A 40,731-nucleotide genomic window follows, 5' to 3' on the forward strand; every position below is an offset into this window, starting at 1 on the left:
GCGGCGTCGCGCGACGCCCTTTGCAAAAGGGTGAAAAACTCGGGCCGCGGATCCATGAACAGCTTGAAAAAATTGGGCAAGACCCGAAGCTCGTCCGCGCGTTCTTCAGACATCCATCTGTCCGCTATATTTCTGACCTATGAGTAATTGATGTGGTCTTTCTGCGTGCCTATGATCGATCCACGCCGGGCGTGCTCCCCGGTGCGGCGTCGGGAACGAGCGGCCCATGCCGCTGCCATGAAACACCAGGAAAGGAGGACACACATGCGCGCTGATTCACGTCGTGGCACGCGGCATCGGCAGGTGGCCGCCGCCGTCGTCGGCAATACGCTCGAGTGGTACGACTTCATCGTCTACGGGTTCTTTTCCGGGATCATCGCCCGCCTGTTCTTTCCCGCCGAAAGCCAGTACGCGTCGCTGCTGATGTCGCTCGCGACGTTCGGCGTCGGGTTCTTCATGCGCCCGGTCGGGGGCGTGCTGCTCGGGCTTTATGCGGACCGCAAGGGGCGCAAGGCGGCAATGCAGCTGATCATCTTCCTGATGACGCTGTCGATCGCGCTGATCGCATTCGCGCCGACCTACGCGACGATCGGCCCGGCCGCACCGGTCCTGATCGTCGCCGCGCGGATGCTGCAAGGGTTCGCGACCGGCGGCGAATACGCGAGCTCCACCGCGTTCCTCGTCGAAAGCGCGCCTGCACACCGGCGCGGCCTGTATGGCTCGTGGCAGCTGATCGGTCAATGTCTCTCGGTGTTCGCCGGCGCGGCGATGGGGGCGTGGGCGACCCGCAACCTGTCGCCCGGCGCGCTCGACAGCTGGGGCTGGCGCGTGCCGTTCGCGATCGGGCTGCTGATCGGGCCGGTCGGGCTGTGGATCCGCCGCCACATGGAGGAGACCGACGCGTTTCTCGACGCGAGCAAGGCAGCAGGGCAGCCGGCAATCAGCGTGTCCGGCGTGCTGCGCGACAACCTGCGCGGCGTGCTGGTGTCGATCGGCCAGACCGTGACGGGCACGGCCGTGTTCTACGTGATGCTCGTGAACCTGCCGACGTTCGCGCACAAGACGTTCGGGCTGCCGCTCGACCAGGTCTTCAACGTGCAGATGCTGGCGGTGGCGCTGCTGACGGTGACGATTCCGGTTGCCGCGTCGCTATCCGATCGCATCGGCCGGCGGCCGGTCCTGCTCGCCGGCATGCTGGCGCTGCTGACGGTCACCTATCCGCTGTTCTCGTGGCTCGCCGCGGCGCCGAGCATGGGGCGCCTGCTCGTCATGCAGCTCGTCATCTGCGTGAACATCGGCATCATCTACGGCCCGGCGCCCACTGCGCTCGCGGAGCAGTTCGCGACGCGTACGCGTTCGACCAGCATTGCGCTTGCCTACAACCTCGCGGTGATGCTGTTCGGCGGCTTCGCGCCATTCATCGTCACGTGGCTGATGCGCGCGAGCGGCTCGCCGGTCGCGCCTGCGTGGTACGTGCTGTTCGCGACGCTGTTCGGGCTGGCCGCGAGCGTGTTCATGCGTGAAGGCGCGCCCGCCGTGCTCGAGCGCCGGCGTTATCGCGGCGATACGATCGTGAGCGCCGAATAGCGCGGCTGGCGGCAGGCCTCGGGGAGCAGCTCCGGTCGATCAGTCCGCCCAGCCCGGTGCCGCAAAGACCACTTCGCCGCGGAAGCGCGTCTCGATCACGCGTGCCTGCGCGAATTCCTCGACCGGATGCCGGAACGGGTTGCGATCGAGGATCGCGAAACTCGCATCCTTGCCGGCCTCGAGCGAACCCGCGCAATCGTCGAAGCGCAGTGCGTATGCAGCGTTCACCGTGTACGCATCGAGCATCGTGAGCAGGTCGAGCCGTTCGTGCGGATTCCACGGCGGGCAGTCGGGCTGTTCGATCAGCGCGTGCGTGACGGCGGTCTGGATGATCGGCAGCGGATCCATCGTGCTCACCGACCAGTCGGAGCCGCCCGCCAGCATCGCGCCGGCATTGCGCAGGCTGCGGAACGGGTAGTTGCGCGCGGTGCGCTCCGGCCCGAGCAGGTCGCAGTAGAGCTGCTGCTGTTCGGGGCGGGCGGCGGTCCACAGCGCCTGTATGCTCGCAATCGCGCCCAACTGGTTGAAACGGCCCATGTCGGCCGGATCGACGAGCTGCAGGTGCGCGAGCTGCGCGCGCCGGTCGCGCACGCCGTTGCGACGCTGTATGTATTCGAGCGCATCGAGCGTCATGCGCACCGCGCGATCGGCGAGCGTGTGGAAGTGCAGGTCGAAGCCGGCCGAGTCGGCGAGCAGGCAGATCTCGTTGAGCGCGTCCTGGCTCCACAGCGTGAGGCCGCAGTCGTCGGTGCCCGCATAGGGTTCGAGCAGCGCGGCCGTCTTCGATTCGGGCACGCCGTCGACGAAGATCTTTACCGTATGCAGGCGCAGGTTGTCGCATTCGTACTCGCGGCGCCACGCGGCGAAGCGTTCGACCTGCTCGCGCGGATCGCGGCGCGGGTTCGCATACAGGCCCGCGCTCATGTACACCTTCAGCGTGCCCGCGCGTTGCGCGGCGGCATAGGCGTCGAGCTCGTCTTCCTGGACGCGCGCATCGAACCACCCGGTGATGCCGAAGCCATGCGCCATCGCATGTGCCTTTGCGAGCGATTTCGGATAGCCGGCCGGGCTCAGTTGCGGAATGTGCGAGCAGATCCGGTAGAAGGCCGCCTCGTGGACGACGCCGGTGGGCGCGCCGGCCGCATCGCGCTCGTGCACGCCGCCTGACGGATCGGGCGTGTCCGCCGTGATGCCGACGGCTTCGAGCCCCTTCGTGTTGAGACAGCCGCTGTGTACGTCGAAGCCGACCACGAGGAGCGGGCGGTCGGGCACGATCCGGTCGAGCAGCGCGCGCGTCGGGTAGGCACCGAACGCAGCCAGATTGGCGCCGCCGAGATAAACCCACGGCTCGTCAGGCATCGCGTCCGCGCATGCGCGGATGCGCTGCAGGATCGTGTCGGGATCGTTGATGCCGGACAGGTCGAAGTCGCCGAGGATCTGATGGCCTTCGAGCGGATGCACGTGGCCGTCGATGAAGCCCGGCAGCATCAGCCGGCCGGCGAGATCCACGACGCGCGTGGCCGGGCCGGCCAGCGGGCGGATGTCGTCGTCGCGGCCGACCGCCAGAATCTTGCCGTCGCGGGTTGCGAGCGCTTGCGCGAAGCGGCGCTGCGCGTCGCCCGTATACAGGATGCCGTTCAGATAGACGGTATCGGCGTGTTGCATGGTGTCTCCGAGGTAATCGACGTGTTCCGGTCGTCGGGTCGCTCAGATACTAGGGGCGGGGCGTGGGGCTGTCTGTCCTCGTTTCGAGGACAAGGTGCGACAAAGCAGATTGAAGCGCTGCAGCAGCACGTCGTCATCCGGGAGCGGCGCCACGCTGGCGAGGCGCGCGTGCTGCACCAGCAGCGGCAACAGGAAATCGCCGAGCTGGCGCAGCAGGCTCAGTTCGGCGTGCGTGATCGCCGGCCGCCCTGGCGGGCGGCTCAGCGCCAATACCCGTCGACGTACACCCAGGCTTGCCCCTGGCGCCGCCACGAACCGGGAATCCAGCGGTGGCCGGGGCGACGCGCGATCCACCGGCCGGGGATCCATACATATTGTCCGCGCTGCCATCGCCAGTAGCCGTCGGTCCAGATATAGCCGCCCGGCCGCGGCGGTGGCGGGCGCCGTTCGTGCCGCATCGCCGGCGGCGCCATTCGCGGGCGGTCGTCATACGGCGGGCCGCCGGGATTGCGGTACGGGCCGGACGGCCGGTAAACGGGCGGCGGGGGCGGCGCGGGCTGCGCCGAGGCGGCGCGCAGCCAGGCTCCCGTGCCGGCGAAAGCGGCGGTCAGTCCGATGGCGCGCAACAACGAGCGTCGATTCATGGTTTGCCTGTCCTGTTGTGCTGTCGTGTCCGTCGTACCTTAGCGCGCCCGGCGCCAGGCCGGGTTACGCGCCCCGTTAAGGCTGTTACCGCATGTCACGGCCGCGACGGCGCCGGTCGATCGGGCTTGCCGCACGCGACGGCCTCGAGTCATCCGCTTGGCGGCGCATTCCTCGGACGTTTTACGCCGACGCATCCGCTGCGGAAGCCAAAACCCTGATATTTGGGACAAAATCAGGTAAAAATTGCCGATTCCGTGGGGTTTGCGCGATTCCGTTTGTTGTTTCTATGCAACCGTCAAGACGATGACATGTTGGAATGGTGGGATGAATGCGACCAAAAAGCAGCCGTCAAGAAGCCAAAAAGAAACGTCAAAACAAATACTTATAAGACGGCCCCATTTCTATTATTTCTAGTTCTGGAAAAGCTTATTTCTTTATTTGCGAATCGCGCCCCTAGGGTACACCCCTAAACTCACGGTTCCCAAACGGGCAACTATCCGGGCGCAGCCAGCAGGACCGATGGCGTTTCCGGGCGGTTGCAGACCGTTTATGAACAAGGTCGCGAGACCTGCCTCTTTTTAGAAGGGAGCTCCACGAATGAACAAGACTCTGATCGTTGCAGCAGCTGCAGCATCGTTCGCAACCGTCGCTCACGCGCAAAGCAGCGTCACGCTGTACGGCGTGCTGGACGCAGGCATCACCTACACGAGCAACGTCCAGCCGGCACTGGGCCAAGCTGGCAAGTCGCGTTGGGCGATGGGTTCGGGCATTGACCAGAGCCGTTTCGGCCTGCGTGGCTCGGAAGACCTGGGTGGCGGCCTGAAGGCAATCTTCACGTTGGAAAGCGGCTTCAACATCGGTAACGGCAAGTTCGCGAACGGCAGCAACGGCATGTTCAACCGTCAAGCTTTCGTCGGCCTGTCGAGCCAGTACGGCACGGTCACGCTGGGTAAGCAGTATGACGCAACGCAAGACTACCTGGCGCCGCTGACGGCAACGGGTTCGTGGGGTGGCACGTACTTCGCGCACCCGCTGAACCTCGACCGTCTGAGCACGACCGGTGATGTCGCATCGAACAACACGATCAAGTTCACGAGCGCGAACTACGCTGGCCTGCAATTCGGCGGCACGTACTCGTTCTCGAACAACACGAACTTCGGCAACAACCGTGCGTACAGCGCGGGTGCTGCATACCAGTTCCAAGGTCTGAAGCTGGCTGCTGCATACTCGCAAGCGAACCTGGGTGACGGTACGAACGCAAACGGCGCGACGTCGTCGGCGATCGGTGGCATCGCTAGCCAAGGCCGCGTCCGCACGTACGGTGCTGCTGCTGGTTATGCATTCGGTCCGGCACAAGTCGGCGCTGCATGGACGCAAGCGCGTCTCGACAACAATGCAGTCGGTGTGGGCACGCTGCGCACTGACAACTACGAAGTCAACGCAAAGTACAACCTGACGCCGGCTCTCGGCTTGGGCGCTGCTTACACGTACACGAACGCGAAGATCAACAACGGCAGCACGCACTGGAACCAGTTCGGCCTGCAAGCTGACTACTCGCTGTCGAAGCGCACGGACGTCTACGCACAAGCTGTGTACCAGCGTGCAGCGAAGAACGGCATTGGCGCATCGATCTACAACGGCGACAGCTTCAACAACAATCTGCCGAGCTCGTCGATCAACCAAACCGCAGCAACGGTTGGTCTGCGTCACCGCTTCTAAGCGTGACTGCTGGGTAACCAGCTCTGAAAAAGGCGCCTTCGGGCGCCTTTTTTTCGTTTACGCGGCGTGAAGGCCGCGAATGGTCTGGCGAATTCGATCCGAGGGCTGTCCGGACGAAAAAAAGCGAGGCATCCGATCCGGAAGCCTCGCTGGCTCGATGTGTGGGCGCGTTGCGCAGCCGCCGGGAGCCTGCCGCACGGGCGGCCGTGTCAGCGCGTGTATTCGCCGTTGGCCTCGGGCTGGAACACGATCGCGGCGACCTTCATCAGCTTCTCGATGCCGCTCGGCTGCATCACCTTCACCAACTGGCCGCGCTGCGTGCCCAGCAAAGCCATGCCAACCGGCGAAAAGACGTTCAGGCGCCCTTGTTCGAGATTGGCTTCGTCGGGATAAACAATCGTCCAGGTGGTCTGCTCGTTGGTCGCTTCGTCGAGCAGCGTGATCTGCGAATTCATCGTCACGACGTTCGCCTTGATCGCGTCGGACTGGACGATGTCGGCCCGCTCCAGCAGCGCGTCGAGCATCGTCTGGAAGCGCGGGCTGTGCTCGGCGTGCTTCTCGAGCCGGGCGACATCGAGTTCGGTCAATTGGTGCAGACGTTGTTTCATGGCAATTCTCCTAATGATCGGCAGGGTCAGGCGTGGCAAACCTACGTGGATCGCCCGGAGCCTGTCTGACGTGGCTCCGGGAGGAGACTGGGCCGTCAGATCAAGCGCCGGGCAGGGGTGAGCGGAGCCTGGGCCGCGCGTCGAGCGAGGGGGTGAGCCGGGTGCCCGGCGAGCGCGCGCATGCCGTCCGGGCCGGACGGCGAAACAACGGGAAGCAAGGGCGCGCGCATGGTGTAAAGGAATTCGTCAGTTGGATAAAACCTTTCAATTCTACAACGGAACGCTCAATACCGCTGAATTGCGTGTCAGCCATTCGACAGCGATTGTTGTCGGATTGGTTTAAGTTGCCGCGTTACAGCCGCGTAGCTGGCCGTGATAGTTGTCAAAACCGCAACGCAGTATGTTCAATCTAAGGGTTTCCCCTTGGTAACGCGGAGACTAGACTTCATTCAATCGCTTCAGACAGACCTGCCGGAAGCGACGTGAACACAGAACATACATCGGAGGTAAATCATGAAGTCGATCATTTACGCAGCGATTGCCGCTACTGTCCTCGCCACCCCGATCGCGTCGTTCGCGCAGTCGGATCAGGGGCTGACCCGCGACCAGGTGAAGGCTGAGCTCGTGCAGCTCGAGCAGAATGGCTACAAGCCGCTGGCCAGCGACGCGGAATATCCGGCGAACATCCAGGCCGCCGAGCAGCGCATCCAGCCGAGCCAGCAAGTGCTGACGCGCGCGGATACGAGCGGCTACGGCGCCGCAGCCACTGGCGCGGCACAGTCTGGCCGCCGCACGACGGAAGCGCCGAATCCCGTGAATTCGATCTACTTCGGCAACTAATATCCCGGGTCTGCCCGATAACGCATCCATACCGACGGGCGGCGCGCCACAGGCGCGTCGCTCGCCAACAGGCGCAGAACCTCCGTCGCCGCATTCCGGCGGCTTTCCGCCCAGACGCTCGCGCGTTTGGGCCTTTTTTGCTGGGGCGCGGTCAGACTGACGTGACGGCGGGGGTTCCGTGGATATAGTGTTCGAGCTGGCTGATCGTGAATTGCTGGTCCGCAATCACGCTCTTGACGAGGTCGCCGATCGAAACGAGGCCGATCAGTTTGCCGTCGTCGAGTACGGGGAGGTGGCGCATCCGGTGTTCGGTCATCAGCGCCATGCACTCTTCGCTCGATTGCGACGGCTCGACGTAGCGCACCTTGGCGGTCATGATTTCCTCGACGCGCGTGGCTTTCGACGAGCGGTCCTGCAGCACGACCTTGCGCGCATAATCGCGCTCGGTGACGATGCCGGCGATGTCGTCGCCCTCGACGACCAGCAGTGCGCCGATGCCCTTTTCGGCCATCAGCTTGATGGCGTCGTAGACGAGATCGGTCTTCCTGACGGTGTAGATCGTGCGGCCAGAATCCGGCTTGGCCTTGAGAATCTGCGCGACAGTCGTGCTCATTCGCTTTCTCCGTGTGCTGGGCAATCCAGGGAAGGCAGGGCGTGATGCGCGTCACCCGATGGATCGAGTATAAACGGGCGTCGGCAGCAGGCGCGTGACTAATTCCAGATTAGCGGTAAACTCCGGTCACGTGCCATCCAGAAAATTCCTACATTCCTGATCGTTTGATTGATTCCATGATGTCTTCGCGTCCCCAATCGCCCACGCCGGGCAACGGCCAGGCCGACGAGTGCGTGACGCTCGTGGCCACCGCCTCGCTGCCCACGCGCTACGGCACGTTTACGTCATATGCTTTCCGTGTGTCGGGCAGCGATGCCGAACATCTCGCGCTCGTGATGGGCGACGTTGCCGGCGAGCAGTCCGTGCTGACGCGGCTGCATTCCGAATGCCTGACCGGCGACGTGTTCGGCTCGTATCGCTGCGACTGCGGCGAGCAGCTGGATCTCGCATTGCGCTACATCGCCGCGGAAGACCGCGGTGTGCTGCTGTACCTGCGCGGTCACGAAGGGCGCGGCATCGGCCTGAGCAACAAGATTCGCGCGTACGCGCTGCAGGAGCAGGGGCGGGATACCGTCGAAGCGAACCTCGACCTCGGCCTGCCCGACGATGCCCGTGAATACGATTCTGCTGCCGCGATCCTGCGCATCCTCGGCGTGACGTCGGTGCGCCTGATGAGCAACAACCCGAAGAAATTCGACACGCTCATGAAGCATGGCATCCCCGTTTGCGAACGCGTGGCGCTGGCAGTGCCGGTGCGCGAGGAAAACGAACGCTATATCCGCACCAAGCAGACGAAGTTCGGGCATTACTTCGAAGAGAACGAATGACGACTTTCGGTGCGCCGGTGTCCGTCGGTTGATAGGCGGACGCGGCGCTTCGATCGTTTCCCGACCACATCGGAGCCGGCGCGTCCGGCTCTCGTTTTTTTGTGCATGTCTTCGTCGCTGACGCGCTCCGGCTCGGTAGCTGTGGGCGCTGTGCTTTGGTTGTTGACCCAATGCTTCGACGCGTTTGGCTGGTCGGAAGGCTGCTGCGTCGACATGTCGACGATTCGCCACTGTCCGTGTCACAGGTAGCATGCCTGACCGACAGAAGCCGTCTGTCGACACATCAGCGCTCCACACCTCGGGATAGCAGCCCCCGGGACGCGGCGACATCCACACACCGCCCCGATTCACCACAACGTCCCATCGCTCAAGCGATTGCCGGGTCCGCCGCTGCCACCGTATCCGGGTTGCGTCCATCGGATAGCGACCGCGCGCCCGCAAGGCGGCGATACCGTGCCAGCGCCCACAACGGGAAGTAGGCCGTGTAGCCGTGATACTTGAGGTAGAAGATGCGCGGAAATCCGGGCGCATTGTGCGAGCGGTGCCACCAGAATCCGTCGTCCTGCTGGACCGACAGCAGATAGGCGATGCCGCGCCGCACGGATTCGGATTCCCAGTCGCCGAACGCCATTTGCGCGAGGAGCGCCCACGCGGTGCAGTTCGACGTGCTCTCGCCGTAGTTGGTCGCGGCGAGATGCGGGTCGACGTAGCTGTCGTTCGTCTCGCCCCAGCCGCCATCCGGATGCTGTTGCGCACGAAGCCAGTCGAGCGCCCGCGCAATGTAGGGTTGCGACTTGTCCTCGCCGGACAGCGCGAGGCCGGCAAGCACGCTCCACGTGCCGTATAGATAGTTCGTGCCCCAACGGCCCCACCAGCTGCCGTCGGGCTGCTGCGTGCGCTTCACGTACTCGATGCATTGCGCGAGTGCGGCCCGGTCATCCGCGCGCTTCGTGACACCGAAGCACAGCAGTACGCGGCCCGATACGTCCTCGGTCGGCGGATCGAGCAATGCGCCATGATCGGCGAACGGAATCGCGTTCAAGTAGAGGCGGTCGCAGTCGGCATCGAACGCGGCAAAGCCGCCATTGCGCGATTGCAGCCCGCGCATCCAGTCGAGTGCGCGCGCCACGCGTTGCGCGTACGGATGGGTGCCGTCTGCGTGCCGATGCGTACGGCCGCGGCGATCGAGCATCGCGGTTACGACCGCGCTGTCGTCGATGTCCGGATAGTACGGATTCGCATACTGGAATGCCCATCCGCCCGGTTGCGTGTCCGGGTGCGCGTTCTCGGTCCAGTCGCCGCGCAGGTCGTTCACCTGGCGCGTTGCCAGCCAGTCGTATGCGCGCGCAATGCGTTCGTCGAGCTCGCGCGTGGCGTGCGCGTTCGCACTCGAATCGGGGGCTGCCACGCCGCGCGCCTGTTCGAGCGCCATCGTGCTCCACGCCGTATCCCACACCGGCGACAGGCACGGCTGGCAATACACGCTGCCATCTGCGCGCGTCACCAGCAGCTTCTCCAGCGCATCCTCACAGTCGCGCCGCAGTGGATGATCGTCAGGATAGCTGAGCACGGCCATCATCTGATAGCTGTAGACGATCGGCGGAAAGATGCCGCCGAGTCCGTCTTCGCCGTTCATGCGCTCCGCGCACCACGCTTCCGCATGGCGGATCGCGCGCTGCCGCAGCCGCTTCGGCAGCAGCGGCTCGATATGGCGGACCGTGCGGTCAAGCGCGAGAAAGAGCTTGCGCATGCCCCGCGCGGGCGGGAAGTAGTGGCGCTCCTCGTCAGGCGGCGTGACGAACAGTTCGCCGATCGATATGTTGCGCGGATTGCTGGCGCGCGCCTTCAGCGAGCATAGTACGAGCAGCGGCACCATCGTCGTGCGGGCCCAGTAGGCGACCTTGTACATCGAGATCGGCACCCACTTGGGGAACAGCACGAACTCGACGGGCATGAACGGCGCTGCACGCCATGGCACCTGGCCGAACGTCGCGAGCAGGATGCGCGTGAACACGTTCGACCGGGCTGCGCCGCCGAGCTTCAGGATCGCGTCCCGCGCACGCACCATGTGTGGCGCATGCTCAGGATCACCGGCGGCCTTGAGCGCGAAATAGGCCTTCACGCTGCATGACACGTCCGGATCGCCGTCGACGTACAGGTCCCATGCGCCATGCGTGTCGAGCCGCTGGATCGAGCGCAGGTAGCGGGCCATCTTCTCCTGGCGTGCATCGTCGATCTTGTCCATGAAATGCATCATCAGGATGTATTCCGCGGTGATCGTCGCGTCGGATTCGAGTTCGAAACACCAGCTTCCGTCGGGTTGCTGAAGGTGTGCGAGCGCGTCGCGTCCGCGGGCGATGGCGGCATCGAGCGCGGACCAGGGGGGAAAGATGGGATTGTTCATGCGGCGGATAATACCATCCGGATGGAATGTTTTACGCGCGCTCGCTGATGCTAAGATCCGCGCTATGAAAAAACGCCTCGACCAAGCGCCGCGCGACGTTGCCGCGAACACCGCACCGACCGCACCGACCGCACCGACCGCACCGACCGCACCGACCAACCCGGCCGACACGCACTCAGCCGAACAACCGTCGGCGCGGGCGACAACCGCCGCCGGCGTGCGGCGCAAGAAAGCGCCGGAGCAGGTGCGGGCCCAACTGCTCGCGGCGGCCTCGGACATCGCCACGCATCACGGCGTGCAGGCGCTGACGCTCGACGCGGTGGCCGAGCGCGCCGGCGTGACGAAGGGGGCGCTGCAGTATCACTTCGCGAACAAGCAAGGCTTGCTGGATGCGCTCTTCGAGCAGACGGCGGAGCGTTTCAACCGGCAGATGGACGCGCGTATCGCTGCGGATCCTCAGCCAGCCGGGGCGGCAGCGCGCGCTTACGTGCAAACGATGCTAGACAAGGCAAACCCGGCGGCCAGTACCGACGTGCTGCGTGTCCTGGTGGCGTCGATGGTCAGCGAGCCGGAGACGCGCGAACGCTGGTCGGTGCCGATCAGCGAATTGAGCCGCCCCGACCCGGTGCCGCTCGAGCAGGCGGCGACGCTGATGATTTGCCGGCTCGCGGCCGACGGGTTGTGGATTTCGGAACTGCTCGGCAGTCAGGCGCTGCCGCAAGACCTGCGCACGGAAATCATCCGGCAACTGGATCGCATGACCGTCGGCGTGGATCCCGTGGACACGCACGGATCGGATGCCGCGGCCCGCGGCCGGAATCGGTGTTGAGCGGGAAGACGCGTATCACCGGCATTCGCATGGGGGCCGATCATAGCGGCGTCCGCTTGATCCCTTGCTCCATTTGGCACCTCTTCGATACGTCGAAAAAGTGTCAACCTATTTCAGGATGGGTCACAGGCAATAAAAAAGCCCGCTGCTTGAGCGGGCCGAATCCATGTGTGGAGACATGGAGGAGACAAACGTAAATTTAAGGGAAAACCCTAGAGAATGCAATACCCTGTTGCGTTCCTGCCACGCGCCCGATGTTCGCCGAACCGCCCTTGCGCGATCGGCAACGCATACTTGTCACGCATTTCCGTCTCGATCCACGCACATGCTTCACGCGCACAGTCGTTGAGCTCGTACCGCGTCGCATGGCCGTCGATGTCGTAGACGAATCGCACACCGACTTCGTCGTCCGCAAGTTGCCGCTCGAGCTGGTTGAGCTGCAGTTGCGGCGTGTGCCGCTGCGAGAGCGCGCGCAACTCGTCGAAGTGATACTCGAGCCAGTCCGCGAAGAACAGCGCGTCGCTGCGGCACGGCAGCCGGAATGCCGCGCTGCGCGATGGGCGCACCGTGCCGTCGGCGCTGCCCGCCGGCAGCGTGGCGGACGCCTGCGCGGCACGCTCGGAGCCGGCCGCCGTTTCGACGACCGGCGCGAGCGGGTGCCGGATGTGCCGGTACGGCTCGCGGTCGCGCAGCGCGTGCCACAGCAGCTCGTCGCTCGCGGCACAGGAGGGCTGCATCGTCAGGTCGTGGCGGCCGTCGCCGGCTGTGGCAATCTCGCGTATCACGAGGCGCAGCGAGCAGAGCGGCTCGTCACCGGCCAGCAGCGTCGCTGCGCGGGGCAGGCCGCTGACGAGCGGTGCCGGCCCGGATGCCCGGAACACGAGCCCGCGGCGGTCGAGCCAGACGAGCGGCAGCGGTTCCGGAAACGACGGATAGGCGACGGCGATGCGGCTGCTGCTGCCTGCGGTCGTCAATCCGGGCAACATCGCGTAAAACACCGGTGAGTGGTCCACGTTGATACTCCTTCATTTACGATTCCGCCCGAGAAACTGCACGCTCAGGCGGTGATGGCTTGCCGGGCACCGGATTCCGGATCGATCCCGAGTGCTGCAAACGTTTGCGGATCAATATCGATCCAGCACGCGACCACCAGTCGACCGTCAGCCACCTTCGGCGGACCTGCGCGGTGCGCATGCACGCCGATGCGGCGGAACAGGCGCTCCATGCTCGCGAACGTCACGCCGATCAGCTGCCGGGCGCCGAGTTGCGCCGCGCATTCGACCACTGCCGCCAGCATCGGCCTTACTGCCCATATGTCGCTGTCCGCAGCGTCGCCGGTGGCCGCGAATCGCGACAGTTCCCACACCGCGGCCGATTGCGGCAGCGGCATGTCCTCGGCGATCAGTTCCGCGAACAGCGTCATCAACAGGTACGGGCGCGTTGTCGACAGCAGACGCGCGCATCCGCACATCTCGCCGCGGCCGTTGCGTGCGAACACGTAGACGGTGTCGTCCCGGTCGAACTGATCATGCTCGCAACACTCGTTCGCCGACGGGAGCGCCCAGCCGAGCTGTTCGACGAACACGCGGCGCCGGTAGCGCCCGAGATCCGCTGCAAGGTCGTGTGGCAACCGCCCCTCCTCGTGAACGAAGGTTTGCATGGTGTCCTCGGGTCTGTGCTTGGTATTCGTGCATTACAGCGTGCGTCCCGAGGCGGTCGTAACTGGTAACTCTTACAGGGTGGCTGGGCAAAATGGCCGATTCGCGCATGGAATCGGTTTCTTGATCTGCGGGATTGAAAACCGGACGGTTTTTGCTTATAAAGAGCGCCAACGCGGCGCAAACATCAGACGATTGCGCGGCCGGTTGTCACTGGAGCGTCGGCCCGGCATGATAGGCATCGTTGTGCGCGAGCACGGCGGCTGCCACGGCGGCGGGCCAGTCGATGGATGCGAGGTGGGCTGCGAGGATGGCGGCGGTGCGGGTCATGCCGATGTCGGCACCGGCGGCGTCGACGGCCATCACGTTGCTGCGGACGTCGCCACCGGCGATCACGAATGCGCCGTACGCGCGTTCGCGGTACCAGTCCCAGCCGACCGTCACGTAAGCGACGCCGGCGAGCGCGGGGCGATGCCACTCGGTGTAGCCCGCGATGCGTGCATCGATCGCACTGCTGCGCAGTTCCGCCAGCAGTGACGCGTCGAGGCCGCTCGTGACATGGTCGAGCGCAAGCTCGGCCAGTGCGCTTTCGGACAGACGCACGTAGCCGTCCGGAGACGGGCCGCGGAAGGGATGCAGCAAAGGTGAAGTCATGCGCGGAATGTATCAGGCCGAACCGGCGCTGAAACCTGACAAGTATGACAGCGTGACGTTGTCGGAGAACGAATGGAACTGCGCTGGCAGGACGCCTACCATCAATTCAGCGCCGCGGAAGACGAGCAGCAGCTCTTCCAGCGGATCGCTGCCTATTCGAAGCGCCTCGGCTTCGAATACTGCTGTTACGGGATCCGCGTGCCGCTGCCGGTGTCGAAGCCGGCGGTCGCGATCTTCGACACCTATCCGGACGGCTGGATGGAGCATTACCAGGCGCAGAACTACATCGAGATCGATTCGACGGTTCGCGACGGTGCGCTCAGTACCAACATGATCGTCTGGCCGGACGTCGACAAGATTGCGCCGTGTCCGCTGTGGGAGGATGCGCGCGACCACGGGCTGGCGGTCGGCGTCGCGCAGTCGAGCTGGGCTGCGCGCGGCGCGTTCGGCCTGTTGAGCATCGCGCGTCACGCCGATCGCCTCACGCCCGCCGAAATCAACATGCTCACGCTGCAGACCAACTGGCTCGCGAACCTGTCGCATTCGCTGATGAGCCGCTTCATGGTGCCGAAGCTGGCGCCGGAGGCGAGCGTCATGCTGACCGCGCGCGAACGCGAGGTGCTGTGCTGGACCGCCGAAGGCAAGACGGCGTGCGAGATCGGCCAGATTCTCGGCATCTCCGAGCGGACCGTGAACTTCCACGTGAACAACATCCTCGAGAAACTCGGCGCGACCAACAAGGTGCAGGCAGTCGTCAAGGCGATTTCGGCCGGGCTCATCGATACGCCGTGAGCGGTGCTGCGGCGCCGCTCACTCCATCAGCGGCTCCGCTTCCTTTGCCGTCCAGCTCACGCTGGAGATGCTTTTTTCCATGCTGATGCGGCTCGCGATCTGCTCGAGCTTCGGCTGATCCTTCGGATGCAGCTTCAGCGTCGCGGTGACCTTCAGCCGGTTCGGCTGGTCGGGCACGTCCTCGCTCGTCAGGCTCTGGAACGACAGCGGTTTCGCATACATCGAATTCGACAGCAGCGTGCGGATGTGCACTTCGTCCGCTGCGAGGCAGATCACCGTGATCTGGTATTCGCGCACGAGATCCGCATTCGACACGGGCGTCGCGTTGATCGCCTGGCTCACGCCGCGCAGCAGCGTGTTGGTGAGCAGTACGACGGCGGTCCCCGCGATTGCCGGCACGAAATGCCCCGAGCCGGACAGCACGCCGACCGCGGCCGCGCACCACAGCGTCGCCGCGGTGTTGATGCCCTGGATCGAACCCTTGTCGCGCATGATCACGCCGCCGCCGAGAAAGCCGACGCCGGACACGACGTACGCGGCGATCTGCGTGACACCGGCCACGCCGTTGCCGGTCAGCACGCCGAGCGTGACGAACAGGCACGCGCCGCTCGCGACCAGCGTGATCGTGCGCAGGCCGGCCGTGCGCTGCCGCATCTGGCGCTCGAGACCGATTGCGACGCCGCAGGCGAACGCGGTGAAAAGACGAATGGCGAAATCGAAAGTCATGAGTTGTCCTGCCGTGCAAGGGGCGCATGCGGACGGACGTCGGGTCGGCGTCGGGCCGGGGGCGACGCGATGGCCGTCATCGCGCGGTACTGTACCGCGCGAATGCGTGATGTAGTGTGAAACGGGGCGGCGTGCCGGGCTCGCTGGAACGCGAGCCGGGGCAGGAGAACTGCGGCAGGCAGGCGTTCAGGCGGCGAGCTGCGCACGCAATGTGCTGCAACTGTCCACGTTGATTCCTGAAAGATGAATGGGCGGCATTCTAGGCGGCGGCGCGCGCTCGCGTCAACTCGCGCGTATCGTTCGACGCGACGTGGCCGCATGCCGCCGGCCCGCGTTACTGCGCCGCGCCGACCGTGCCCGTCGCGAGCGCGAGCGTGGCGGCCGCCGACAACGCGCCGCAATAGCTGTCGACGTCCGCGTTCTGCGCGACGAGCAGCTGGCTCTGTGCGAGCGTCGCGTCGGTCACCGAGCCGACGCCGTTCCGGTACGCGGTCAGCGCGGCGTCGTAGCTCGTCTGCGCGGCGGCGACGAGCGCCGTCGCGGCCTCGTGCGACGCGAGACTCGTCTGCAGCGCATTCTGCGCGACGACGATCTGCCGGACCGCTTCCTCCTTCGTGCGCGTGAGCCGTGCCGTCGCGCTTTCCGCGTCGTTGCGCGCCTGCATCAGTACCGCCGAGCGCAAGCCGGCGTCGTACAGCGGAATCGTGATGCCGACGAACACGCCGCCACCGTAGCGGTTGCCGTTCAGGTTGACGGTGGGCGCCTGCTGGCCGATCGCGGGCAGTGCGGAGATCGAGGTGCCGCCGCTGAGGTAGGACGCCGTTGCGGACATGAACACCTTCGGCATGAACTCCGCCTCTGCCGCCTTCACCTTCGCGCGATCGGCCTTTTCGAGCGCGTACGCGCCCTGCAGGTCGGGGCGTCGCGCGATCGCGTCCGCCACGATTGCGTCGACCGACGCGCCGAGTGCGGGCGGTAGCGGCCGCGCCGGCAACGGCGCGATCGTCGGCTTCGACAATGGCGAGATGCCGAGCGCCGAGACGAGCCCGAGATAGCCATCGCTCTCCGCGCCGCGCGCTTCCACGAGCGCAAGGTTGGCCTGTGCGCGGTTCTGGGTCGCCTGCGCAACTTCGACAACGGTGCCGACGCCCTGCCTGAGCCGCGCGCGCGCTGCCGCGGCGATCGCATCCGCATTCGCGAGGCTTTGCTGTGCGCTTCGCGCGCGCGAACGCGCGGCTTCGTAGCGGTAATACGCGATGGTGACGTCGTGGATCACCTGCTGATGGACGGCCGTGAACGTGACGTTCGACACGATCGACACCTGTTCGGCCGCTTCGACGCGCGCCGCGCGGCCGCCGAAATCGAACAGCAGCCACTGCAGCGCAAGCGCCGACACGGTGCCGTGCGCGCTCGTGTTTGCCGACGCATCGCCGAGCAGGGTCGACGTCGAGCCGTGGCCGGCCTGGTAGCCGCCCATCGCGGTCGCGGACAATTGCGGCAGGTACGCAGCCTTCGCGATGCCGACCGCGAGCGCCGCATTGCGTGCATCGTTCCACGCGATGCGGGTCAGCGGGTTCGTCGATTCGGCGAGATCGATCAGTTCGGGCAGCGTGTACGCATGCGCGGCATCGAACGCGGCGGGCGGCGGCACAGCCGCGAGCGCCGTGTTGGCGGGCAGCGTGTAATCGTGGCTCGGCGGATTCCCTTGAGGTTTCGGCGCGCCCGGCACGATCTCGCCGGAGGCTGTCGTCTGCGGCTGCCACGGGCGATCGGACGCCTCCGGCGCGAGGTCGAGCGACGACGTCGCGCAGCCGGCCAGCACGACGGCCGCCGTGACGGCGGCAACGACGAGCGGGGTGGTCGGCGGTTCAGGAACGCGCATGGGAATGAGACTCCTTCGGTGTGGCTTCACGGGCGGCGTCGGCGAGGCGAGCGAGCCGCGCGTCGATCAGGTTCAGCAGTGCGTCATGTTCGGGCGTGGTGCCGTTCGCGGCGGCAGCGGATCGCGCTGCGGGCGAAGCGGACGGTGGCGCGCTCGCGCGCGTGCCCGCGTCGGCGTCCTGCGCGACGCGCGCGAGCCGCGCGTCGATCGCAGCGTCGCCCGGCGCGCGTTCGGCGAGCAGGAGCAGCGGCCCTTCGAGCGCGCCGAGTTCCGCGAGCGTGCGGCGGCGTGCGGCGATCCACACGGGCGCAGGCCGCACCCACGACGGTTCGTAGTGGATCAGGCCAAGGTTCTGCACGATCGCGCCGTGGCGCGCGAATGCGGCCGCCGCCTGCGCGCGCCGTTCGGCCGGATGGGCGACCTGCACGAGCCGGCGCCACTGGTCGAGCAGCGCGGCGAGCGCCGTGTCCACCTGCCTTGCGATGCTGACAGGCCAGATGCGCGTGAACACGAGGTAGATCACGACGTTGCCGAGCAGGATGCCGATCGTACGATCGCGTGCAATCGTCAGGTCGAAGCCGGGCCCCGCGCCCTGGATCACGCACAGGAACAGCGCGAACGCGATCTGGAAGCCCGCATACCCGACGCGCGGCGATCCGAATGCGACCCACGCCGACAGCCACGCGCCGGCGAACACGACGGCCATCAGCTGGCCGATCGACGACAGCGCGGGCATCACGAACACGATCGCCGCGGTGCCGACGAGCGCGCCGACGATGCAGCCGCCGATCCGCAGCGTGAGCTTCTCGATCGTCTCGGCGGTCGTGCCGAGCGACACGATGTAGCAGGTGATGAAGCACGTATGGATGCCGGACCAGTCGAGCTGCATGTACAGCAGGTAGCAGAACATCGCGGCGACCGTGGTTTTGAGCGCATAGCGGACGTGGTCGGGATTCGTGCGCGCGTCCGGCAGGAAGAAACCGCCGCGCGGTTTGGCATGTGCGTCGGGCGGGGTGCCGCGCGACCCTTCGGATGCTGCGTCGGGCGTCGCTTCGGGCGTTGCGTTGGGCGTTGCTTCGGGCACTGCGTTCGGCGACGCATCGTGAGCGGACGCCGGCGGACGCTGTGCGGTGGCTTCCGCGAACTGCGTGATCGCCGTGTGCAGATCCGCCGCGACGACACGCGCGAGCGGCGGCAGCGCATCGGCCGGCGGCAGCGCGAGCGCGATGTCGACCGGATAGCCGCGTTGCTCGAGCATGCGGGCCATCTCGTCGAGCGTCGTCGCGATCGGTGCGGTGAATGCGTCGGGCAGCCGTGCGTCGGTCTCGCGGCTCGCCAGCGCGACCGAGACGAGGATCGCGGTGCTCGACGCGATCGCCTGCCGCAGCGCGGCGACATCGGCGGCGCTCGACGTGCCTTCGAGCTTCGACAGCTTGAGCCACGTCAGCAACTGCTCGTCGCCTTCGCGCAGCGCGGCATCGAACGCGGCGCGCGCGTCGTCGTCGCCGTCACTGTCGCCGTCGCCGCGCAGCTGTCGGGCGGCGAGCCGCAGCCGCTTGGCGAGCGTGGCACCGGCGAGGCAGCGGGGCGACGGCGCGATCAGCAGGTTGACGACAATCGCGATGCCGACCGGAATCGCGATCACCAGCCACACATAGAGCAGCGCACGCGTCGCGGCTTCGCCGACCGGCGCGAGGCCGAGTTCGTCGAGCCCGTAGCCGACGATCATCGCGAGGATCGCGCCGATCGGGCGTAGCTTGCTCGCGGACGTCAGGTAGAGCAGCCCGACTGACAGCACGGCCATGCACGCGACGCGCAGTACCGGATAGTCGATGCTGAACAGCGCGACGCCGAGCACGAGCCCGATCACGACGGTGATGACCAGCAGCAGCGCGGTGGCGAGCACGACGCTCGTCACGCGGTCCGGCCGGATCAGGAAGAACACGACGTACGCGGAAAGCGCGCCTTCGGGCGTGCCGTACGCGCTCGTCACGAGCGCGGTCAGCGCGCAGATCAGCGCGACCCGCGTGGCGATTGCCGCGCGGCCCGGGAACGGCGCGAGCAGGCGCAGGATCTCGCGCGGGCCGGGTGCCCGGATGTCGTCAGCGGCAGGCTGTGCCATGCCGGATCTCGACGATCGCGCTCGCGCCGACGCGCACGAGCTTGCCGTCGGGCTCGTCGAGCTTCACGCGCACCGGGAAGCGCTGCGCGACGTGCACCCAGTTCACCGAACGCTGGACGAGCGGCAGCGTACGCGGAAGATTGATGCGCTCCGTATCCGCGATGCCCGCGCCAATGCCGATCACCTTGCCGGCTATCGGCCGGCTGCGGTCGATCATCGAATAGACGGTCGCGCAGTCGCCGACGTCGATATGCGTCAGCGACGTCTCGCGGAAATTGCCGACCGCAAACCATTCGTTCGCCGCGATCAGCGTGAAGATCGACTGGCTCGGCGCGACCGTTTCGCCCGCGAGCACCGACAGGCCCGTCACGAGGCCGTCGTGCGGTGCACGCACGACGGTGTCGTCGAGCGCATGCTGCGCACGGGCGAGCGCGGCTTCGCGCGCATGCAGTGTCGCGATCGCGTCGGCATCCTCGCCGATCGTCTGCGCGGAGGATCGCTGCTGCTCCTGTGCCTGCTTGAGCGACACGGCCGCGTCGCGCTGCGCGACCTGTGCCTGGTCGAACTGCTGCGCGCTGACGTAGCCCTGCGCGGCGAGCGGCGCGAGCCGCTTCACGCTGCGCGTCGCGAGATCGTAGTTGTGTGCCGCGCGGTTCACCTGCTCGGCGGCGACCGATGCGTTCGAGCGTTCGCCGATCAGCGTCTTGCGCCGCGTGTCGAGCGCGGCGCGCGCGAGTTCGACGTCGGCCTGCGCCTGCGCGACCGTCAGCCGGTACGGCACGGGATCGATCTCGAACAGCAGGTCGCCTTTCGCGACGCGCTGGTTCTCCTGCACCGCGAGCTTCACGATGCGTCCGCCGACGGGCGACGCGACGTGCACGACATCCGCGTCGATCGACGCGTCGTCGGTCGACGGATAGCCGGTCGTGCGGTAATACGCGTAGCCGACGGCTGCGATGCCGAGCGCGACGATCGCGAGCGCGATCAGGCGGCCTTTCAGTGGGGGGCGGGATTGGCCGGCGAGTTTCATGCGAATGGCCCCGTTCCGGCCAGCCAGACGAGCACGGCGACCACGAGCCCGATCGCGGTGCAAACCGCGAGCTGGAACGGCACCGTATCGACCCAGCCGGTCGCGACGAAAATGCGGTGCGCGACGATCGCGCCGACCACGCCGATCACCGCGCTGAAGAGCCACAGCGGGAAGTACGCGCCGAACAGCGCGTACGTGGGCGCGCCGCGCGACGCGCAGCCGGCGAGCGGGACGGCCGGCGCAAGCGTCGCGCAAAGGCGCGCGGGGGCGCGCAGCGGGTTATTTTTCATCACGCGACGGACTCGACGGACAGGTTGGGTCGGAAGGCGGCGCCGGGCCGCGCGGCCGGAATGGCCGACCAATTGCCGACTAATGGCTGACCAATCGCTGACCAATGGCCGGCCCCACGTTACGTCGCCGATAATAAATCAGTGCGGTGTCCTCGCCAACCGGGCGGCGCGCTGCTCCCCGGTCCGCCGTCGTCGCAGACGGGTTATGTGTACCATCGAGCATACGGTGCGGGACACGCAGCACGGCACGCAATGCGCGTGTTCGACGCGTGCTCCGCGGGATCGTGTCGCAACATGGGTGAGCGTTCCATGCGAAGTTTCCTTGTCCGGTTCATTGCGATCGGCTTGCTGTTCCATCTGTACGTCGGGCTGCGGATCGTGCCCGATGCGTTCGCATCGCCCGTCGCGCGCGGCATCGCGGTGCTCGTGCTGGCGAGCTTCTGCGTGCTGATTCCGGTCGGAATGTTCTCGCGGCGTTTCGACGACGGGTGGGCCGCGACCGTGTTCGGCTGGGTCGGCGCGATCGTGATGGGCTTCTTCTCGTCGCTGCTCGCGCTGACGTTGCTGCGCGAGTTCGTGCTGCTCGGCGTTGGCGTGTGGCGGCAGTTCGGACACGCCGGCGCATGGAGCGGCGCGGCTGCGGACAGCGCGCAAGCCGTGCTGGTCGGCGCGGTGCTGGTCACGGTCGTCGGCTTCGCGAACGCGCGGCGCACCGCAGCGGTCAAGCGCGTGTCGATTCCGGTCGCGGGCCTGCCGGCCGCGCTCGACGGCCTGAAGATCGTGCAGCTCTCCGATATCCACGTGGGGCCGACCATCAAGCGCGGTTACGTCGAACGCATCGTCGGCACGGTGAACGCGCTCGATGCCGATATCGTCGCGGTGACCGGGGATGTCGTCGATGGTTCGGTCGAACGGCTGCGCGAGCATACGGCGCCGCTCGGGCGCATGAAATCACGGCACGGCAGCTTCCTCGTGACGGGCAACCACGAGTATTACGCCGGCGCGCATGCGTGGATTGCCGAGTTCCGCCGGATCGGCCTGAAGGTGCTGCTCAACGAGCACGTGGTGGTCGAGCACGACGGCGCGCGTGCGGTGGTGGCCGGCATCACCGACTTCACGGCGGGCGCATTCGACCCGGCGCACCGGAGCGACCCGGTGCGGGCGCTCGCGGGCGCGCCCGGCGACGTCGGCACGAGGATCCTGCTCGCCCATCAGCCGAGGAGCGCGGAGCAGGCGAGCAAGGCCGGGTTTTCCGTGCAGATCTCGGGCCATACGCACGGCGGGCAGTTCCTGCCGTGGCCGCCGTTCGTGCGGCTGCAGCAGCCTGTCGTCGCCGGGCTGCGGAAGTTCGGCGATCTGTGGGTCTATACGAGCCGCGGAACCGGGTACTGGGGGCCGCCGAACCGTTTCGGCGTGCCGTCGGAGATCACGCTGATCCGCCTGACGCAGGGCCGGTAGGCAGCGTGTCGGGCCACCGGACGGCAAGCGTTGTCCGACACGCGCGCCCGTCAAGCGATGCGGGCGATGTCGTCGAAGTCGAAGCGCGGGCTGCGCGGGAACAGCCCCGCGGGATCGCCGTAGCCGAGATTCACGAGGAAATTGCTCTTTACCGTCGTGCCGGCGAAGAACGCCGCGTCGACCGCTGCGCTGTCGAAGCCGGACATCGGTCCGGCGTCGAGGCCGAGCGCGCGGGCGGCCATGATCAGGTACGCGCCCTGCAGCGACGAGTTGCGGAACGCGGTCGCCTGGATCAGCGCGTCGTTGCCTGCGAACCAGCTGCGTGCGTCCGCGTGCGGGAACAGCCGCGGCAGGTGCTCGTAAAACGCCATGTCCATGCCGACGATCACCGTGACGGGCGCGGCCATCGTCTTCGCGAGGTTGCCTTCGGACAGCGCCGGCTTCAGGCGGGCCTTCGCCTCCGGCGACTTGACGAACACGAAGCGGGCGGGGCTCGAGTTCGCGGACGTCGGGCCGAACTTCGCGAGGTCGACCAGCCGATGGAGCAGCGCGTCGTCGACGGGCTTGTCCTGCCACGCGTTGTGCGTGCGCGCGCTCAGGAATAGCTGGTCGAGAGCGGAATCGGAAAGCGTCATGTTGGGATCCGGAAAGAAATGCGGCCGGGTCGCGCCGGCCGGCTTATGCGAAAAGGGAGGTGGCGCCGCGACGGCGCGCGGTGCGACTCGCCGCGATGATAGCGTGTTGCGGTGCGGTGCGGTGCGGTGCGGTGCGGTGCGGTGCGGTGCCCGCGTTCCGCGAATGAGCGAGCATGGCAGCCGCGTGCGCGCTTCGCTACCATGCAGGCATGCATCGCATCGCCGATGCGCGTTCCTCGTTTTCCGCCCGACATGTCGACGTTCGACCTCTTCGATGACACCCCCGCGCCCGACGTGGACTGGTTTCCGGACTGGCTGCCGCCGGAGGCAGCCGATCGCATGCTGGCCGCGCTGACCGGCGAGGTCGCGTGGCGTCAGGACGCGATCCGCACGCCGCGCGGACGCATCCCGCTGCCGCGCCTCACCGCGTGGCAGGGCGACCCCGACGCGGTGTACGTGTATTCGGGCATCCGCAACGAGCCCGCGCCGTGGACGCCGGCCGTGCTCGAGCTGAAGCATGCTGTCGAAACGACGTGCGGCGTGCGCTTCAACAGCGTGCTGCTCAACCGCTACCGCAACGGCCAGGACAGCATGGGCTGGCATGCGGACAACGAGCCGGTGCTCGGCGATACGCCGGTGATCGCGTCGGTGAGCCTCGGCGCGATGCGCGTGTTCGACCTGCGGCACCGTGCGACCGGCGTCACGCACGCATACCGGCTGACGCACGGCAGCCTGCTCGTGATGCGCGGGCGGACCCAGGCCGAATGGCAGCATCGCGTGCCGAGAGCGCCGGCCGTGCAGGGCGAGCGGATCAACCTGACATTCCGCCACGTCTACGCGTGACGCGAGCCTGATCGTGACGCGCGCGCCGGCGCGGCGCCCGATCCGGCACCGCAAATCGCCACGGTTGACTGAGGCGATGTATCGGCATCGCCATTCCGATAGCCGAGTGAAATCACTGATGGTGCGTTGCAACAATTCTCGGATAGACTCACGGATGGGCCGGTGTCTATCGACGGATGCCGGGATGATGGCGTCGCATGCTCGCGGAATCGGCATTCACCGAAAGGCGGGCGGCGGGAGAAATTTGCGTGACCCGACTTCATGAATCGCTCGAACCCTTGCTGCACGTCTTCGAACAAGACGGCGCATGGCAATGGGCGCTGACCGTGAAGCGCACGGCGGGCGTCGGCGTGAAAGTGGTCGCGTTCAGCCAGGATGGTTTTCATCGGCAAGCGGACGCCCGGGAAGCCGGCGAGCGCGCGCTCGCGTCGTTCGGCGGCGCGGTGACCGTCTGAGAATGCCGGCGGCAGCGCGCAGGCATGGCGCATCGCTGTCTATCGCTGATATCCTCTCAATTGTGTGTGGCTATTTGCCCGGTCGTGGCGGCGTGCCGATCGTCCCGGCCGTGTTCGCTCGACCGTACGCGCGGGTGCGAACCGGCGCGCGGGGTGAGGTAGCATGAGTGAATGTCTACGACGAGCAATGGCCTGTCCTTGGTGATCGATTTCTTTCCGTCCATGTCCACATGGCCAAAACAACGATGAGCGGCGCGACCAAACCGCCCGCCGCGCCGGCGCGTCAAGCCGGCCGTGCGGCCGGCGCAGGCGATGCGCCGGAACCTGCCGCTGCCGGCGACGACGAAGCCGCCGGCGGTGCGTCGTCCTATCTCGTGCCGGGCCTCGAGCGCGGCTTGCGAATTCTTGCGGAGTTTTCCGCGCGCGAGCCGGTGCTCGGCGCGCCCGAACTGTCGAAACGCATCGGCATTCCGCGCACGACCACCTTCCGCCTGCTGCAGACGCTCGAAGCGCTCGGTTTCCTCGAGCGCGTGAACGGCGACCGCCATTTCCGGCTTGGTGTCGGCGTGCTGCGGCTCGGCTTCGAATACCTGAACTCGCTCGAGCTGACGGATCTCGGCACACCCGTGCTCGAACGGCTGCGCGACGCGACCGGCCTGTCGACGCATCTGCTGATCCGCGACCAGCGCGACGTCGTGTTCGTCGCGAAGGCACAGAGCAATGCGTCGATGTTCGGCTCGGTCAAGGTGCATGTCGGCACGCGGCTGCCTGCGCACGCGACCGTGCACGGCCACGTGCTGATGGGCGACCTCACGCGCGACGCGCTGCGCCACCTGTATCCGGAAAAGCGTCTCGAGCAGTTCACCGAGCGCACGCCGGGCACGGTCGACGAACTGTACGAGCGCCTGCGCCACTATGCGCGGCTCGGCTATGCGGTCAGCGAGGCTGCGTTCGAAGCGGGCATCTCGGCCGTGACCGCGCCGGTGCGCGATCATTCGGGATCGATCGTCGCGGCCATCACCGCGACGGTGCCGCGCTCGGAGATCGGCGAGGTCCGCGAGAAGGAGCGCCTCGTCGAGGCCGTGTGCGGCGCGGCGGTCGATCTGTCGCAGCGCCTCAACTATCGTCCGCTCGAAAGCGATCCGACGTTCGCGCATGCGCGCCACAAGGTTGCGATGTTCTGATGGCGCCGGCCGGCTGCGAACGCGGTCATGGATGAAGAAGGAGCGGCCCGCGGGCCGCTCTTTTCGTTTCGGCGAATGCGCGTTTCGCGCGGCCCGCTGCCGTGCCGTCAGAACGAGTGATGAATCCCCGCCAGCACGACGACCTGGTTCGCAGTGCTCGACACGCCGGCCGTGAAGAACGACGCATGGGCGCCGCCCGACGCGTGCTCGTACAGCACGTTCGCGTAGAGCTGCGTGCGCTTCGACAGCGCGTAGATGTCGCCTAGCTCGAACTGCGTCCAGCGCTTGCCCGACAGCGTCGACGTTGCAGCGCCGCCCGCGATCGTGTTGAACGCGCTGGTGCGGTAGTTCACGCCCGCGTCGTAGCTCTGGAACGTATCCGAGAAGCCGTTCGACTGCATCTTGGTGCGCGTGTAGAGCCCGTGCACGAGGAAATCGCCGAACTGGTACGACGCGCCCGCGCCGATGTTCTCGACCTTGCTCGCGAGATAGCCGTTCGCGGTGTTCTGCCCCTGGAAGGTCGTGATCCCGGTCTGGCTGATCAGCACCGAGCGGTCGTGCTCGTTCGAGTAGACGGCCGACGCCTTGAACGGCCCGTTCGCGTAGTTCAGCGCAACGCCCACCGATTTGCCCGTCGAGAAGTTCGTCGTATTGCCGAACGCCAGCATCGCCGCGGCCGAGAAGCCCGCGAAGCTAGGCGTTCGGTATTTGACCGCGTTGTTGTACGGCACGTTGCCGGTTGCCGCGAGGGCGTCGATGTTGCCCGGATGGAACGCATACCAGCTCTGCGCGAGGTACGCGGTGCTGAGCGGGTCGAGGTAGTCGAACGATAGCGGTGTCTGGCGGCCGAGCGTCAGCGTGCCGTAGCGATCCGAATTGAGACCGACCCACGCTGCACGGTTCCAGATCGTGTTGGCGGTCGCGAACTGGCCATTGTTCGTATAGAAACCGTTCTCGAGCTGGAAGATCGCCGCGAGGCCGCCGCCCAGGTCTTCCTTGCCCTTCAGGCCCCAGCGATCGGGCTGCGTATTGCCCTGGATCATTGCCCACTTGGCGTGGCCGCCAACGTTGTTCACGTACGCGACGCCCGTATCCAGGCTGCCGTACAGCGTCACGCTGCTCTGCGCCCACGCGCCCGACACGGCGCCGATGCCGACGACCGCTGCTGCTACCGCTTGCTTGACCATTGGATCTCCTTCCTGAGTCTCACTCGAATGAAAACGTGCGCCGTGCCGGTGCGCGAAATGGACGACCTGCCGGCTGCGCGCATCTTCACTGCTGATCGGGCGTCTTAATGTTCCATATAAGGAACAATGTGCCTATGGTGGAATGAAGTATAGGGTGGCGGGAAGTGCGGAAAAAAATAAATTTTTCGGGTCGAAGCACGACGCATCCCGTGCGCAACGCTCAGGGGCGGGCCGCTCAAAAAGGGCATAAATGCCCGGCACATAAGAAAAAATCTCAAAATTGCGAGCGGCCACGGACGACCTCCGACCACGCGGTCGGTGTTTTCCCTAGGACGTGCAGCTTTTTGTTTTTCTCCTGGAAAGTCGCTCCTATAATCACCATCCATAAACCGTTGTTCCTGATATGGAACAAATCGAGAGTCGATCAGAAGGAAGGGTGTGAGATGTCTGAACAATGGATTTGCGCCGGGCACGCCGGCGCGCTGTCGGAAGACACGCCGATCGAGTTCAAGCGGACCGACGGCGTCGAGATCGGGATCTACCGTGTCGGCGACGACGTGTATGCGCTCGAGAACGTGTGCCCGCATGCGTACGCGCTGCTGACGCAAGGCTTCGTCGACGACGGCACGGTCGAGTGCCCGTTGCACGAAGCGGTGTTCGACATCAGGACGGGCCAGTGCCTGAAGGGGCCGGGCGGCCGCGCGCTGAAGCAGTACGCAGTGCGCCTTGCCGGCGAGGAAATCCAGATCAAGGTGGAATGACATGAAAGAAGCGACCGTGAACTTCAATCCCTTCCTGAAGCCGTGGGTGGCGCCGCAGCCGAACAATGTCGCGGGCAAGGGGCAGATCGAGATCCCGGGGCAGGTCGAGAACCGCATCTGGCAGAACCGCAAGGCCGAGCCGACCCGGTACGAGAACGATCTCGGCGACGCGCTCGAACGCGTGTTCGAGGCCGGCGCGACCGAGCTGGGCGACGTTGTCGCGGGCCTGAACCGCATCGGCTTCCGCGCACCGGACGGCGCGCCGTGGACCGCCGAGCGCTTCTGCGCGGAAATGGCCGCGCTCGCGGAATGACCGCACGCCCCGCCGACCCGACAACCGCATCCGGAGCACATTGATGACGTCCCCCGCACAACACGAATCCCACCTCGACCCGGTCCGTGCCTACCTGGACCGCGGCATCAAGAATTACTGGTATCCCGTCGCGCCGAGCTGGCAGGTGTCGAACGCGCCCGTCGGCCTCACGCGCCTGTCCGAGCAGATCGTGCTGTGGCGCGACCAGGACGGCAAGGTCCACGCGCTCGAGGACCGCTGCCCGCACCGCGGCGCGCGCCTGTCGCTCGGCTGGAACCTCGGCGGCAACCTCGCGTGCTGGTATCACGGCGTCGAAGTCGATGGCTCGGGCACGGTCAACAAGGTGCCGGCCGTCGCGAACTGTCCGCTCGAAGGGATGAAGTGCGTGAAGTCGTATCCGGTCGAAGAGAAGGCCGGCGCGATCTTCCTGTGGTTCGGCGACGAAGCGCACGGCGAGCCGGCGCCGCTGAACCTGCCGGAAGAACTGGTCGCCGACGAGTTCGCGCATTTCCTCTGCGTGTCGAACTGGAAGTGCAATTACCAGTACGCGATCGACAACGTGATGGACCCGATGCACGGCGCGTACCTGCACGCGACGTCGCACTCGATGGCCGAAGGCGACAAGCAGGCCGACATGCGCGTGCGCAAGACGGAAACGGGCCTGATGTTCGAGAAGGTCGGCCAGCGCGACGTGAACTTCGACTGGGTCGAACTCGGCGAGACCGGCTGCCTGTGGATGCGCCTCGCGATCCCGTACAAGCAGAAGTTCGGCCCGGGCGGCAACTTCGGGATCATCGGTTTCGCGACGCCCGTCGACGACGACCATTGCCAGGTCTATTTCTGGCGCACCCGCAAGGTCAGCGGCTGGCAGCGCGACGTGTGGCGCTTCATGTACCGCAACCGCCTCGAAGGCCTGCACTGGGACGTGCTCGAGCAGGACCGCTACGTGCTCGAAAGCCTCGCGCCGAATGCGCGCGATCACGAATACCTGTACCAGCACGACGTCGGCATCACGCGCGTGCGCCGGATGCTGCGCCAGCGCGCGCAGGAGCATCTGTCCGCACTCGACGCGCATCGCGCGGCGCAACCGGCCGCGTCGGAGTCCGCTCATGGCTGAGCCGACTCCGGTGGTGTCGCTCGCCGGCCGGCGCGTGCTCGTCACGGGCGGCGCGCGCGGTCTCGGCGCGGCATTCGTGAAGGCGCTCGTCGCCGCCGGCGCGCAGGTCGCGTTCGGCGACGTGCTGGCCGACGAGGGCCGCGCGCTTGCCGCGCAGCTCGCCGGGCAGGGCCACGCCGCGCATTTCTTCGCGCTCGACCTTGCCGATCCGGCGAGCGTCCACGCGTTCGTCGCGCAGGGCGCGGCGGCGCTCGGCGGCATCGACGGCCTGATCAACAACGCGGCGATCACGAACTCGGGCGGCCGGCTGTCGACGGAACTCGATGTCGCGACCTGGGACGCGGTGATGAACGTCAACGTGCGCGGCCTGTGGCTCGCGAGCAATGCGGCGCTGCCTTACCTGGCCAGCTCGGGGCGCGGTGCGATCGTGAACCTCGCGTCGGACACCGCGCTGTGGGGTGCGCCGAAGCTGCTCGCGTATGTCGCGAGCAAGGGCGCGGTGATCGCGATGACGCACGCGCAGGCCCGCGAATTCGGTGCGCACGGCGTAACGGTCAACGCGATCGCGCCGGGCCTGACCGAAGTCGAGGCGACCGCCTACGTACCGGCCGACCGCCACGCGTACTACCTGCAGGGCCGCGCGCTGACGCGCCCGCAGGTGCCCGACGACGTGACGGGCCCCGTGCTGTTCCTGCTGTCCGACGCCGCGCGCTTCGTGACGGGTCAACTGCTGCCGGTGAACGGCGGCTTCGTAATGAACTGATGGTTTCCATTCTCAAGGAGAGGACGATGGCGGACGCCGATATCGAACGCAAGTCGTGGGATCAACCGGAAAGCGCGAGCTTTGCCGACTGGATGGAAGGGCGTGTCGCGCGCTATGCCACGCGACGCTACGACTGGGACGCGCTGAAGTTCCAGGCCGACTACGACCCGAAGTATCGCCGTGCGCAGATGCGTTACGTCGGCACCGGCGGCACGGGCGTCGCGAAGGACGTCAACACGGTGCCGGCCGGCAACTTCACGTTCTCGACGATGGTGATCCCGGCCGGCAACATCGGCCCGAGCCACATCCACATCGACGTCGAGGAAATCTTCTTCGTGCTGCGCGGCAAGATGAAGGTGATCTGCGAGCGCGACGGCGAGACCTGGGAAGCGATCCTCGGCGAGCGCGACCTGATTTCGGTGCCGCCGGGCGTGTACCGCACGGAGATCAACATCGGCGAGGAAGACGCGCTGATGTGCGTGATGCTCGGTTCGTCGAAGCCGATCACGCCGACGTATCCGCCGGATTCGCCGCTTGCGAAGATCAAGCGCTGAGACGGAGCAGGTGAAGCGATGAGTGTCATCGACAAACGTGAACGCGGGCGCGTCGCCGCCTTCGCGACGCTGCTCGAGCGGTTTCCCGAGCAGCGCTGCGCGGCCGGCGCGGCGGGCACGATCGGCTACCGCGAGGCCGGCGCGCAGCATGCCGGCCGCACGCACCCTGTCGTGCTGCTGCACGGGATCGGCTCGGGCGCCGCGTCGTGGGTGCGCCAGCTCGATGCGCTCGGCGCTTCGCGGCGCGTGCTCGCGTGGGATGCGCCCGGTTATGGCGCATCGACGCCCGTGCGCAACGCGTCGCCGGCCGTTGCCGATTACGCGGCGTCGCTGCATGCGTGGCTCGACGCGCTCGGCATCGAACGCTGCGTGCTGGTTGGCCATTCGCTCGGCGCGATCGTCGCGGGCGGCTTCGCCCGCGCGTGGCCGGAGCGGATCGCGGGGCTGCTGCTGGTCTCGCCCGCGGGCGGCTACGGCAGCGCACCGGTCGAGACGCGCGAGTCGCGCCGCGACGCACGGCTCGCGATGCTCGCGGACCTCGGTCCGGCCGGGCTCGCCGAACAGCGCAGCGGCAACATGCTGTCCGGCTTCGCGAGCGAGGACGCGCGCGCATGGGTGCGCTGGAACATGGCGCGCATCGTGCCGGCCGGCTACGCGCAGGCGACGCATCTGCTCGCGAATGCCGATCTCGCGTCCGACCTCGCGGGCTATCGCGGCCGCACGGCGGTCGCAGTCGGCGCGAACGACGCGATCACGCCGCCCGCCGCGTGCGAACGGATCGCCGCGGCCGCGCATGTCGGGCTGCAGGTGATTCCGCAGGCCGGGCATGCGGGCTATGTCGAGGCGCCGGCCGTGTACACCGCACTGATCGAGACGTTCTGTCGTCAGTGCGACCAGCAGCGGGGAGGAATATGAACTACCCCCACGCTCACATTCGTTCGCTGCCCCCCGAGGGGGCGGCTGCCTTCCTTGGGGCGGCCCGGCGGGAGGCAGCATGAGCGAACCCCTGCTGAACGAAACCGAAGCCGCGAAGAGCGAAGCGAACTACGTGGTGCCGGGCCTCGAGCGCGGGCTGCGGATCCTCGCCGAGTTCTCGCCGCGCGAACCCGTGCTCGGCGCGCCGGAGCTGTCGAAGCGGCTCGGCATTCCGCGCACGACGGTGTTCCGCCTGCTGCAGACGCTCGAATCGCTCGGGTTCCTCGAGCGCGCAGACAAGGATCGCAACTACAAGCTCGGCATCGCAGTGCTGCGGCTCGGCTTCGAATACCTGAGCTCGCTCGAGCTGACCGATCTCGGCCTGCCGGTGATCGAGAGCCTGCGCGAAGCGACCGGGTTCACGACGCACATCGTGATCCGCGACGGCCGCGACGTCGTGTTCGTCGCGAAGGCGCAGAGCCAGTCGCCCGTGTTCAGTTCGATCCGGGTAAACGTCGGCACGCGGCTGCCCGCACATGCGACGACGCACGGCCATGTGCTGATGGGCGACCTGTCGCTGAAGGAACTGCGCGCGCTGTACCCGGAAGGCACGCTGAACCGGATGACGAACGCGACGCCGGAGACGGTCGACGCGCTGTATGAAGTGATCCGCGAGGATGCACTGCGCGGCTACGGTGTCAGCAACTCGTCGTTCGAGCGCGGGATTTCGGTCGTCACCGCGCCGGTGCGCAACGACACGCAGAGGATCGTCGCGTGCATCACGGTGACGGTGCCGCGCCCGGAGATTGACGCGACGCTGATCGCGGACGGGCTGATCGACAAGGTGCAGCGCGCGGCAGCCGAACTGTCGCGGCGGCTCAACTACCGCTCGGATGACGAGCACACGTTTCTAAAGGCTTTAGGACTCCGATGATTCAGATCGATCTGACCGGGCAGGTTGCGGTGGTGACGGGCGGCTCGTCCGGCATTGGCCTCGCGACGGCCGAACGGTTCCTGCAGGCGGGCGCGTCGGTCGCGATTTGCGGCCGCGACGGCGGGCGTCTCGCGCGCGCCGAGGCGATGCTCGGCGCCAAGTATCCGGGCGCGCAACTGCTCGCCGCGCGTTGCAACGTGCTCGACGAAGGCGACGGCGCCGGCTTCGCGCAGGCCGTGTCCGCGCGCTTCGGCCGCGCCGACATGCTGATCAACAACGCGGGGCAGGGCCGCGTGTCGACGTTCGCTGACACGGCCGACGATGCGTGGCGCGAGGAACTCGAGCTGAAGTATTTCAGCATCATCCGACCGACGCGTGCCTTCCTGCCGATGCTGCGCGACGCCGACGCGCCGAGCATCACCTGCGTGAACTCGCTGCTCGCGCTGCAACCGGAGCCGCACATGGTCGCGACGTCGTCGGCGCGCGCGGGCGTGCTGAGCCTCGTGAAGTCGCTCGCGACCGAACTCGCGCCGCAGCGCATCCGCGTGAACTCGATCCTGATCGGCATCGTCGAGTCGGGGCAATGGCGCCGCCGCTACGAAGCGCAGGCGCAGTCCGGCGAAAGCTGGGAAGGGTGGACGGGCGCGATCGCCCGCAACAAGAACATTCCGCTGAACCGCTTCGGCCGGCCCGACGAGGCCGCCTGGGCGCTCTTTTATCTCGCAACGCATCTGTCGTCCTACACGACGGGCAGCCATATCGACGTTTCTGGAGGCTTTGCACGCCATGTCTAACAAAACCACGGTTGGCGAGCTGATTGCCGCCTTTCTCGAGCAGTGCGGCGTGAAGACCGCTTTCGGAGTCATCTCGATCCACAACATGCCGATCCTCGACGCGATCAATTCGCGCGGCAACATCCGCTATGTCGGCGCGCGCGGCGAAGCGGGCGCGGTCAACATGGCCGACGGCCTCGCCCGCGTGTCGGGCGGCCTCGGCGTCGCGTTCACGAGCACCGGCACGGCGGCCGGCAACGCGGCCGGCGCGATGGTCGAGGCGCTGACCGCCGGCACCGCGCTGCTGCACATCACGGGCCAGATCGAGACGCCGTATCTCGACCAGGATCTCGCGTACATCCACGAAGCGCCGGACCAGCTGACGATGCTGAACGCGATCTCGAAGGCCGCCTTCCGCGTGCGCACGGTCGAGACCGTGCTGCCGACGATCCGCGAAGCGGTGCGCATCGCGCAGACCGCGCCGACAGGCCCCGTGTCGGTCGAGATTCCGATCGACATCCAGGCTGCTGAAATCGACTGGCCGGAAGACCTCGCACCCGCGCACGTCGCGATCCGCGAGCACGACGATGCGCGCGTCGCGAAGCTTGCCGACGCGCTCGCGAACAAGCGCCGCCCGCTGCTGTGGCTCGGTGGCGGCGCGCGTCACGCGCGTGCGGAAGTCGAACGCCTCGTGAAGCTCGGCTTCGGCGTCGTGACGAGCGTGCAGGGCCGCGGCGTGCTGCCCGAGGATCATCCGGCGACGCTCGGCGCGTTCAACGTGCATGCGGCTGTCGAAGCGTTCTACAAGACCTGCGACGCGCTCGTCGTCGTCGGCTCGCGGCTGCGTGGCAACGAGACGCTGAAGTACAAGCTCGCGCTGCCGCAGCCGCTGTTCCGCGTCGACGCCGATGCGCTGGCCGACAACCGAGGCTATCGCAACGACCTGTTCATCCACGGCGATTCGAAGCGGGTGCTCGCCGAGCTGGCCGACCGCCTCGAAGGGCGCCTGAAAGTCGATCCGCAGTTCGCGGCCGATCTCGCGGCTGCACGCGAGCAGGCGGTCGCCGATGTCGCGAAGGGTCTCGGGCCCTACAAGCAGCTCGTCGACACGCTGCAGGCCGCGGTCGGTCGCGATTACAACTGGGTGCGCGACGTGACGATCTCGAACAGCACGTGGGGCAACCGCCTGCTGAAGATCTTCGAGCCGCGCGCGGGCGTGCATGCGCTCGGCGGCGGCATCGGCCAGGGGATGCAGATGGGGATCGGCGCGGCGCTGGCAGGTTCGGCCGCGAAGACGGTCTGCCTCGTCGGCGACGGCGGCCTGATGGTCAACGTCGGCGAACTCGTGACGGCCGTGCAGGAAAACGCGAACGTGATGATCGTGCTGATGAACGACCAGTGCTATGGCGTGATCCGCAACATCCAGGACGCGCACTACGGCGGCCGCCGTTGCTTCGTCCAGCTGCACCAGCCCGATTTCGCGCAGTTCTGCGCGAGCTTCGGCCTCACGCATTACCGGATCACGTCGCTCGACCAGGCAGAAGGGATCGTGCGCGAGGGCCTCGCGAAGCAGGGCCCGGTGATGGTCGAAGTCGACATGTTGTCGGTCGGCTCATTCGCGTCCGCGTTCGCGGGCCCGCCCGTCAAGAAGGAAGCGCCCGAGGAGCGCCAGTATGCGTAATTCGCACGCACACGGGCATGCGCCCGTCGACGTCGCGATGATCGGCTTCGGCGCGATCGGCGCGGCCGTGTACCACGCGGTCGAGCACGATGCGGCGCTTCGCGTCGCGCACGTGATCGTGCCCGAACACCAGCGCGAAGCGGTGCAGGGCGCGGTCGGCAGCGCGGTGGAAGTGGTGTCGTCGGTCGACGCGCTCGCACGCCGTCCCGAGTTCGCGCTCGAATGCGCGGGCCACAGCGCGCTCGTCGATCACGTCGTGCCGCTGCTGAAGGCCGGCACCGACTGCGCGGTCGCGTCGATCGGTGCGCTGTCGGATCTCGCGCTGCTCGACGTGCTGTCGCAGGCCGCCGACGAAGGCGACGCGACGCTGACGCTGCTGTCCGGCGCGATCGGCGGCATCGATGCGCTGGCCGCCGCGAAGCAGGGCGGCCTCGACGAAGTGCTGTACGTCGGCCGCAAGCCGCCGCTCGGCTGGCTCGGCACGCCGGCCGAGGAATTGTGTGACCTGCGCGCGATGACCGAAGAGAAGGTGATCTTCGAAGGCAGCGCGCGCGACGCGGCGAGGCTGTACCCGAAGAACGCGAACGTCGCGGCGACGGTCGCGCTCGCGGGGCTCGGCCTCGACCAGACGCACGTGCGCCTGATTGCCGATCCGGGTGTGACGCGCAACGTGCACCGGATCATCGCGCGCGGCGCGTTCGGCGAGATGTCGCTCGAAATGAGCGGCAAGCCGTTGCCCGACAACCCGAAGACTTCCGCACTGACGGCCTTCAGCGCGATCCGCGCGCTGCGCAACCGCGCGGCCCGCTGCGTGATCTGACCCGGCGGCCCTGGCAACTGAAAGACCCGCCCACGCCGTGGCGTGGGCGGGGCGCAGAGACAGACCAGAGACAGACTTGTAGGACTTTTGAAATGACTCCATTCGATACGAGCCTCGTACCCAACGGCGACATCCTGATCGGCGGCGAGTGGCGGCGCGGCCGTGGCGCGCCTTACGCGAGCCTCTACCCGGCCGACCAGTCGCTGAACATGGAAGTGTCGACAGCGAACGCGGAAGACGCGGCGCAAGCCGTCGAGGCCGCCGACGCCGCATGGCGGCGCGCCGACTGGGCCGGGCTGAAGCCGCATCAGCGCGCGCAGGTGCTCTACCGCATCGCGGATCTGATCATGCAGCGTCACGAGGCGCTGGCGAACCTGCAGCGTCGCGACAACGGCAAGCCGATCGGCGAGACCCGCGTGCTGGTGGCGAGTGCGGCCAACACGTTCCGCTATTTCGCGGCATGTCTCGAAACGCTCGACGAAGAGCTGACGCCGTCGCGCGGCGACTACCTGACGATGAGCGTGCACGAGCCGATCGGCGTGATCGCGGCAATCACGCCGTGGAACTCGCCGATCGCGTCGGACGCGCAGAAGCTCGCGCCGGCGCTCGCCGGCGGAAACGCGGTGGTGCTGAAGCCGGCCGAAGTCACGCCGCTCGTGTCGCTCGCGCTCGCGCGCATCTGCGAGGAAGCCGGTGTGCCGAAGGGTGTGCTGAGCGTGTTGCCGGGCAAGGGTTCGGTGATCGGCGACGTGCTCGTGCGCCATCCGCTCGTGAAGAAGGTGTCGTTCACGGGCGGCACCGAAGTGGGCCGCGGCATCGCGCGCATCGCGGCGGAGAAGTTGATACCCGTTTCGCTCGAACTCGGCGGCAAGTCGCCGACGATCGTGTTCGACGACGCGGATCTCGATCATGCGGTGAACGGCGTGCTGTACGGCATCTTCAGCTCGTCGGGCGAGGCCTGCATCGCAGGTTCGCGCCTGTTCGTGCAGCGGTCGATTTACGACGCGTTCCTGCAGCGACTGGTGGAGGGCGCGCGCAAGCTGCGCGTGGGCGACCCGACGCGGCCCGACACGCAGATGGGGCCGCTCATCACGGCGAAGCATCGCGAGTCGGTGGAGCGCTACGTGGCGCTCGGCCTTGACGAAGGCGGACGCCTGCTGTGCGGCGGCCAGCGGCCGTCGGGCGACGGGCGCGACGACGGTTTCTACTATCAGCCGACGATTCTCGACGGCCTGTCGAACAGCGCGCGTATCTGCCAGGAAGAGATCTTCGGGCCGGTGCTCGTCGCGATGCCGTTCGACGACGAAGCATCGCTGATCGAACAGGCCAACGACAGCGTGTTCGGCCTGGCCGCCGGCATCTGGACGCGCGACTACAAGCGCGCGTGGCGCACCGCGCGCGCGCTCGAAACGGGCACCGTGTGGATCAACACGTACAAGCTGTTCTCGATCTCCACGCCGTTCTCGGGCTGGAAGGACAGCGGGATGGGCCGCGAGAAGGGGCGTCTCGGCATCCGCGAGTACATGCAGCAGAAGAGCCTCTACTGGGGCTTGAATGACGCGCCGCTGCCGTGGGCGAACTGAGCGAAGGGGAGTGACGCAATGAGCATTTTGGGTATCGAGCAGATCACGTACGGTGTCGACGACCTCGCGACGTGCCGGCGCTTCTTCGCCGACTGGGGGCTGAAGGAAGTCGCACATGACGAAACGCGTACGCGCTTCGAGACGATGAACGGCTGCACCGTGCTGGTCGTCAAGGCCGACGATCCGGCGCTGCCGCCCGCCTTCGAGCCGGGCCCGACGCTGCGCGAAGTGACGTGGGGCGTCGCGACGGCCGCGGAACTCGACGCGCTGCGCGGCAAGCTCGCCGATCAGCCGGGCTACTACACGCAGGACGATGCAGTGGGCTGCATCGATCCGAACGGGATGGCGATCCGCATCGAGGTGACGCGCAAGCGTGCGCTCGACGTGACGGGCTCGCTGTCGAACGTGTGGGGCGAGACGCTGCGCGTCGACACGCCGAGCACGATCTACGAGCGGGCCGAGCCCGTCGAAGTCGGGCACGTCGTGTTCTTCACGAATGCGCTCGACGCGCAGGAGACGTTCTATCACGAACGGCTCGGCTTCGAGACGTCGGACCGCTATCCGGGCCGTGGCGCATTCATGCGCTGCGCGCCGCACGGCGGCCATCACGACCTGTTCCTGCTCGCGCTGCCTACGGCCAAGCGCGGCCTGAACCACGTCGCGTTCACGGTGCGCGACATCCACGAAGTGTTCGGCGGCGGGATGCACATCGACCGCTGCGGCTGGCAGACCCAGCTCGGGCCGGGGCGCCATCCGGTGTCGTCCGCATACTTCTGGTATTTCCAGAATCCGGCCGGCGGCCTGATCGAGTACTACGCGGACGAAGACATGCTTACGCCCGACTGGCAGCCGCGCGAGTTCGAGCCGGGCCCGACCGTGTTCGCCGAGTGGGCGGTCGACGGCGGCCTCGACGGCAACACGCGTCGCCAGAAGAACGTGAAGGCGCCGGAAGGCAAGTTCATGACGGAGCGCAAATCATGACCGACGCAACGAACGAAGCGGGGGCCGGCCATCCGGGGGCCGGCCATCCGGGCGCGGTGCAAACCGTCGTCGTGATCGGCGGCGGCCAGGCTGCCGGCTGGGTGCTGAAGACGCTGCGCGCGGAGGGCTTCGCGGGCCGGCTCGTGATGATCGCCGACGAACCGCATTTGCCCTACGAGCGTCCGCCGCTGTCGAAGGCGGTGCTCGCCGGCGACGCGCATATCGAGACGGTGCGCGTCGTGCACCCGGAGGAATTCGAGTCGCTGAACGTCGACGCATGGCAGCCGGAGCGCGCGGCGTCGATCGATCGTGCGCGCCGCATCGTGCGTACCGAGAGCGGCCGCGAGGTCGAATACGATCGCCTTGTGATTGCGACCGGCGGCACGTCGCGACGCTTGCCGGATTCACTTGTGAGGACTGCAAACCTGCATTACCTGCGCACGCTCGACGAAGCCGCTACGCTCGGCGAGAAGCTGCGCGCGAGCCGGCGCGTGCTCGTGGTCGGCGGCGGCTGGATCGGCCTCGAAGTGGCCGCGACCGCGCGCAAGCTCGGCGTGGAAGCGGTCGTGGTCGAAGGCGCGCCGCGGCTGTGCGGGCGCTCGGTGCCGCAGCTCGTGTCCGACTTCCTGCTCGACCTGCATCGCTCGAACGGCGTCGACGTGCGGCTCGGTGCGTCGCTCGCGTTGCTGGACGCGCTGCCGGACGACGCAGCGAAGGTGCGCGCGACGCTCGCGGACGGCACGACGATCGACGCCGATTTCGCGGTGGCCGGCATCGGCCTCGCGCTGAACGCGTCGCTCGCGACCGACGCGGGGCTCGCGGTCGACGACGGCATCGTCGTCGACGAATTCGGGATGACGAGTGACCCGGCGGTGTTCGCGTGCGGCGACGTCGCGAACCACCACAACGGCTGGCTCAAGCGCCGCGTGCGGCTCGAATCGTGGGCGAACGCACAGAACCAGGCGATCGCGGCCGCGAAGGCGGTGCTCGGCGTGCGCGCGCCGTACGCGGAGATTCCGTGGTTCTGGTCGGATCAGTATGACGTGAACCTGCAGATCCTCGGCGAGCTGCCGGCCGATGCGCAGCTCGTCGTGCGCGGCGAGCTCGCCGAGCGGCGCGCAACGCTGTTTTTCGTGGGCGACGGGCATCTCAGAGGTGTCATCGCCGTCAACAACGCACGCGAACTGAAACTCGCACGCAAGTGGATGAACCAGGGCCGGGCGGTGGATATGGAAGCCCTGGCAGACACGACCAAAGCGCTTGCCTGACCGGGCAACGAGACTACGGAGACACCCCGCATGAGCACTTTCGACAACGTCGTGGCCGGTCGGGCCACGATGGAAGCTGCCGCCTCCACGCCTGGCGCGATCATCGCCCGGCTCGAGCGGCTTCCCGCCAACGCGATGCAGATCCGCGCGCGCGTGCTGATCGGTACCGCGACGTTCTTCGACGGCTTCGACGTGATCACGATCGCCGCGACGCTGCCGCTGCTGATTCACAAGTGGGGGCTGTCGCCGAACCAGATCGGCCTGCTGATCGCATCCGGTGCGATCGGCCAGCTGATCGGCGCGTTCCTGTTTCCGGCGCTCGCGGAAAAGCATGGCCGCGTGAAGGCGATTGCATGGAGCTCGGCCGTGATCGGCGTGACGAGTCTCGCGTGCGGGTTCGCGCCGACGTTCGAAGTGTTCGTGCTGCTGCGCATCCTGCAGGGGATCGGGCTCGGCGGCGAACTGCCGGTCGCGGCCACCTACATCAACGAAATCACCCGCGCGCATGGCCGCGGCCGCTTCGTGCTGCTGTACGAGATCGTGTTCCCGATCGGCCTGCTCGTGTCGATGGCGCTTGGCGCATGGCTCGTGCCGCGCTTCGGCTGGGAGATCATGTACTTCGTCGGCGGCCTGCCGCTGCTGCTGGCGCTCGTGCTCACGCGCCTCGTGCCGGAATCGCCGCGCTGGCTCGCGTCGCGCGGGCGACTGCCGGAAGCGGGGCGGGCCATGAGCACGTTCGAGTCGGCCGTGAAGGGCCCGCTGCCGCCCGTCACCGGGGTGGCCGAATTCGACGAGATCGTTCGCCAGCACCCGAAGCGTCGCATGTCCGATCTGTTCAGCGCCGCGTACCGGAAGCGCACGATCGCCGTCGCGACGCTGTGGGCGACCTGCGGCTTCATCCAGTACGGGCTGTCGACGTGGCTGCCGACGATCTACAAGAACTTCTATCACGCGCCGCTGCAGCTTGCGCTGAACCTCGCGGTGATCGGCTCGGTGATGGGTGTGCTCGGCTCGCTCGCGTCCGCGCTGCTCGTCGACAAGCTCGGCCGCAAGCCGGTGATCGTCTGGTCGTTCGTGCTGTGCGCGCTGTCGCTGGCGCTCGCGGGCGTCTATCACGCGTCGTCGGTGTACGTCGTCGCGACGTTCTGCTCGCTGTCGCTCGGGTTGATGGCGTCGGGGTTCATCACCGCGTATGTGTATACGCCGGAGCAGTATCCGACGAGCATCCGCGCGTCGGGCTGCGGCCTCGGCAGCGCGTGGCTGAAGATTGCATCGTTCGTCGCGCCGATGGTGGTGCCGCACGCAATCATCGGCGGCGACCTGAGCCCGGCGTTCTACCTGCTGGGCGTGGTGCCGCTGATCGCGGCGGTGACGGTGCACTTCGTCGGCATCGAGACGAAGGGGAAGGTGCTCGAGGCGCTCGAGGCGTAAGCACTGCGCATCCGATGCGCTTGAAGGAAACGGCCCGGACGATGTCCGGGTCATTTTTTTGTGCGCCGAGCATGCGCAACAGCTTGGGGGTGCAAGTCCCCTGTCCAGCCTGATGGGGCGAAGGACTAGCGAAACGCAAGGGCGTCGTCGTGAGGCGGGGTCTGAAGGAAGCGTGTAGCAAAGC

At 67.0% G+C, this 40,731-nt stretch carries 40 protein-coding genes and 1 pseudogene; 25 read left to right on the forward strand and 16 right to left on the reverse strand.

The annotated features are described in order from the left end of the window. Both DID96_RS31705 and DID96_RS31710 read left to right on the forward strand, forming a co-directional pair. Positions 1-143 (forward strand): annotated as a pseudogene (locus DID96_RS31705) (IS630 family transposase); the annotation flags it as partial. Positions 144-264: 121 nt separating this feature from the next. Beyond that, positions 265-1,587, forward strand: coding sequence for an MFS transporter (locus DID96_RS31710; RefSeq protein WP_124603165.1), 1,323 nt, complete (start codon positions 265-267; stop codon positions 1,585-1,587). 39 nt (positions 1,588-1,626) lie between these two features. Here the strand turns inward: DID96_RS31710 and DID96_RS31715 are convergent, their stop codons facing one another. The 3 genes from DID96_RS31715 to DID96_RS31725 are packed head-to-tail and all read right to left on the reverse strand — an operon-like array spanning position 1,627 to position 3,896. Next, positions 1,627-3,252: an amidohydrolase gene (locus DID96_RS31715; protein WP_124603166.1), complete on the reverse strand. Its 1,626-nt coding sequence runs from the start codon at positions 3,250-3,252 to the stop codon at positions 1,627-1,629. Between the two features lie 42 nt (positions 3,253-3,294). Then, positions 3,295-3,522, reverse strand: coding sequence for a hypothetical protein (locus DID96_RS31720; RefSeq protein WP_185732433.1), 228 nt, complete (start codon positions 3,520-3,522; stop codon positions 3,295-3,297). Then, a complete protein-coding gene (locus DID96_RS31725; protein WP_124603167.1) occupies positions 3,513-3,896 on the reverse strand; it encodes a YXWGXW repeat-containing protein in 384 nt (127 codons plus the stop codon). Before DID96_RS31725 ends, DID96_RS31720 begins: the two co-directional genes overlap by 10 nt. Before the next feature lie 598 nt (positions 3,897-4,494). Between DID96_RS31725 and DID96_RS31735 the strand changes: the two genes are divergently transcribed. Then, positions 4,495-5,616: a porin gene (locus DID96_RS31735; RefSeq protein WP_124603169.1), complete on the forward strand. Its 1,122-nt coding sequence runs from the start codon at positions 4,495-4,497 to the stop codon at positions 5,614-5,616. 209 nt (positions 5,617-5,825) lie between these two features. On the opposite strand, the gene DID96_RS31740 is transcribed toward DID96_RS31735, so the two are convergent. Next, complete coding sequence (locus tag DID96_RS31740; RefSeq protein WP_124603170.1) at positions 5,826-6,224, reverse strand: GreA/GreB family elongation factor; 399 nt, start codon at positions 6,222-6,224, stop codon at positions 5,826-5,828. A 513-nt stretch (positions 6,225-6,737) separates the two neighbouring features. Here DID96_RS31740 and DID96_RS31745 point away from each other — a divergent pair. Then, entirely contained in the window at positions 6,738-7,064 is a 327-nt protein-coding gene (locus DID96_RS31745) for a DUF4148 domain-containing protein (protein WP_124603171.1), read from the forward strand. A gap of 151 nt (positions 7,065-7,215) precedes the next feature. Here the strand turns inward: DID96_RS31745 and DID96_RS31750 are convergent, their stop codons facing one another. Further along, positions 7,216-7,677: a CBS domain-containing protein gene (locus DID96_RS31750; protein ID WP_124603172.1), complete on the reverse strand. Its 462-nt coding sequence runs from the start codon at positions 7,675-7,677 to the stop codon at positions 7,216-7,218. Between the two features lie 176 nt (positions 7,678-7,853). Between DID96_RS31750 and ribA the strand changes: the two genes are divergently transcribed. Then, on the forward strand, positions 7,854-8,504 hold the full coding sequence (gene ribA / locus DID96_RS31755) for a GTP cyclohydrolase II (RefSeq protein ID WP_124603173.1): 651 nt from the start codon (positions 7,854-7,856) through the stop codon (positions 8,502-8,504). A 367-nt stretch (positions 8,505-8,871) separates the two neighbouring features. Here the strand turns inward: ribA and shc are convergent, their stop codons facing one another. Next, positions 8,872-10,908 (reverse strand): squalene--hopene cyclase, encoded by a 2,037-nt coding sequence (shc, locus tag DID96_RS31760; RefSeq protein ID WP_124603174.1) that lies wholly within the window; start codon positions 10,906-10,908, stop codon positions 8,872-8,874. A gap of 64 nt (positions 10,909-10,972) precedes the next feature. Here shc and DID96_RS31765 point away from each other — a divergent pair, with 64 nt between their 5' ends. After that, the gene (locus tag DID96_RS31765) at positions 10,973-11,737 is read left to right on the forward strand and encodes a TetR/AcrR family transcriptional regulator (protein ID WP_124603201.1); all 765 of its coding nucleotides are present in this window, start codon (positions 10,973-10,975) and stop codon (positions 11,735-11,737) included. A 212-nt stretch (positions 11,738-11,949) separates the two neighbouring features. Here DID96_RS31765 and DID96_RS31770 read toward each other — a convergent pair whose 3' ends face one another. The 3 genes from DID96_RS31770 to DID96_RS31780 form a co-directional block, all read right to left on the reverse strand. Beyond that, the gene (locus DID96_RS31770; RefSeq protein WP_185732434.1) at positions 11,950-12,750 is read right to left on the reverse strand and encodes a hypothetical protein; all 801 of its coding nucleotides are present in this window, start codon (positions 12,748-12,750) and stop codon (positions 11,950-11,952) included. Between the two features lie 44 nt (positions 12,751-12,794). Continuing rightward, positions 12,795-13,397 carry an acyl-homoserine-lactone synthase gene (locus DID96_RS31775; protein ID WP_124603175.1) on the reverse strand — a complete coding sequence of 201 codons (603 nt, stop codon included), beginning with the start codon at positions 13,395-13,397 and terminating at the stop codon, positions 12,795-12,797. A 208-nt stretch (positions 13,398-13,605) separates the two neighbouring features. Further along, positions 13,606-14,049, reverse strand: coding sequence for a DUF4902 domain-containing protein (locus tag DID96_RS31780; protein ID WP_124603176.1), 444 nt, complete (start codon positions 14,047-14,049; stop codon positions 13,606-13,608). A gap of 72 nt (positions 14,050-14,121) precedes the next feature. Between DID96_RS31780 and DID96_RS31785 the strand changes: the two genes are divergently transcribed. Further along, on the forward strand, positions 14,122-14,841 hold the full coding sequence (locus DID96_RS31785; RefSeq protein WP_124603177.1) for an autoinducer binding domain-containing protein: 720 nt from the start codon (positions 14,122-14,124) through the stop codon (positions 14,839-14,841). Positions 14,842-14,859: 18 nt separating this feature from the next. Here DID96_RS31785 and DID96_RS31790 read toward each other — a convergent pair whose 3' ends face one another. From DID96_RS31790 to DID96_RS31815, 5 genes are all read right to left on the reverse strand, one after another. Further along, a complete protein-coding gene (locus DID96_RS31790; protein ID WP_124603178.1) occupies positions 14,860-15,567 on the reverse strand; it encodes an MgtC/SapB family protein in 708 nt (235 codons plus the stop codon). Positions 15,568-15,901: 334 nt separating this feature from the next. Continuing rightward, complete coding sequence (locus DID96_RS31800) at positions 15,902-17,449, reverse strand: TolC family protein (protein ID WP_124603179.1); 1,548 nt, start codon at positions 17,447-17,449, stop codon at positions 15,902-15,904. Next, positions 17,436-19,571 (reverse strand): FUSC family protein, encoded by a 2,136-nt coding sequence (locus DID96_RS31805; protein WP_124603180.1) that lies wholly within the window; start codon positions 19,569-19,571, stop codon positions 17,436-17,438. The genes DID96_RS31800 and DID96_RS31805 overlap by 14 nt, the downstream gene beginning before the upstream one ends. Beyond that, on the reverse strand, positions 19,552-20,601 hold the full coding sequence (gene mdtN / locus DID96_RS31810; RefSeq protein ID WP_124603181.1) for a multidrug transporter subunit MdtN: 1,050 nt from the start codon (positions 20,599-20,601) through the stop codon (positions 19,552-19,554). The genes DID96_RS31805 and mdtN overlap by 20 nt, the downstream gene beginning before the upstream one ends. Next, on the reverse strand, positions 20,598-20,891 hold the full coding sequence (locus tag DID96_RS31815) for a hypothetical protein (RefSeq protein WP_124603182.1): 294 nt from the start codon (positions 20,889-20,891) through the stop codon (positions 20,598-20,600). Before DID96_RS31815 ends, mdtN begins: the two co-directional genes overlap by 4 nt. A gap of 309 nt (positions 20,892-21,200) precedes the next feature. Here DID96_RS31815 and DID96_RS31820 point away from each other — a divergent pair, with 309 nt between their 5' ends. After that, positions 21,201-22,349 (forward strand): metallophosphoesterase, encoded by a 1,149-nt coding sequence (locus DID96_RS31820; protein WP_124603183.1) that lies wholly within the window; start codon positions 21,201-21,203, stop codon positions 22,347-22,349. Positions 22,350-22,399: 50 nt separating this feature from the next. Here the strand turns inward: DID96_RS31820 and DID96_RS31825 are convergent, their stop codons facing one another. After that, a complete protein-coding gene (locus DID96_RS31825) occupies positions 22,400-22,984 on the reverse strand; it encodes a malonic semialdehyde reductase (RefSeq protein WP_124603184.1) in 585 nt (194 codons plus the stop codon). Positions 22,985-23,236: 252 nt separating this feature from the next. Here DID96_RS31825 and DID96_RS31830 point away from each other — a divergent pair, with 252 nt between their 5' ends. The 3 genes from DID96_RS31830 (at position 23,237) to DID96_RS31840 (ending at position 25,466) form a co-directional block, all read left to right on the forward strand. After that, positions 23,237-23,827, forward strand: a complete 591-nt coding sequence (locus DID96_RS31830) for an alpha-ketoglutarate-dependent dioxygenase AlkB (protein WP_124603203.1) — start codon at positions 23,237-23,239, stop codon at positions 23,825-23,827. A gap of 248 nt (positions 23,828-24,075) precedes the next feature. Then, positions 24,076-24,282 carry a hypothetical protein gene (locus DID96_RS31835; protein ID WP_124603185.1) on the forward strand — a complete coding sequence of 69 codons (207 nt, stop codon included), beginning with the start codon at positions 24,076-24,078 and terminating at the stop codon, positions 24,280-24,282. Between the two features lie 230 nt (positions 24,283-24,512). Beyond that, positions 24,513-25,466 (forward strand): IclR family transcriptional regulator, encoded by a 954-nt coding sequence (locus DID96_RS31840; RefSeq protein WP_124603186.1) that lies wholly within the window; start codon positions 24,513-24,515, stop codon positions 25,464-25,466. A gap of 107 nt (positions 25,467-25,573) precedes the next feature. Here the strand turns inward: DID96_RS31840 and DID96_RS31845 are convergent, their stop codons facing one another. Continuing rightward, on the reverse strand, positions 25,574-26,653 hold the full coding sequence (locus tag DID96_RS31845; RefSeq protein ID WP_124603187.1) for a porin: 1,080 nt from the start codon (positions 26,651-26,653) through the stop codon (positions 25,574-25,576). A gap of 443 nt (positions 26,654-27,096) precedes the next feature. On the opposite strand from DID96_RS31845, the gene DID96_RS31850 reads away from it, so the two are divergent. The 14 genes from DID96_RS31850 (at position 27,097) to DID96_RS31915 (ending at position 40,547) form a co-directional block, all read left to right on the forward strand. Next, positions 27,097-27,414 carry a non-heme iron oxygenase ferredoxin subunit gene (locus tag DID96_RS31850; protein ID WP_124603188.1) on the forward strand — a complete coding sequence of 106 codons (318 nt, stop codon included), beginning with the start codon at positions 27,097-27,099 and terminating at the stop codon, positions 27,412-27,414. Between the two features lies 1 nt (position 27,415). Continuing rightward, positions 27,416-27,727 carry a recombinase-like helix-turn-helix domain-containing protein gene (locus tag DID96_RS31855; protein WP_124603189.1) on the forward strand — a complete coding sequence of 104 codons (312 nt, stop codon included), beginning with the start codon at positions 27,416-27,418 and terminating at the stop codon, positions 27,725-27,727. 43 nt (positions 27,728-27,770) lie between these two features. Continuing rightward, entirely contained in the window at positions 27,771-28,844 is a 1,074-nt protein-coding gene (locus DID96_RS31860; RefSeq protein WP_124603190.1) for an aromatic ring-hydroxylating dioxygenase subunit alpha, read from the forward strand. Then, positions 28,837-29,607 carry an SDR family oxidoreductase gene (locus tag DID96_RS31865; protein WP_124603191.1) on the forward strand — a complete coding sequence of 257 codons (771 nt, stop codon included), beginning with the start codon at positions 28,837-28,839 and terminating at the stop codon, positions 29,605-29,607. Before DID96_RS31860 ends, DID96_RS31865 begins: the two co-directional genes overlap by 8 nt. Before the next feature lie 26 nt (positions 29,608-29,633). Then, complete coding sequence (locus DID96_RS31870) at positions 29,634-30,161, forward strand: cupin domain-containing protein (protein WP_124603192.1); 528 nt, start codon at positions 29,634-29,636, stop codon at positions 30,159-30,161. An 18-nt stretch (positions 30,162-30,179) separates the two neighbouring features. Next, a complete protein-coding gene (locus DID96_RS31875) occupies positions 30,180-31,076 on the forward strand; it encodes an alpha/beta fold hydrolase (protein ID WP_124603193.1) in 897 nt (298 codons plus the stop codon). 79 nt (positions 31,077-31,155) lie between these two features. Then, positions 31,156-32,010 carry an IclR family transcriptional regulator gene (locus DID96_RS31880; RefSeq protein ID WP_124603194.1) on the forward strand — a complete coding sequence of 285 codons (855 nt, stop codon included), beginning with the start codon at positions 31,156-31,158 and terminating at the stop codon, positions 32,008-32,010. Continuing rightward, positions 32,007-32,804, forward strand: a complete 798-nt coding sequence (locus tag DID96_RS31885; RefSeq protein WP_124603195.1) for an SDR family oxidoreductase — start codon at positions 32,007-32,009, stop codon at positions 32,802-32,804. The genes DID96_RS31880 and DID96_RS31885 overlap by 4 nt, the downstream gene beginning before the upstream one ends. Continuing rightward, positions 32,797-34,464 (forward strand): thiamine pyrophosphate-binding protein, encoded by a 1,668-nt coding sequence (locus DID96_RS31890; RefSeq protein WP_124603196.1) that lies wholly within the window; start codon positions 32,797-32,799, stop codon positions 34,462-34,464. The genes DID96_RS31885 and DID96_RS31890 overlap by 8 nt, the downstream gene beginning before the upstream one ends. Then, positions 34,457-35,284: an aspartate dehydrogenase gene (locus DID96_RS31895; RefSeq protein ID WP_124603197.1), complete on the forward strand. Its 828-nt coding sequence runs from the start codon at positions 34,457-34,459 to the stop codon at positions 35,282-35,284. The genes DID96_RS31890 and DID96_RS31895 overlap by 8 nt, the downstream gene beginning before the upstream one ends. Positions 35,285-35,376: 92 nt before the next feature. Then, positions 35,377-36,867: an aldehyde dehydrogenase gene (locus DID96_RS31900; RefSeq protein ID WP_124603198.1), complete on the forward strand. Its 1,491-nt coding sequence runs from the start codon at positions 35,377-35,379 to the stop codon at positions 36,865-36,867. Positions 36,868-36,885: 18 nt separating this feature from the next. Continuing rightward, positions 36,886-37,848, forward strand: a complete 963-nt coding sequence (locus DID96_RS31905) for a VOC family protein (RefSeq protein WP_124603199.1) — start codon at positions 36,886-36,888, stop codon at positions 37,846-37,848. Then, on the forward strand, positions 37,845-39,116 hold the full coding sequence (locus DID96_RS31910) for an NAD(P)/FAD-dependent oxidoreductase (RefSeq protein WP_260464079.1): 1,272 nt from the start codon (positions 37,845-37,847) through the stop codon (positions 39,114-39,116). Before DID96_RS31905 ends, DID96_RS31910 begins: the two co-directional genes overlap by 4 nt. 30 nt (positions 39,117-39,146) lie before the next feature. After that, a complete protein-coding gene (locus DID96_RS31915; RefSeq protein ID WP_124603200.1) occupies positions 39,147-40,547 on the forward strand; it encodes an MFS transporter in 1,401 nt (466 codons plus the stop codon). Positions 40,548-40,731 lie beyond the last annotated feature (184 nt).

Source organism: Burkholderia sp. Bp8963, assembly GCF_003854275.1.
Lineage (GTDB): Bacteria > Pseudomonadota > Gammaproteobacteria > Burkholderiales > Burkholderiaceae > Burkholderia.

What these genes read in the sequence shown, in the direction of transcription:
- DID96_RS31850 (WP_124603188.1), top strand. Translation starts at nt 27,097, where the DNA reads ATGTCTGAACAATGGATTTGCGCCGGGCACGCCGGCGCGCTGTCGGAA.
- DID96_RS31750 (WP_124603172.1), bottom strand. Translation starts at nt 7,677, where the DNA reads ATGAGCACGACTGTCGCGCAGATTCTCAAGGCCAAGCCGGATTCTGGC.
- DID96_RS31905 (WP_124603199.1), top strand. Translation starts at nt 36,886, where the DNA reads ATGAGCATTTTGGGTATCGAGCAGATCACGTACGGTGTCGACGACCTC.
- DID96_RS31800 (WP_124603179.1), bottom strand. Translation starts at nt 17,449, where the DNA reads ATGCGCGTTCCTGAACCGCCGACCACCCCGCTCGTCGTTGCCGCCGTC.
- DID96_RS31715 (WP_124603166.1), bottom strand. Translation starts at nt 3,252, where the DNA reads ATGCAACACGCCGATACCGTCTATCTGAACGGCATCCTGTATACGGGC.
- DID96_RS31830 (WP_124603203.1), top strand. Translation starts at nt 23,237, where the DNA reads ATGTCGACGTTCGACCTCTTCGATGACACCCCCGCGCCCGACGTGGAC.
- DID96_RS31900 (WP_124603198.1), top strand. Translation starts at nt 35,377, where the DNA reads ATGACTCCATTCGATACGAGCCTCGTACCCAACGGCGACATCCTGATC.
- DID96_RS31895 (WP_124603197.1), top strand. Translation starts at nt 34,457, where the DNA reads ATGCGTAATTCGCACGCACACGGGCATGCGCCCGTCGACGTCGCGATG.
- DID96_RS31885 (WP_124603195.1), top strand. Translation starts at nt 32,007, where the DNA reads ATGATTCAGATCGATCTGACCGGGCAGGTTGCGGTGGTGACGGGCGGC.
- DID96_RS31875 (WP_124603193.1), top strand. Translation starts at nt 30,180, where the DNA reads ATGAGTGTCATCGACAAACGTGAACGCGGGCGCGTCGCCGCCTTCGCG.
- DID96_RS31880 (WP_124603194.1), top strand. Translation starts at nt 31,156, where the DNA reads ATGAGCGAACCCCTGCTGAACGAAACCGAAGCCGCGAAGAGCGAAGCG.
- DID96_RS31765 (WP_124603201.1), top strand. Translation starts at nt 10,973, where the DNA reads ATGAAAAAACGCCTCGACCAAGCGCCGCGCGACGTTGCCGCGAACACC.
- mdtN (WP_124603181.1), bottom strand. Translation starts at nt 20,601, where the DNA reads ATGAAACTCGCCGGCCAATCCCGCCCCCCACTGAAAGGCCGCCTGATC.
- ribA (WP_124603173.1), top strand. Translation starts at nt 7,854, where the DNA reads ATGATGTCTTCGCGTCCCCAATCGCCCACGCCGGGCAACGGCCAGGCC.
- DID96_RS31710 (WP_124603165.1), top strand. Translation starts at nt 265, where the DNA reads ATGCGCGCTGATTCACGTCGTGGCACGCGGCATCGGCAGGTGGCCGCC.
- DID96_RS31840 (WP_124603186.1), top strand. Translation starts at nt 24,513, where the DNA reads ATGGCCAAAACAACGATGAGCGGCGCGACCAAACCGCCCGCCGCGCCG.
- DID96_RS31815 (WP_124603182.1), bottom strand. Translation starts at nt 20,891, where the DNA reads ATGAAAAATAACCCGCTGCGCGCCCCCGCGCGCCTTTGCGCGACGCTT.
- DID96_RS31915 (WP_124603200.1), top strand. Translation starts at nt 39,147, where the DNA reads ATGAGCACTTTCGACAACGTCGTGGCCGGTCGGGCCACGATGGAAGCT.
- DID96_RS31855 (WP_124603189.1), top strand. Translation starts at nt 27,416, where the DNA reads ATGAAAGAAGCGACCGTGAACTTCAATCCCTTCCTGAAGCCGTGGGTG.
- DID96_RS31725 (WP_124603167.1), bottom strand. Translation starts at nt 3,896, where the DNA reads ATGAATCGACGCTCGTTGTTGCGCGCCATCGGACTGACCGCCGCTTTC.
- DID96_RS31780 (WP_124603176.1), bottom strand. Translation starts at nt 14,049, where the DNA reads ATGACTTCACCTTTGCTGCATCCCTTCCGCGGCCCGTCTCCGGACGGC.
- DID96_RS31820 (WP_124603183.1), top strand. Translation starts at nt 21,201, where the DNA reads ATGCGAAGTTTCCTTGTCCGGTTCATTGCGATCGGCTTGCTGTTCCAT.
- DID96_RS31865 (WP_124603191.1), top strand. Translation starts at nt 28,837, where the DNA reads ATGGCTGAGCCGACTCCGGTGGTGTCGCTCGCCGGCCGGCGCGTGCTC.
- DID96_RS31745 (WP_124603171.1), top strand. Translation starts at nt 6,738, where the DNA reads ATGAAGTCGATCATTTACGCAGCGATTGCCGCTACTGTCCTCGCCACC.
- DID96_RS31775 (WP_124603175.1), bottom strand. Translation starts at nt 13,397, where the DNA reads ATGCAAACCTTCGTTCACGAGGAGGGGCGGTTGCCACACGACCTTGCA.
- DID96_RS31740 (WP_124603170.1), bottom strand. Translation starts at nt 6,224, where the DNA reads ATGAAACAACGTCTGCACCAATTGACCGAACTCGATGTCGCCCGGCTC.
- DID96_RS31825 (WP_124603184.1), bottom strand. Translation starts at nt 22,984, where the DNA reads ATGACGCTTTCCGATTCCGCTCTCGACCAGCTATTCCTGAGCGCGCGC.
- DID96_RS31910 (WP_260464079.1), top strand. Translation starts at nt 37,845, where the DNA reads ATGACCGACGCAACGAACGAAGCGGGGGCCGGCCATCCGGGGGCCGGC.
- DID96_RS31790 (WP_124603178.1), bottom strand. Translation starts at nt 15,567, where the DNA reads ATGACTTTCGATTTCGCCATTCGTCTTTTCACCGCGTTCGCCTGCGGC.
- DID96_RS31870 (WP_124603192.1), top strand. Translation starts at nt 29,634, where the DNA reads ATGGCGGACGCCGATATCGAACGCAAGTCGTGGGATCAACCGGAAAGC.
- shc (WP_124603174.1), bottom strand. Translation starts at nt 10,908, where the DNA reads ATGAACAATCCCATCTTTCCCCCCTGGTCCGCGCTCGATGCCGCCATC.
- DID96_RS31860 (WP_124603190.1), top strand. Translation starts at nt 27,771, where the DNA reads ATGACGTCCCCCGCACAACACGAATCCCACCTCGACCCGGTCCGTGCC.
- DID96_RS31735 (WP_124603169.1), top strand. Translation starts at nt 4,495, where the DNA reads ATGAACAAGACTCTGATCGTTGCAGCAGCTGCAGCATCGTTCGCAACC.
- DID96_RS31785 (WP_124603177.1), top strand. Translation starts at nt 14,122, where the DNA reads ATGGAACTGCGCTGGCAGGACGCCTACCATCAATTCAGCGCCGCGGAA.
- DID96_RS31845 (WP_124603187.1), bottom strand. Translation starts at nt 26,653, where the DNA reads ATGGTCAAGCAAGCGGTAGCAGCAGCGGTCGTCGGCATCGGCGCCGTG.
- DID96_RS31805 (WP_124603180.1), bottom strand. Translation starts at nt 19,571, where the DNA reads ATGGCACAGCCTGCCGCTGACGACATCCGGGCACCCGGCCCGCGCGAG.
- DID96_RS31890 (WP_124603196.1), top strand. Translation starts at nt 32,797, where the DNA reads ATGTCTAACAAAACCACGGTTGGCGAGCTGATTGCCGCCTTTCTCGAG.